The sequence below is a fragment of the Empedobacter sp. UBA7620 genome, from assembly GCF_002484185.1.
Lineage (GTDB): Bacteria > Bacteroidota > Bacteroidia > Flavobacteriales > Weeksellaceae > Empedobacter > Empedobacter falsenii_C.
Genome location: NZ_DLJI01000034.1, coordinates 1 through 57,671 on the forward strand (window position 1 = coordinate 1; position 57,671 = coordinate 57,671).

57 protein-coding genes and 7 tRNA genes (1 of these 64 running past the window's edge) are annotated in these 57,671 nt (G+C 30.3%); 35 read left to right on the forward strand and 29 right to left on the reverse strand.

Annotated features, from left to right (window positions below; genetic code table 11):
* The first annotated feature begins 121 nt into the window (after positions 1 to 121).
* A tRNA-Lys gene (locus B2217_RS08045) sits at positions 122 to 194 on the forward strand.
* Positions 195 to 247: 53 nt separating this feature from the next.
* Here the strand turns inward: B2217_RS08045 and B2217_RS08050 are convergent.
* Both B2217_RS08050 and B2217_RS08055 read right to left on the reverse strand, forming a co-directional pair.
* Positions 248 to 961, reverse strand: coding sequence for a LytR/AlgR family response regulator transcription factor (locus tag B2217_RS08050; protein WP_180904951.1), 714 nt, complete (start codon positions 959 to 961; stop codon positions 248 to 250).
* Complete coding sequence (locus B2217_RS08055; RefSeq protein ID WP_180904950.1) at positions 958 to 2,037, reverse strand: sensor histidine kinase; 1,080 nt, start codon at positions 2,035 to 2,037, stop codon at positions 958 to 960. Before B2217_RS08055 ends, B2217_RS08050 begins: the two co-directional genes overlap by 4 nt.
* Positions 2,038 to 2,236: 199 nt before the next feature.
* On the opposite strand from B2217_RS08055, the gene B2217_RS08060 reads away from it, so the two are divergent.
* The 3 genes from B2217_RS08060 (at position 2,237) to typA (ending at position 5,515) form a co-directional block, all read left to right on the forward strand.
* A complete protein-coding gene (locus B2217_RS08060; protein WP_038334505.1) occupies positions 2,237 to 2,641 on the forward strand; it encodes a hypothetical protein in 405 nt (134 codons plus the stop codon).
* Between the two features lie 6 nt (positions 2,642 to 2,647).
* A complete protein-coding gene (locus B2217_RS08065; RefSeq protein WP_038334506.1) occupies positions 2,648 to 3,619 on the forward strand; it encodes a hypothetical protein in 972 nt (323 codons plus the stop codon).
* A 93-nt stretch (positions 3,620 to 3,712) separates the two neighbouring features.
* A complete protein-coding gene (gene typA, locus B2217_RS08070; RefSeq protein ID WP_180904949.1) occupies positions 3,713 to 5,515 on the forward strand; it encodes a translational GTPase TypA in 1,803 nt (600 codons plus the stop codon).
* 56 nt (positions 5,516 to 5,571) lie between these two features.
* Here the strand turns inward: typA and B2217_RS08075 are convergent, their stop codons facing one another.
* From B2217_RS08075 to B2217_RS08085, 3 genes are all read right to left on the reverse strand, one after another.
* Complete coding sequence (locus tag B2217_RS08075) at positions 5,572 to 5,892, reverse strand: hypothetical protein (protein ID WP_180904948.1); 321 nt, start codon at positions 5,890 to 5,892, stop codon at positions 5,572 to 5,574.
* Complete coding sequence (locus B2217_RS08080) at positions 5,892 to 8,186, reverse strand: choice-of-anchor L domain-containing protein (protein WP_180904947.1); 2,295 nt, start codon at positions 8,184 to 8,186, stop codon at positions 5,892 to 5,894. The genes B2217_RS08075 and B2217_RS08080 overlap by 1 nt, the downstream gene beginning before the upstream one ends.
* Positions 8,187 to 8,278: 92 nt before the next feature.
* On the reverse strand, positions 8,279 to 8,677 hold the full coding sequence (locus B2217_RS08085; RefSeq protein WP_038334509.1) for a hypothetical protein: 399 nt from the start codon (positions 8,675 to 8,677) through the stop codon (positions 8,279 to 8,281).
* Positions 8,678 to 8,718: 41 nt separating this feature from the next.
* Here B2217_RS08085 and B2217_RS08090 point away from each other — a divergent pair, with 41 nt between their 5' ends.
* From B2217_RS08090 to B2217_RS08110, 5 genes are all read left to right on the forward strand, one after another.
* Entirely contained in the window at positions 8,719 to 9,315 is a 597-nt protein-coding gene (locus B2217_RS08090) for an NUDIX hydrolase (RefSeq protein ID WP_115001370.1), read from the forward strand.
* 11 nt (positions 9,316 to 9,326) lie between these two features.
* Positions 9,327 to 9,893 carry a DUF4920 domain-containing protein gene (locus B2217_RS08095; protein WP_115001368.1) on the forward strand — a complete coding sequence of 189 codons (567 nt, stop codon included), beginning with the start codon at positions 9,327 to 9,329 and terminating at the stop codon, positions 9,891 to 9,893.
* Between the two features lie 75 nt (positions 9,894 to 9,968).
* Positions 9,969 to 10,397 carry a hypothetical protein gene (locus B2217_RS08100; RefSeq protein WP_038334512.1) on the forward strand — a complete coding sequence of 143 codons (429 nt, stop codon included), beginning with the start codon at positions 9,969 to 9,971 and terminating at the stop codon, positions 10,395 to 10,397.
* A gap of 53 nt (positions 10,398 to 10,450) precedes the next feature.
* Positions 10,451 to 10,792: a hypothetical protein gene (locus B2217_RS08105; protein WP_115001366.1), complete on the forward strand. Its 342-nt coding sequence runs from the start codon at positions 10,451 to 10,453 to the stop codon at positions 10,790 to 10,792.
* A 107-nt stretch (positions 10,793 to 10,899) separates the two neighbouring features.
* Complete coding sequence (locus tag B2217_RS08110; protein WP_115001364.1) at positions 10,900 to 11,283, forward strand: hypothetical protein; 384 nt, start codon at positions 10,900 to 10,902, stop codon at positions 11,281 to 11,283.
* Between the two features lie 49 nt (positions 11,284 to 11,332).
* Here B2217_RS08110 and B2217_RS08115 read toward each other — a convergent pair whose 3' ends face one another.
* Together B2217_RS08115 and B2217_RS08120 are read right to left on the reverse strand one after the other, a co-directional pair.
* The gene (locus B2217_RS08115; protein WP_180904946.1) at positions 11,333 to 11,935 is read right to left on the reverse strand and encodes a hypothetical protein; all 603 of its coding nucleotides are present in this window, start codon (positions 11,933 to 11,935) and stop codon (positions 11,333 to 11,335) included.
* Positions 11,936 to 11,939: 4 nt separating this feature from the next.
* The gene (locus B2217_RS08120) at positions 11,940 to 13,166 is read right to left on the reverse strand and encodes an exo-beta-N-acetylmuramidase NamZ family protein (RefSeq protein ID WP_244957957.1); all 1,227 of its coding nucleotides are present in this window, start codon (positions 13,164 to 13,166) and stop codon (positions 11,940 to 11,942) included.
* Positions 13,167 to 13,240: 74 nt separating this feature from the next.
* Between B2217_RS08120 and B2217_RS08125 the strand changes: the two genes are divergently transcribed.
* From B2217_RS08125 to B2217_RS08140, 4 genes are all read left to right on the forward strand, one after another.
* A complete protein-coding gene (locus B2217_RS08125) occupies positions 13,241 to 14,470 on the forward strand; it encodes an ABC transporter permease (RefSeq protein WP_180904944.1) in 1,230 nt (409 codons plus the stop codon).
* 33 nt (positions 14,471 to 14,503) lie between these two features.
* Complete coding sequence (locus B2217_RS08130; protein ID WP_115001359.1) at positions 14,504 to 15,865, forward strand: pyridoxal-phosphate dependent enzyme; 1,362 nt, start codon at positions 14,504 to 14,506, stop codon at positions 15,863 to 15,865.
* A 30-nt stretch (positions 15,866 to 15,895) separates the two neighbouring features.
* Positions 15,896 to 16,624, forward strand: coding sequence for an LPS export ABC transporter ATP-binding protein (gene lptB / locus B2217_RS08135; protein WP_125348857.1), 729 nt, complete (start codon positions 15,896 to 15,898; stop codon positions 16,622 to 16,624).
* Between the two features lie 234 nt (positions 16,625 to 16,858).
* A complete protein-coding gene (locus B2217_RS08140; protein ID WP_291122303.1) occupies positions 16,859 to 17,560 on the forward strand; it encodes a polysaccharide deacetylase family protein in 702 nt (233 codons plus the stop codon).
* A 31-nt stretch (positions 17,561 to 17,591) separates the two neighbouring features.
* Here the strand turns inward: B2217_RS08140 and B2217_RS08145 are convergent, their stop codons facing one another.
* Positions 17,592 to 17,831, reverse strand: coding sequence for a hypothetical protein (locus B2217_RS08145; protein ID WP_038334521.1), 240 nt, complete (start codon positions 17,829 to 17,831; stop codon positions 17,592 to 17,594).
* Positions 17,832 to 17,958: 127 nt separating this feature from the next.
* Positions 17,959 to 18,477, reverse strand: a complete 519-nt coding sequence (locus B2217_RS08150) for a nucleoside 2-deoxyribosyltransferase domain-containing protein (protein WP_291122280.1) — start codon at positions 18,475 to 18,477, stop codon at positions 17,959 to 17,961.
* Between the two features lie 148 nt (positions 18,478 to 18,625).
* On the opposite strand from B2217_RS08150, the gene B2217_RS08155 reads away from it, so the two are divergent.
* Positions 18,626 to 19,219, forward strand: coding sequence for a hypothetical protein (locus B2217_RS08155; RefSeq protein ID WP_180904941.1), 594 nt, complete (start codon positions 18,626 to 18,628; stop codon positions 19,217 to 19,219).
* Positions 19,220 to 19,265: 46 nt separating this feature from the next.
* On the opposite strand, the gene B2217_RS08160 is transcribed toward B2217_RS08155, so the two are convergent.
* On the reverse strand, positions 19,266 to 19,400 hold the full coding sequence (locus tag B2217_RS08160; protein ID WP_180904940.1) for a 30S ribosomal protein THX: 135 nt from the start codon (positions 19,398 to 19,400) through the stop codon (positions 19,266 to 19,268).
* A 153-nt stretch (positions 19,401 to 19,553) separates the two neighbouring features.
* Between B2217_RS08160 and B2217_RS08165 the strand changes: the two genes are divergently transcribed.
* Genes B2217_RS08165 through B2217_RS08175 form a run of 3 tightly spaced genes read left to right on the forward strand, consistent with a single transcriptional unit; the run spans position 19,554 to position 23,958 of the window.
* Positions 19,554 to 19,709, forward strand: a complete 156-nt coding sequence (locus tag B2217_RS08165) for a hypothetical protein (protein WP_180904939.1) — start codon at positions 19,554 to 19,556, stop codon at positions 19,707 to 19,709.
* 2 nt (positions 19,710 to 19,711) lie between these two features.
* Positions 19,712 to 20,917 carry a metallophosphoesterase family protein gene (locus tag B2217_RS08170; RefSeq protein ID WP_180906854.1) on the forward strand — a complete coding sequence of 402 codons (1,206 nt, stop codon included), beginning with the start codon at positions 19,712 to 19,714 and terminating at the stop codon, positions 20,915 to 20,917.
* Positions 20,917 to 23,958 (forward strand): SbcC/MukB-like Walker B domain-containing protein, encoded by a 3,042-nt coding sequence (locus B2217_RS08175; RefSeq protein WP_180904938.1) that lies wholly within the window; start codon positions 20,917 to 20,919, stop codon positions 23,956 to 23,958. Before B2217_RS08170 ends, B2217_RS08175 begins: the two co-directional genes overlap by 1 nt.
* 47 nt (positions 23,959 to 24,005) lie before the next feature.
* Here B2217_RS08175 and B2217_RS08180 read toward each other — a convergent pair whose 3' ends face one another.
* The 4 genes from B2217_RS08180 to rlmH are packed head-to-tail and all read right to left on the reverse strand — an operon-like array spanning position 24,006 to position 26,807.
* On the reverse strand, positions 24,006 to 24,929 hold the full coding sequence (locus tag B2217_RS08180; protein WP_180904936.1) for a ribonuclease Z: 924 nt from the start codon (positions 24,927 to 24,929) through the stop codon (positions 24,006 to 24,008).
* Positions 24,926 to 25,507, reverse strand: a complete 582-nt coding sequence (gene rdgB / locus B2217_RS08185) for an RdgB/HAM1 family non-canonical purine NTP pyrophosphatase (protein ID WP_125348823.1) — start codon at positions 25,505 to 25,507, stop codon at positions 24,926 to 24,928. The genes B2217_RS08180 and rdgB overlap by 4 nt, the downstream gene beginning before the upstream one ends.
* Complete coding sequence (locus B2217_RS08190) at positions 25,508 to 26,341, reverse strand: CPBP family intramembrane glutamic endopeptidase (RefSeq protein ID WP_180904935.1); 834 nt, start codon at positions 26,339 to 26,341, stop codon at positions 25,508 to 25,510.
* On the reverse strand, positions 26,334 to 26,807 hold the full coding sequence (gene rlmH / locus B2217_RS08195) for a 23S rRNA (pseudouridine(1915)-N(3))-methyltransferase RlmH (protein ID WP_038334530.1): 474 nt from the start codon (positions 26,805 to 26,807) through the stop codon (positions 26,334 to 26,336). The genes B2217_RS08190 and rlmH overlap by 8 nt, the downstream gene beginning before the upstream one ends.
* A gap of 26 nt (positions 26,808 to 26,833) precedes the next feature.
* Between rlmH and B2217_RS08200 the strand changes: the two genes are divergently transcribed.
* Positions 26,834 to 27,805 carry a YihY/virulence factor BrkB family protein gene (locus tag B2217_RS08200; RefSeq protein ID WP_291122283.1) on the forward strand — a complete coding sequence of 324 codons (972 nt, stop codon included), beginning with the start codon at positions 26,834 to 26,836 and terminating at the stop codon, positions 27,803 to 27,805.
* Here the strand turns inward: B2217_RS08200 and B2217_RS08205 are convergent.
* Positions 27,802 to 28,677, reverse strand: a complete 876-nt coding sequence (locus B2217_RS08205; RefSeq protein WP_286478646.1) for an ion transporter — start codon at positions 28,675 to 28,677, stop codon at positions 27,802 to 27,804. The genes B2217_RS08200 and B2217_RS08205 overlap by 4 nt on opposite strands.
* Positions 28,678 to 28,722: 45 nt before the next feature.
* Between B2217_RS08205 and B2217_RS08210 the strand changes: the two genes are divergently transcribed.
* The 3 genes from B2217_RS08210 (at position 28,723) to B2217_RS08220 (ending at position 33,479) form a co-directional block, all read left to right on the forward strand.
* The gene (locus tag B2217_RS08210) at positions 28,723 to 29,613 is read left to right on the forward strand and encodes a TIGR01777 family oxidoreductase (protein WP_180904932.1); all 891 of its coding nucleotides are present in this window, start codon (positions 28,723 to 28,725) and stop codon (positions 29,611 to 29,613) included.
* A 70-nt stretch (positions 29,614 to 29,683) separates the two neighbouring features.
* Positions 29,684 to 31,552, forward strand: a complete 1,869-nt coding sequence (locus tag B2217_RS08215) for a DUF3857 domain-containing protein (protein ID WP_180904931.1) — start codon at positions 29,684 to 29,686, stop codon at positions 31,550 to 31,552.
* A 67-nt stretch (positions 31,553 to 31,619) separates the two neighbouring features.
* Entirely contained in the window at positions 31,620 to 33,479 is a 1,860-nt protein-coding gene (locus tag B2217_RS08220; RefSeq protein WP_180904930.1) for a DUF3857 domain-containing protein, read from the forward strand.
* A 42-nt stretch (positions 33,480 to 33,521) separates the two neighbouring features.
* On the opposite strand, the gene B2217_RS08225 is transcribed toward B2217_RS08220, so the two are convergent.
* The 4 genes from B2217_RS08225 to B2217_RS08240 all read right to left on the reverse strand — a co-directional run bounded on the left by B2217_RS08225 (position 33,522) and on the right by B2217_RS08240 (position 37,310).
* Entirely contained in the window at positions 33,522 to 34,505 is a 984-nt protein-coding gene (locus tag B2217_RS08225) for an acyltransferase (protein WP_038334559.1), read from the reverse strand.
* 44 nt (positions 34,506 to 34,549) lie between these two features.
* The gene (locus tag B2217_RS08230; RefSeq protein ID WP_180904929.1) at positions 34,550 to 35,068 is read right to left on the reverse strand and encodes a DUF6584 family protein; all 519 of its coding nucleotides are present in this window, start codon (positions 35,066 to 35,068) and stop codon (positions 34,550 to 34,552) included.
* A 175-nt stretch (positions 35,069 to 35,243) separates the two neighbouring features.
* Complete coding sequence (locus tag B2217_RS08235) at positions 35,244 to 35,633, reverse strand: hypothetical protein (protein ID WP_180904928.1); 390 nt, start codon at positions 35,631 to 35,633, stop codon at positions 35,244 to 35,246.
* Between the two features lie 30 nt (positions 35,634 to 35,663).
* Complete coding sequence (locus B2217_RS08240) at positions 35,664 to 37,310, reverse strand: Na/Pi cotransporter family protein (RefSeq protein ID WP_180904927.1); 1,647 nt, start codon at positions 37,308 to 37,310, stop codon at positions 35,664 to 35,666.
* Positions 37,311 to 37,587: 277 nt separating this feature from the next.
* Here B2217_RS08240 and B2217_RS08245 point away from each other — a divergent pair.
* From B2217_RS08245 to B2217_RS08265, 5 genes are all read left to right on the forward strand, one after another.
* Positions 37,588 to 37,661, forward strand: a tRNA-Thr gene (locus tag B2217_RS08245).
* Positions 37,662 to 37,678: 17 nt separating this feature from the next.
* A tRNA-Tyr gene (locus tag B2217_RS08250) sits at positions 37,679 to 37,759 on the forward strand.
* Positions 37,760 to 37,766: 7 nt separating this feature from the next.
* Positions 37,767 to 37,843, forward strand: a tRNA-Thr gene (locus B2217_RS08255).
* Between the two features lie 41 nt (positions 37,844 to 37,884).
* Positions 37,885 to 37,958 (forward strand) — tRNA-Thr (locus B2217_RS08260).
* Between the two features lie 32 nt (positions 37,959 to 37,990).
* A tRNA-Tyr gene (locus tag B2217_RS08265) sits at positions 37,991 to 38,071 on the forward strand.
* Between the two features lie 99 nt (positions 38,072 to 38,170).
* On the opposite strand, the gene B2217_RS08270 is transcribed toward B2217_RS08265, so the two are convergent.
* Positions 38,171 to 38,929 (reverse strand): 5'-methylthioadenosine/adenosylhomocysteine nucleosidase, encoded by a 759-nt coding sequence (locus B2217_RS08270; protein WP_125348831.1) that lies wholly within the window; start codon positions 38,927 to 38,929, stop codon positions 38,171 to 38,173.
* A gap of 218 nt (positions 38,930 to 39,147) precedes the next feature.
* Here B2217_RS08270 and B2217_RS08275 point away from each other — a divergent pair, with 218 nt between their 5' ends.
* From B2217_RS08275 to B2217_RS08285, 3 genes are all read left to right on the forward strand, one after another.
* A complete protein-coding gene (locus B2217_RS08275; protein ID WP_180904926.1) occupies positions 39,148 to 39,801 on the forward strand; it encodes a YceI family protein in 654 nt (217 codons plus the stop codon).
* 72 nt (positions 39,802 to 39,873) lie between these two features.
* Positions 39,874 to 40,200 carry a DMT family transporter gene (locus tag B2217_RS08280; protein WP_180904925.1) on the forward strand — a complete coding sequence of 109 codons (327 nt, stop codon included), beginning with the start codon at positions 39,874 to 39,876 and terminating at the stop codon, positions 40,198 to 40,200.
* A gap of 21 nt (positions 40,201 to 40,221) precedes the next feature.
* Positions 40,222 to 41,046 carry a helix-turn-helix domain-containing protein gene (locus B2217_RS08285; protein WP_180904924.1) on the forward strand — a complete coding sequence of 275 codons (825 nt, stop codon included), beginning with the start codon at positions 40,222 to 40,224 and terminating at the stop codon, positions 41,044 to 41,046.
* A gap of 393 nt (positions 41,047 to 41,439) precedes the next feature.
* Here the strand turns inward: B2217_RS08285 and B2217_RS08290 are convergent, their stop codons facing one another.
* From B2217_RS08290 to B2217_RS08300, 3 genes are read right to left on the reverse strand one after another with little or no spacing between them, the layout of a single operon-like run.
* Positions 41,440 to 42,792: a UDP-N-acetylmuramate--L-alanine ligase gene (locus B2217_RS08290; RefSeq protein WP_180904923.1), complete on the reverse strand. Its 1,353-nt coding sequence runs from the start codon at positions 42,790 to 42,792 to the stop codon at positions 41,440 to 41,442.
* Between the two features lie 18 nt (positions 42,793 to 42,810).
* Complete coding sequence (locus B2217_RS08295) at positions 42,811 to 43,695, reverse strand: lysophospholipid acyltransferase family protein (protein WP_038334575.1); 885 nt, start codon at positions 43,693 to 43,695, stop codon at positions 42,811 to 42,813.
* 19 nt (positions 43,696 to 43,714) lie between these two features.
* Positions 43,715 to 44,359: an NUDIX hydrolase gene (locus tag B2217_RS08300; protein WP_180904922.1), complete on the reverse strand. Its 645-nt coding sequence runs from the start codon at positions 44,357 to 44,359 to the stop codon at positions 43,715 to 43,717.
* A 224-nt stretch (positions 44,360 to 44,583) separates the two neighbouring features.
* On the opposite strand from B2217_RS08300, the gene B2217_RS08305 reads away from it, so the two are divergent.
* The 4 genes from B2217_RS08305 (at position 44,584) to B2217_RS08320 (ending at position 48,238) form a co-directional block, all read left to right on the forward strand.
* Positions 44,584 to 46,692 carry a M3 family metallopeptidase gene (locus B2217_RS08305; RefSeq protein WP_180904921.1) on the forward strand — a complete coding sequence of 703 codons (2,109 nt, stop codon included), beginning with the start codon at positions 44,584 to 44,586 and terminating at the stop codon, positions 46,690 to 46,692.
* A gap of 95 nt (positions 46,693 to 46,787) precedes the next feature.
* Positions 46,788 to 47,528: a YebC/PmpR family DNA-binding transcriptional regulator gene (locus tag B2217_RS08310; RefSeq protein ID WP_291122286.1), complete on the forward strand. Its 741-nt coding sequence runs from the start codon at positions 46,788 to 46,790 to the stop codon at positions 47,526 to 47,528.
* 85 nt (positions 47,529 to 47,613) lie between these two features.
* Entirely contained in the window at positions 47,614 to 48,021 is a 408-nt protein-coding gene (locus B2217_RS08315; RefSeq protein ID WP_180904919.1) for a hypothetical protein, read from the forward strand.
* A 132-nt stretch (positions 48,022 to 48,153) separates the two neighbouring features.
* Positions 48,154 to 48,238, forward strand: a tRNA-Ser gene (locus tag B2217_RS08320).
* A gap of 242 nt (positions 48,239 to 48,480) precedes the next feature.
* Here the strand turns inward: B2217_RS08320 and B2217_RS08325 are convergent.
* Both B2217_RS08325 and B2217_RS08330 read right to left on the reverse strand, forming a co-directional pair.
* On the reverse strand, positions 48,481 to 48,777 hold the full coding sequence (locus tag B2217_RS08325) for a hypothetical protein (RefSeq protein WP_291122289.1): 297 nt from the start codon (positions 48,775 to 48,777) through the stop codon (positions 48,481 to 48,483).
* Between the two features lie 127 nt (positions 48,778 to 48,904).
* On the reverse strand, positions 48,905 to 49,816 hold the full coding sequence (locus B2217_RS08330) for an IS481 family transposase (RefSeq protein ID WP_291122291.1): 912 nt from the start codon (positions 49,814 to 49,816) through the stop codon (positions 48,905 to 48,907).
* A gap of 436 nt (positions 49,817 to 50,252) precedes the next feature.
* Between B2217_RS08330 and B2217_RS08335 the strand changes: the two genes are divergently transcribed.
* Positions 50,253 to 51,509, forward strand: coding sequence for a DUF3748 domain-containing protein (locus B2217_RS08335; RefSeq protein ID WP_291122293.1), 1,257 nt, complete (start codon positions 50,253 to 50,255; stop codon positions 51,507 to 51,509).
* A gap of 198 nt (positions 51,510 to 51,707) precedes the next feature.
* Here B2217_RS08335 and B2217_RS08340 read toward each other — a convergent pair whose 3' ends face one another.
* Positions 51,708 to 53,219, reverse strand: coding sequence for a carbon-nitrogen hydrolase family protein (locus B2217_RS08340; protein WP_280049997.1), 1,512 nt, complete (start codon positions 53,217 to 53,219; stop codon positions 51,708 to 51,710).
* 104 nt (positions 53,220 to 53,323) lie between these two features.
* Between B2217_RS08340 and B2217_RS08345 the strand changes: the two genes are divergently transcribed.
* Positions 53,324 to 54,361 carry a hypothetical protein gene (locus tag B2217_RS08345; protein ID WP_291122295.1) on the forward strand — a complete coding sequence of 346 codons (1,038 nt, stop codon included), beginning with the start codon at positions 53,324 to 53,326 and terminating at the stop codon, positions 54,359 to 54,361.
* Positions 54,362 to 54,411: 50 nt separating this feature from the next.
* On the opposite strand, the gene B2217_RS08350 is transcribed toward B2217_RS08345, so the two are convergent.
* The 3 genes from B2217_RS08350 to B2217_RS08360 form a co-directional block, all read right to left on the reverse strand.
* Positions 54,412 to 54,660 carry a hypothetical protein gene (locus B2217_RS08350; RefSeq protein WP_291122297.1) on the reverse strand — a complete coding sequence of 83 codons (249 nt, stop codon included), beginning with the start codon at positions 54,658 to 54,660 and terminating at the stop codon, positions 54,412 to 54,414.
* A 7-nt stretch (positions 54,661 to 54,667) separates the two neighbouring features.
* Positions 54,668 to 56,902, reverse strand: a complete 2,235-nt coding sequence (locus tag B2217_RS08355; protein ID WP_291122299.1) for a hypothetical protein — start codon at positions 56,900 to 56,902, stop codon at positions 54,668 to 54,670.
* A 181-nt stretch (positions 56,903 to 57,083) separates the two neighbouring features.
* On the reverse strand, positions 57,084 to 57,671 hold the 3' portion of the coding sequence (locus B2217_RS08360) for a glyceraldehyde-3-phosphate dehydrogenase (protein ID WP_291122301.1). 852 nt of this gene lie beyond the right edge of the window; only the last 588 of its 1,440 coding nucleotides appear in the window; its start codon lies beyond the right edge, outside the window; the stop codon is at positions 57,084 to 57,086.

Below are 57,671 nucleotides of genomic sequence, written 5' to 3' on the forward strand. Positions count from 1 at the left end.
CTGGTAGCTCAGTTGGTAGAGCACAACACTTTTAATGTTGGGGTCCTGGGTTCGAGCCCCAGCCAGGTCACAAACTTCATGTTATTAAGAAGTATAAAAACTATAACACTCCAAATACGGAGACCTGGTAGCTCAGTTGGTAGAGCACAACACTTTTAATGTTGGGGTCCTGGGTTCGAGCCCCAGCCAGGTCACAAAGCCAAACAGAAATGTTTGGCTTTTTTTATTTACACTACTTTCTTTTAATCTAATTTCCTTTTGAGTATTTCAGCATGAATTCTGATCGATAGGTCTCTCCTATTGGAATTTCAAACTCGTTCATATAAATGGTATGATTATCAAATGAATTAATATGTTTTGAATTTATGATATATGATTTACTAACGCGTATAAAAAATTCTGAATCTATTTTCTGGTGAATCGTTTTTAAATTCATTGCTGTAATTAACTTCTGTGTCGTTGTATAAAGCACTACATAATCTTTCAAACCTTCTATGAACAAGATTTCAGAAAAACTTATTTTATATTGTTTTCTATCGGCTTTTATAAATAAAAAATTATCATCATTCTCTTCAACAGTATTTTCTTCAACCTTTTTATTAGAAAGGAAATTATAAAAAAACGTTGCCTTATTTATCGCTTTTTCTAAACGCTTTTTATCAATTGGCTTTAACAAATAATCGATAGCATCTAATTCATAACTATCTATTGCGTATCTTGAATAAGCAGTTGTAAAAATTATTAAAGTATTTTTAGGTACACTTTGCGCAAACTCTATCCCATTAATTAATGGCATTTCTATGTCAAGAAATATAACATCTGGTTGTATTGTACTTAAAAACTTTAAAGCTAAAGCTGCATTCGGAAACTTACCTAGAATTTCTAATTCAGAAACTTCGTTTATTAATAACTCCATTTCTTCTCTTGCCAAAGGCTCATCATCAATTATAATACAATTCATATTGGAATTATTAAGTTAACAACATATTCATCTTTTGTAGATTCTATATTTAAAGTATACATTTTTCCGTACAAAAGTTCTAATCTTCTTGTAATATTTGGAAGCCCTAAACCTTTAAATTTATTATTAGGAATGATGTAATTAGGATCTAAAGAATTTAAACAAACAAAGTGTAAATGATTATCAATAATCGAAACTTTTACCTTTATATAAATTGCTTCTCCATTTAAATTAACACTATGCTTTATAGCATTTTCTACAAATGTTGTAAATAAATTGGGCGGGATGTATGTAGAATTCAATTCACTTTTATTCGCTTCTGTCTCTATAACTACATTTAAATTTTCTTGACGAATTTTCTCTAAATCTAAAAAATTAGCTAAAAATTTCAACTCCGAAGAAACAGGTGTTTTTTCTTCATTATTTTCATATAATTGATATCTTAAAAAATCTGAAAGTTTCATAATAACGTCTGTCGCTACTTCAGGATCTTTTCTAATTAATGCTTTTACATTATTCAACATATTGAATAAAAAATGTGGGTTGATTTGATTTTTTAATTCATTTATCTCCATTGAAAATGTCAAATTTTTCAGTTCAGATATTTGTCTATTATCTTCAATCCATTTCTGAAAAAGTTTTAAGGTAGTTGTCATCATAATAATTGGCACAACAACTATAAGCCCTTCATAACTTCTCCTTATGTTTTCACCAAAATGTCTAGGATTAGCTATTCTATATTTTTCAAAAAACACATCTAATGATTGACCAATAATATTTATCCCCACATAAACTAAAATTGTTAATAACAATAGATATAAAATATAGTAACCTTTAAAAAAAAACTTTGGAACCAATATATAAATATTGATGTATGTTTTTAATACAAATACTACAAATAGTAAAAGAATAACATAATATCTATATACACCATAATAATTAGATGCAAACGTAGAACTATATATCACTAATAAAAATCCAACTATAAAAAGTAAATGACGAGAAAATCTAAACTTTTTATCTACTAGAAAATTTATGATTTTTTGATTTTTTGATTGAGGTAACAATGAATTCATTTTTATAAAAATCTTATCTATAACAAAGGTAATTGATTAATCTATTCCATTATTAAAGTTTATACGAACCAACGTTTTTATTATACTTCTTCTTTTTTTTTCTGGTTGGTATAAAAAAATCTAGTGTTGGTATAAAAAACGATCAAAACTATTTTTTTATACTTTTCTTAGCTATTCAATTTACAAAACATGAAATACTATGAGTGTGAAAAATTTTAATTTTTGGGTAAATAAGTTAAATCTTCTAAATTTTTCTGCAACAGAAAAAGAAGATAAAATTATTCAAATAACAGATTTAAATCGTTTTATACAATGCTACGATCCGACATTAGAAATTGTAGATTGTATACATCATGATTTTTGTATTATTGAGAAGAATGAACATATTAAAGAAGTAAAGTTAATGGATATTTCTAATCTTAAAAATAACGAAACAATTTCTATAAATAGAAACAAAGAATCTTGGTTTGTTCTTGTAAATGACAAATTAGACACAACCTTAAAATCAATTTTAAAAACAATAGAAGAACACAATATCAGTAAGATTTATGATAAGGTATTTGTCTTCAATTTTTTCCAATCGAGTATTCACGAAATCAAATAAAAATTAATGCATTCAATACAACAAAAAGCAATTACAAGCTTATTGCTTTTACTTTCAACTTTGTCATTCGCTCAAAAAAAAGATAGTATTCAAAAAAGAGCTGTCGTTTTTGTTGCAGATAAATTCCCCTCTACCCGTGTTCTTAATGTAGAATATACAAATCTTACACCTTATAAATTTTCTCAAAAGTTAGAAGATAGCAACTTTAATTTACCCGAAAGTAAAGTGAAAAACTTTCAACAAATAAAGGCAAATGCGAATTTATATTTTTTCAAAAAAGAAAAATGGACGATATCTACAGCACTTAATTATAAGTACACGACAGCAAATATAGATAACCTTAGTTCTACTATGAATGAAACGAAACAAAACTTTCATTATCATTCGGAAGCTGTAACTGCAAGTCATATTTCTAAACTATGGAAAAAAACAGCAATTTATTCAGCTACTCTATCAGTTGATGGTAACGAAAATAGTTTTGAAAGATTCCGTGGTTTACTAACAGGTAGTATAATGATTACAGCAAACGAAAGAACCAAATTACTTTTAGGTTTAGCTGTAATTATAGACCCTAGTTCGCAAGTACCTACATTCCCCATTATTTCTTATGAGCATAAATTTAAAAATGGTTGGATAGCCGATATCATACTTCCAAAAAGAGTAATGATGAAAAAAAATGTATTTAATAATGGTCGATTTTCTCTTGGTAGTGAAATGGATGTTACATCATTCTATTTTAACCAATCGAATAAAACATTTGAATTTAGACAAACAGAAATTAATAGTGGTGTAATGTATGAACATAGAATTGGTGATTTTATTGGTACTGTAAAAACAGGACTACGTAGCATTCCTACTGGAAGAATCTTTGAAAAAAATGAATCTTTTAATGACTATATATACGAGTATAAACCAAAATCATCTTTCTATTTCAACTTTGGTATATCATACAACCCATTTGGTAATAAAAAACGATAAATAACATACGTTTGTTGCGATTTCATTAAATTAAATAAAATCTATAGTAATTAAAAATAATTTATCGTAAATTCGCACCCATAAATTTCAAGGATGCAAAACATTAGAAATATTGCGATTATCGCACACGTTGACCACGGTAAAACTACTTTGGTTGATAAAATTCTTCACTCAACAAACGTTTTCAGAGAAAACCAAGATTCAGGTGAATTAATCATGGATAACAATGATATCGAACGCGAAAGAGGGATTACGATCTTCTCTAAAAATGCTTCGGTAGAGTATAAAGGTGTAAAAATCAATGTTATCGACACTCCTGGCCACGCCGATTTTGGTGGTGAAGTTGAGCGTGTGTTGAAAATGGCTGATGGTGTTATCTTATTAGTAGATGCTTTTGAGGGACCAATGCCTCAAACTCGTTTCGTATTAGGAAAAGCATTAGAATTAGGTTTAAAACCTTTAGTAGTAATTAACAAAGTTGATAAAGAAAACTGTCGTCCTGACGAAGTTTACGATAAAGTATTCGAATTATTCTTCAACTTAGATGCTACTGAAGATCAATTAGACTTCCCTGCATTCTACGGATCATCTAAACAAGGATGGTTTAATACAGAGAACGTTCGTACAGAAGATATCTTACCTTTAATGGATGGTATTTTAGAGCACGTTCCTGCTCCAGAAGCTAAAGAAGGTGACTTACAAATGCAAATTACATCTTTAGATTATTCTAAATTCTTAGGACGTATTGCTGTTGGTAAAGTAACTCGTGGAGAAGTAAAAGAAGGTGACTGGATTGCTTTAACAAAGCCAGACGGTTCTTTCAAAAAACACAAAGTAAAAGAATTATATACTTTTACAGGTTTAGGAAAAGTAAGAGCTACAGAAGTAAAAGCTGGTGATATTTGTGCTGTTGTTGGTATTGACGGTTTCCAAATTGGAGATACTATCGCAGATCCTGAAAATCCAGAAGCTTTACCTGTAATGCATATCGACGAACCTACTATGAACATGTCTTTCGGAATTAACAACTCTCCATTCTTTGGTAAAGATGGTAAATTTGTTACTTCTCGTCACTTAGTAGATCGTTTAACAGACGAGTTAGAGCGTAACTTAGCTTTACGTGTTGAACCAACTGAAGATTCTAATACACAATTAGTTTACGGACGTGGTATCATGCACTTATCTGTATTAATTGAAACAATGCGTCGTGAAGGATATGAGTTAACTGTTGGGCAACCACAAGTTATTTTCAAAGAAATTGACGGTGTAAAATGTGAGCCATACGAAACATTAGTAATTGATGTTCCTGATGATTACTCTTCTAAAGCTATTGACTTAGTTACACAACGTAAAGGAGATTTATTAGTTATGGAAGCTAAGGAAGGTATGCAACACTTAGAGTTTGAAATTCCATCTCGTGGATTAATTGGTTTACGTTCTTTAATGTTAACTTCTACTGCAGGTGAGGCTGTAATGGCACACAACTTCTTAGAGTACAAACCTTTTAAAGGTGCTATTGCTGGACGTTCTGCTGGTGTAATTATCTCTAAAGATCAAGGTACATCTACTCCTTACTCTATTGATAAATTACAAGATCGTGGAAAATTCTTTGTTGCTCCAGGAGAAGAAGTTTACGAAGGAATGATTATTGGAGAGCACTCTCGTAATAATGATTTAGTTGTAAACGTAGTTGAGGCTAAAAAATTAAACAATATCCGTGCAGCTGGTAAAGATGATTCATCTTCTATTGCTCCAAAAATAGAAATGACTTTAGAAGAATGTATGGAATACATCCAAGGTGATGAATGTATCGAGGTAACTCCAAATTTCATCCGTTTACGTAAAATTCACTTAAAAGAAGTAGATCGTAAACGCTTCGAAAAATCAATGAGCTAATCATTTGAAATTATATATCACAATAAAACCAGAAGTTAATCTTCTGGTTTTTTGTTTTAAATAGATTCGATTTTATTTTTAAGCGCTTCAATTGCGAAATTTAATTCATCTTTAGAAGCGTTATATTCTACTATTTCACCTTTAATTTTGAATCTTGAAACATTAAAACCTTCTTCAATATCATTGTACCAAATCAAATAATTTTCGTATACAGCAACTACCCAAAAATTATCCTCAATAACATCATCACATTTCCATATTTCAGGAGAAATTTTAATTTGATTCCAAAATAATAAAGTTTTGTCCTCCATATTTTGTTCAGAAAAATAAATTTCGAGCATCAAATCCTTTTTAGGAAAATTTATCCAATTATTCATTAATAAGTACTTTTTAATAAAATCCAATCTTCAAATTTTTGAGTTTGAGTTGAATTTGGTTCAGTCCATTCGATAATATACCAATAACTATCGGAAGGTAGCGCTTTTCCATTCAGTTTTCCATCCCATGTATAATTGTTTGCTTCCGAACCAGTAAATAATAATTTTCCTTTTCGATTATAAATGATAAATTTCGGATTGATTTTACTTTTTAATTGCGAATAATCCAACACATCATTTTTACCATCACCATTTGGAGAAATAAAATTGATTAGTTTAATCAGCGAAAATTCTTTCGAAATAGGCGAACAATTAGCTGCAGATTTCACAGAAATTGTATGAGTTCCTAAAGTTACGTTTGTGAAGATATTGGAAGATTGAAAAGTGCCGTTATCCAATGAATACAGATATGGAAGCGTAGATCCAGTGACTTTTATGGTCACCGTAGAACCTTGAATTTCGATAGATTGAATAGTTGGATCTTCGGCTTCAATAACTTTTACTTCTTGGGTATAAAAACAACCATTTAATCCTAATTTTACATAATAAGTTCCAACAGAAACATTTGTAATAGATTGATTTTTATTACCATTATGCAACCATTCGTAAGTGTCAAATCCTGTACTTGCATCCAAAGTAGTCGTTGTTCCTTTGCAAATTGTAACATCTTTTAAGGTTGATGATTTTCCAGATTGTTTGAAAATAAAATGAATTGGAGCAACATTTTCGCATAAACCATTTTGTTTAAATCTTACCCAAAATGTTTGATCTGAATTTATTATTTGTGTCGCGCTGATTGCATTTCGACTATTTTTTGCATCAGCTTCGCTTAAATAATAAGTTGGAGATCCGTATATATTCGTAATCAAGTCATCAATATAATCGGATAAAACAATTTCTTCATCGTTACTTAAATCCTCGTCACAAATTTCTATTGGAGGAATTATGTTTGCAATACTTAGATTATTTAATGTAAAAGTAATTTTTTTTATAACTGGATCACAAGTCCCGATTTGAACACGAATCCAAACTTCTTTAGATGTCTGAATTCCATTTAGTTCAAAATTCGTTATTCCTGCAGAAATATTATCTTTAGCATCTTGTTCGGTATCAAAATATTTCACTTGATGAGCAGAATAATAATCTTCTACAATTCGATCAGTATATTCGTCTAAATTTATTTGTGTTTTTCCATCTAAATCATCATCACAAATAGAAAAACGATCTTGATAAATTTGCGGTTCTTCTTGTACAGAAACATTAATATGACCTTTCAAAGAACAACCAGTATTCAATGTGATTTCTACTTCGTAATAACCTGTTTCATTTACCACTAATGTTGCATTTGTTTCACCACTAATTTCCACACCATCTTTGTACCATTTATAAGCTGTAGCATTTGTAGTTGTCGCATCTATTGTTTCAGATTTTCCAGGACATAATACAACATCAGAACCTAAACTTTTTGATCCTATAAAACTTCCAGCTTTCAAGAAAACAGCAGAATCATAAAGGCCATAACTATCTCCATGGTCAGCAATTACCAATTTTATGTGGTATTTTACGCCTGCTACAATTTGTGCATTTGCTTTCAAAACTTTTGTTTGTCCATTGAAATTTGTTGGACTATTCCTAGAATTAAACCCTCCAAAATATTCTTGGAAACTTTTACATCTATCTGCTCCATTAATTGTTTTAGTTGTTACAGGAATAGTTGTATTTGGAATTAATGCAATGTTTTGATAAGGTTCAGAATTATCTGCTTTTTTGATTAAGAAGGCAAAAGCATCAGAATAATCACAATTATCAATTCGATATTCTTCTGAAAGAAACATGTACTCGAAACTAATTTGATCTGTTGTAAGGTTTGATACAAAATCAAATTCGAGAGATGTAGCATTTAAAATTTTGTCATGAGGTAAATTAGATTGTATCAAAATATCAATTAAGTCTTGATCTCCTCCCCAATTAATTCCATAAAAACTTTGTAAAGTAGCATTTGGACCTTCAGCAGCTTTTGCTTTTCCAGTAGATAAAATAATTCCTTCGGAAAGATCAAAATTACTAGTTCCTTTTGTAAAATAACCATAGCTTATTTCATCATAAGATCTATTGTATCCAGAAATATTAATATTAGAAATAGTAATACAACCTGTGTTTGTTCCAATAAATTTATCAATTAATTCTTCTTTCGATAAAGATGTATCTACCAGAATATATTGACCAAATAAAAAACTATTTAGTGTAAAAGTAAAAAAGAGTAGGAGAATTATTTTTGAATAAAAGTGTTTCATAAAAAATAATTTAGATAAAAAAACTGCTAAATAACTTTAAAATATAAAGTTTATTTAACAGTTTTAGGAATTTTATTTATCGAAAAATAGTCTTAGCCTATTTTTCCTAAATTTTCTGCAATAGTTTCAATGAAAGATGTCAATGGTTTTTTTGCCATCATTTCGATCATCATATTGAAATTTCCATCAAAATCTAATGTAACATCAGACGAATTTTCATCAACTGCATCAATAGAAATTGTCAAAGTATATTCAAAAGCAGGTGCAGGAGATTCGAAAACAATTTTCGATGGCTCAACTGTCTCTTTCAAACGCATTCCAACCTTTGGTAAAGCGCCAACACCAACTGTAAAACCTTTTCCAGATTCGTGAATTTCAAACGATTTTGTGTCCTCTGGCATCAATTGCTCATAATTCTTCATATCCAACAAAAAAGTGTATGCTTCTTGTTGATTTTTTGCAAAACGGACTTTATTTGTATTTACCTTCATATCCTTGTGAGTTTTTTATAAATTTGTAACAAATCGTTCAAATGTACAAAGTTTTTTTTAATGAAAGTTTGTTAACTTTCAGCAACCAACCTAATCCAGAAGCAAAAAATATTTTGTTTCAAAATGAAGCTCAATTTGATGAATCTTTTCATTTATTATCATCAAAAACGGCAACTTTAGTCAATATTTTTAGTGAAGATATTGATGATGTTTGGACGAAATTCTTAAAATATTACAAGCATATACAAGCAGCGGGTGGAATTGTTCGTAATCCGCAAGACGATTATTTGTTCATTTTCAGACTTGGGAAATGGGATTTGCCAAAAGGTAAAATGGAGAAAGGGGAATCGAGAGAAGAATCTGCAATTCGCGAAATTGAAGAAGAATGTAGTTTGACAAATTTAGAGTTGAAACGATTTTTGATGCCTACTTTTCACATTTATTTTTTGAGAGAATATATTATCAAAGAAACATTTTGGTTCGAAGTTTTTTATGACGGTGTTGAATTGCCTTTGCCACAAACTGAGGAAGGAATTGAATCGGTTGAATGGAAAAAAGAGAATGAAATTCCTGAGTTATTAGAAAATTCTTATCCAAATATTAAATTATTGATGGATAATTATTTAAATTTGAACTAAATAAAATTAATATGAAAAAATATATATTAACTTTTTGTGCCTTAACATCTTTTGCTTTGACAACTAATGCTCAAACGAAAAAAGATACCAAGGTTAAAACTGAAAAAGCTTCTAAATCTCAATCAAAAATTTTAGATAACGGAACGGCAAAAATAGACGATTTATATGCGTATCAAGTGTATGGAGAATCGTTTGATATCAAAAATACATTAACAAAAAACGAACTTGGAAAGTTATACGATAACATGAAAAGTGGTGATTCTTTGGAAAATGTTCAGTTTGTTTCGACGATAGAATCTGTTTGCAAAAAGAAAGGTTGTTGGATAAAAGTTGATCTTGGAAAAGGCGAAGAACAGTCGTTTGTGCGTTTCAAAGATTATGGTTTTTTTATGCCTTTAGATGGTGAAAAAGCGAATGTTGTCGTGCACGGAAAAGCTTTTGTTAGTGAAATTTCTGTTGAGAAATTGCGCCATTATGCAGAAGATGCAGGACAATCGAAAGAAGAAATTGCGAAAATTACAAAACCTCAGTTGCAATATAATTTTGAGGCTGATGGAGTTTATTTAAAAGAAAACTAAGATTTTTAACTCAATAATTAATCAAAACCTTTCTATTTTTGGAAAGGTTTTTTTATGAAATCAATTCTATAAAATATGACAAACTTATTTCAAGCCAATCCAAATCAGTATTTTTCTTTGATAGGAAAATCGGTGAATGACGAATTATTTCAATCATTTCAAACTGAATTTGAATCTGATATTTCAGAGCAAAATATTCCTCAAGGAAAAATTGTATTGTACAAAGAAAAAGGTATTTCGGTGAAAATTGTTGATGAAATGATTGTTTCGATTAAGTTTTATCTTTCTCCAAATCCAATTTGTAAGGTTTATGAAGGTCAAAATATTTTTGATTTGAATCGAAATATTGATGAAACTCAAGTTCGTAAAAGTAATGATTATCAAAGAATTATTAATAATGATCCAAATCGTTTAGCAAATGATTATAGTCGTTTAAATTGTTTATTCTCTTTTGATTCGATGACAGGAGAATTCTTAACGATTGAAATATTAAACAAATTATAAGATGTTTTTCTGCTGAAAAATTTCATATATTTATCTTAAATAATAGACCTTAAATGAAAAAATATTTAAGCTTGTTCTTAATGTTATTAACGTTTGCAGTTTTTGCACAATTGAGAGCGAATAATACGGAGTCTTATTACTCGATGAAAGGAACTTTTAATTCGGATAAAAAAGAGATTATAAAGAAAACAATCGAGAAAGAATTTGGTGAAGGAATTTTGGAAGAATCTGGTTATATCTGGACTGGACGAGGAAGTTTTGAAATTATTTTGAATGATAATTCACTTAAAATGGAGATTCAAAAAAGTACAGATAATCAAGAAATTGTAGATAAAATTAAAAATCTTGGAGATAAAATTCTTGCGACAAAAAATATAAATAAATTTAATACTTAAAAACGAGCTACAATTATTTTGTAGCTCGTTTTGTGTTAACGCTTCGTTAACCGTTCATTAACCAATGCAAATTAATCTTTTTCAGAATTTTATAAAAAAATAAAAATATGAAAAAGACATTATTTATCGCAATAACTTTAATAGCTTTTGCTTGTAACGGACAAACAGCTAAATCACAATCAGTTAGCAAAAATTCAAGTTCAACAACTCATTCTAATGTTTCAGTTAGTGTGAGTGATAGCAACGAAGTATATTCATACTCAGCAATTTTTGATAAACCAAAGTCGGCAAATGCAATCAAAGAAATCGGAAAAGTATTTGGAAAACCAGTGACTGAAGGAAAAAATTACGTTTGGAGAGAAGGAGATTCCTTAGAAATAAAAGCAAGAGAAGGAAAAATTACAATTGAATTTGAAAAAGGTTCAACAAAATTATATGAAAAAGTAAAAGAATTAGGCGAATCTATTTCTGCTGTTGTAGGAGAAAAATAATCATTCTAAAACATATAAAACGGAAGTCAAATTTGGCTTCCGTTTTTAATTATTTTAATTCCCTATACTTAAAATCTTTTCCAAAAAAGTAATTCCATATTAAACTAATAAGAATGAAATTTGCTATTCCACGAATTGTTATAAATATCCCGAAATTACCAAAACGTTTGTATTTAATATGTGATAATTCTTCTTGATGATTAACTATATATTCGTACAAATAATAATCAAAAACTAACATTAAAAGGCTAAAAAGAACTAAAATGACATAATGAAAGAGCATAATGTCTTTAATTTTTTTTAGATTTTTATAGAATAATACAGCTCCAATAAAAGAAAAAAATACGCTTGAATGAAAAACAATTTCAGTTTTAGTATGAAGTTTTGGAACTTCATTATTCTCCTCAATGTCTTCAACTAAATTTGGTTCGAAAGAATTTTTCTTTTTTTCTTTTTCATGATAAATAATTTTAGATGAAATTAAATTTTTAATTCGAGTTGTTTCAATTTCAGAAAACTGAACATTTCGTTCATTTTTTAAAATTTCGAAAGCTATTTTTATTGCTTCAGGAACAAATCTAGAATCATCTTTGATATAAGAATTTAATTCATTTGTAGACAGCTTCTGAAGAACGCTTCTTTTAACTTGCATTAATTTAATCCTTATAAATCAAATATTTTGTTCTTATTTTCTTGAAAGCTTCCAAATCTTTTTGCCAAGTTGCTTTTATTTCTGCTTCTGATAAACCAGCTTCTATTTGTTTGCGCAATTCATCAGTTCCAGAAAGTTGATCAATCCACAATTTTTTACCATTCATCGCCCAAAAAGGTTGCTTCGTATTATTTTTATATGCATTGATTAACCATTTCAAATTGATGGCAGATTGATACGGAACATCCGATAAATCCTCTCCGTAACAAACTTCATCTTTGAATTTTGGACTTGTTGCACCAGGTTTTGAAGTTGGCGTATATTGAAAAGACATATTTTTTAGGAATGGTGAACCATAAACCTGAAACTGAATATCTGTTCCACGACCTTCGTTAACGTTTGTCCCTTCAAACAAACATGTACTTGGATATAAATTAATCGCGTGAGCATTTGGTAAATTAGGCGATGGTTTCACAGGTAAATTGTACTTGGACTGATGGGTATAATTGATAAGCGGAATAATTTCCAAGTCTGCTTTTATACTATTTGCTAACCAACCTTCACCGTTGATCATTTGCGCATATTCGCCAATCGTCATTCCATAAACAATCGGAACATTGTGCATTCCAACAAATGATTTATACTCGTTTTTCATCACAGGTCCGTCCACATAATGTCCGTTAGGATTTGGTCTGTCCAACACAATTACTTTCTTGCCATTTTCAGCCGCAGCTTCCAAAACATAATGCAAAGTAGAAATGTATGTGTAAAAACGTGCGCCAACATCTTGCATATCAAAAATCAAAACATCTACATCAGAAATCTGATTTGCTTTTGGTTTTTTATTATCACCATAAAGCGAAATAATTGGTAAGTTAGTTTTTGTATCAACACCAGATTTTACTTTTGTACCAGCATCAGCATCTCCTCGAAAACCGTGTTCTGGCGAATAAAGTTTAACCACATTGATTTTATGTTTTAGTAACAAATCAACTGTATGCATCGTTGTTCCATTAATGGTTGCAATTCCTGTTTGATTCGAGATTAATCCAACTTTTTTACCTTTTAATTTCGAAAGATAGTTAGCTGTATTTTCTGCTCCAACAAGAATAGTTGAATGATTATCTATTGTTTTTGATGTATTATTTTGAGCTAAAATTGGAGTAGAAAAGCCGAAAAAAATAACTGAACTAAGTAAACCAATTGATGTATATTTGACAAAGTTTTTCATTTCGTTTTGAATCATTTGAATTTAGGCGAATTTAAAGCCTAAAGTTAGTTTTAATCTTATAAAAAATATATAATTTGAGTTTTTCTTGGTGGTTTTCAAAAAAAATTGCGCTTGGTAAAAATACTAAAAATAACTTATCGAGTATTATTATTCGAGTAGGTCAAATTGCGGTAGCATTAGGGTTGATTGTTTCTTTGGTAACGATTTCGACTGGTGTTGGTGCAAGAAAGGCAATCAAAGAAAAGTTGGCCGATTTTAATGGTCATATTACGATTAGAAACTACAATAGTAATACGTCATTAAATTCTGATTCATTATCACTTCATCAAGCTTTTTATCCAAAGTTTAAATCGATTCCAGAAATAGAACATGTACAAGCAATTGCCAATAAAAGTGGTGTTATCCGAACGGATGAAAACTTTAGTGGGGTTGTGTTCAAAGGAGTTGGAACAGATTATGATTCGGTTCGTTTCGATAAATTTTTGGTAAAAGGACATTTTCCGCGAATCAATAAAGATTCGATAATGGATGAGGTTTTATTATCGAAAAAGATTGCGGATGAAATGAAATTGGATGTTGACAGTTCGTTTGTGATGTATTTTATTCAAGAAGATACAAAGCCTATTTATCGTCGATTTACCATTTCTGGATTATTCAAAACAGATATCAAAAACTTTGACGATCAAATTATGTTTGGTGATATCAAGCATGTGCAACGCCTTAATCGTTGGGATTCGACAACTGTTGGTGGTTTCGAACTATTTGTAAATGATGTCGAAAATATTGATCCAGTTGCAAAGCGTGTGCAAGAAAATATTCCATATAATTTGTATGCAGAATCAGCAACAGCATCTTTTGCTCAGATTAATGATTGGATTTCGATTTTCGACAAAAATATTGTCATTATTCTTTTTATCATGCTTTTTGTGGTGGTGATTAATATGGTGATGGTTTTATTGATATTAATTTTAGAACGAACACATTCAATCGGAATTTTAAAAGCATTTGGTGCGACAAATTGGCGAATCCGAAAATTATTCATCAATTACGCATTATTTATCATGTTACCAGGATTAATTGCTGGAAATGTAATTGGACTTGGATTATTATTCATTCAGAAATATTTCGGAATTATAAAACTTCCAGCAGAAAACTATTATTTATCAACAGCTCCAGTCTATTTAGACTTTGGCACAATTGTTTTATTAAATGCAGGAGCGTTATTAGTTTGTGCAATTGTATTACTTTTGCCTTCGTATATGATATCTAAAATTACACCTGCAAAAGCTATTAATTTTAGATAAAATTTAATGTTTTAATTTAAAAGTTAGAAAAAAATGAAATTCGCAAACAATATATTAGAAACGATTGGGAATACACCTTTGGTTAAAATTAATAAGATTACAAAGGATTTACCATGTACAGTTTTAGCAAAAGTTGAATATTTTAACCCTGGTCATTCTTGTAAAGATCGTATGGCGTTAAAAATGGTTGAAGATGCCGAAAAAGATGGTCGTTTAGTTCCAGGAGGTACAATTATCGAAGGTACTTCTGGTAACACAGGAATGGGATTGGCTTTGGCTGCTGTGATCAAAGGTTACAAATTAATTTGTGTGATTACAGACAAACAATCGAAAGAGAAAATGGATATTTTGCGCGCTGTTGGTGCAAAAGTTGTGGTTTGTCCTACGGATGTTGAGCCAGATGATCCACGTTCTTATTATTCAGTTTCTAAACGTTTGGCTCAAGAAACACCGAATGGTTGGTATGTCAATCAGTATGATAATCCATCAAATGCAATTGCGAATTATGAGCAAACTGGACCAGAAATTTGGGAACAAACAGAAGGAAAAGTAACGCATTTTATTGTTGGTGTTGGAACTGGAGGAACAATTTCAGGAGTTGGGAAATACTTGAAAGAAAAAAATCCTAATATTAAAATTTGGGGAGTTGATACGTATGGATCAGTTTTCAAAAAATATAAAGAAACAGGAATCTTCGACGAAAATGAAGTGTATTCTTATGTAACAGAAGGAATTGGTGAAGATATTTTACCAGAAAACGTAGATTTTGATATTATTGATGGATTTACAAAAGTGACTGATAAAGATGCAGCGGTTTATACGCGTCGTTTAGCTTTAGAAGAAGGTTTGTTTGTTGGAATGTCTTCGGGATCAGCGATCAAAGGATTGTTGCAAATGAAGGACGAATTCGGACCAGATGATGTTGTAGTAGTTTTATTCCACGATTCAGGTTCTCGTTATGTAGGAAAAATCTTTAACGATGATTGGATGCGTGACAGAGGATATTTGGACGAAGAAATCAAAACAGCTGTCGATTTAATCAAAGAACATGTTGATAAACCTTTGGTTACGGTTCGTACAGAGGAATTGGCTTCTCATGCAATTGATCGTATGCGTCGTTTCAAAATTTCTCAAATTCCAGTAATGGACGTGAATGGAATTGTTGGTTCTTTGGATGAATCAGATTTGTTTCAAGCATTTTTAGAAGATAGAAATGTTGCTGAAAAACCTGTTCACGAAATAATGGGAAAACCATATCCAGTCGTAAAAGCAGGAACATCTATCGAAGAAGTTTCGAAGTTAATTACAAAGGATAATCAAGCTGTTTTAATAGAATTAGAAAACGGAAAATATCATATCATCACAAAATATGATATTATTAACTCGATTAAATAACAAAAATCCTATCTTTGAAGCGATATGGGAATTGTATTAAAAGGTCAGAATTTAGTAAAAGATTACGGTAAAAAACATGTCGTAAAAAATGTGTCTTTTCAAGTAGAACAAGGAGAAATTATTGGATTATTAGGACCAAATGGTGCTGGTAAAACGACTTCTTTCTACATGATTGTTGGTTTGGTAAAGGCTACGCAAGGAAAAGTTTTTTTGGATAAACAAGATATCACAAACGATGCGATGTACAAACGCGCGCAAAAAGGTATTGGATATTTGGCGCAAGAAGCCTCTGTTTTTCGTAAACTTTCTGTAGAAGATAATATCAAATCAGTTTTACAATTCACGAAACATTCCAAAAAAGAGCAACAAATGCGCACAGATGCTTTGATTGAAGAGTTCTCGTTAGAGCATGTTCGTAAAAATCGTGGTGATTTACTTTCTGGAGGTGAGCGTCGTCGTTGCGAAATAGCACGTTGTTTGGCAACAGAACCTAATTTTATTTTATTAGATGAGCCTTTTGCTGGAGTTGACCCTATTGCGGTTGAGGATATTCAGAAAATTGTACGTTCGTTAAAAGATAAAAATATCGGAATCTTAATTACCGATCATAATGTATCGCAAACGCTTGCAATTACCGATAAAACATATATTATGTTCGAAGGTAAAATCTTGAAAGAAGGTTCGCCAGAAGAATTAGCAAATGATGAAGATGTTCGTCGCGTTTATCTAGGTGAAAACTTTATGTATCAGCAGATATAAATTACAATATAGTATTTTCTAAACCACTCAATTTTGAGTGGTTTTTTTTTAAAACTTCAAAATCATCTAAAATTAAAATTTGCTTAATTTTAAAAATTTCTGATTTTAATAGTTGCTTTTTCGATATATTTAACTACTAAAACTTACTGATAAAGAATGCTAAAACTCAACTATTATTTTGTTTGTCTGATTTCAATTTTTGTGTTGAATAGCTGTACACACGAATAAGATGCGATAAAAGAAACAAAAAAATCTACAAATAGAGGAGGAGTGGTGCTTACATTTGATGATGATTATGTGGACGAATGGTTCAATGCGAATTTAAAATTGAAACAATACAATTGGAAAGGAACGTTTTATGTAACGCATTTTGATAAGCTTTCGGAGAGTCAAATTCGTGAGTTAACTTATCTGCAACAAAACGGAAATGAGATTGCTGCGGATGGTTTAATTCATGTATATACAACAAAGTATATAAAAGAATTTGGAGGAAAAGAATTTATTGAAAAAGAAATCGCTCCAATGCTAAGTTTGATGAAAAACAAAGGACTTGATGTAACCGATTTTTCCTATCCTTATGGTGATCGAAGTGTAGAATCGGATCAATTACTTTTCAATCATTTTAAAACATTAAGAGGAACAACTTATGGAAACGAAGCGCCTAATTTTCAGAACTGTTATTATCAAAATAAACCGTTATTTTTTGGTTTAGGAATCGATAATAGTTACGCGCATTTTAGTGTGCCTTATTTTATTTCGTTGTTGCAATATGCAAAGGATAACAATAAGATAGTCGTTTTTTACGCGCATAAAACAGTTGCAAAAGCAACTAATAATTATGAAACTGAATTTAAAACCTTAGAAGAGATTTGCAAGTTTGTAAAGAACAATGATATGAAGTTTTATACGGTTAATGACTTACAAAAATTGAAATAAAAAAATGCTCAAATTCTTGAGCATTTTTCGTTTATTCTATAAAAAGTAAATCTCCTTTTTGATTAACTGCTTCTTTGAAATAAAGATAAACATCTTGTATATCAAAACGTCTAAAATTGATAGCGTTAGAAATATTTTGTTCAGGAAGTTGATAAATCATTTCAAAATTTAACATACTACCAAAACCAGAACTCTCGATTTTTTCGACCAAAATTCCTAAAGATTCTAATCGTTCAATCAACCGATTAATTTCCAAATCATTATGTTTCATAATCTCTAAAACTTACTATTAAAGTGGTTTCAAAGCTAAAACATAAATTTTTAAAATAAGATTTTGAGAAATAAAATTATATGTTAAACCTTTCAGGTTTCAACTTAATTCTCTCTTTTTTAATTAATTATTTTAGATTATTTTTTAAATAATCCAACACATTTTCTATCGAATCAAATTGTTTTACGCCATATTTTTCTGCCGTAATATCAACATTCCCTTTTCGCCAAAAACCATCTGGACAAATCACCAAAAGTTTTCCACTTTTTGCATACAATCCCATTTCCAACAAACTAATCGGACTTTTAGAATCTTTTCCAAAAAACATAATAATATAGTCTGCGTTTTCCAATGCATTCAATTCCCATTCCACTTGTTTGCGAAATTCGGGCTCTTCTTTCACAGGCTTCCAAGCGGTATTCCAATCATCACGACGAGGATTTAGCAAGATGACTTTTTCATTTCTCAATTCTTTTGAAACCTTCGCTTGCCAATCTTCAGAATTTCCCATATCAATCGTTCCTCCCAAAAATATCTTTGTACGTTGATCATTTTTAGGAAGTTCATTCGGTGATTTTATTTCAAGAGATTGAGCAAAAATTGTAGTATTCAATAATAGAAATAAGGCAAGTGAAATTGCTTTCATGTTGTTTTTGTTTCGGCAAAGATAATGAGGTTGTTGATTTTGTATTCAATGACTTTTGTTAGAATTGGCTCGAAATAAGGAATATTTAACACAGATTTTATACTTTTTGAATAGATTTGAGGTTGTTTAGTATAAATAATAATCATACATGAAAAAGTTATTACCTTTTTTTGCTGCTTTTGTAATCTTTTCTTGTCAAGAAGACGAAGTGACAACTCCAGTCAAAGAACAGCCTACGAATCCTCAACCAACGGAAACTGAAATTTTCAAATTCGATAAAAATGTTTCAATTTTAGATAAACATTATTACAAAGGACCAGACGGAAAAGATTATCCAGCTGAATCTGAAACTTTCTTTAAGAAAACGTGGACGCTGTACGAAGATCCTTCTGTCAAATCTATTGAATTGAAAAAAGATTCGATTATAATCAATGAAGAATTGAAAACGTCTAAATATAAATCAACTGTAGAGGAAAATAATCTGTATGTTGCAGATGGTACAAGAAAAGTATTGTTAGGTCGAATTGATAAAACAACAAATTCATTTTATTTGTTCAAACATTTTGAGTCTTATGCTGTTGTAGATACTGAAAATGGAGGTGCTGCTTCTGGTAAAAGTTCTTCTTTTGGAAAAATTACAAAAGACAATATTTTTCCAAGAATTATAGATAAGCCTGAAAGTTTAAAACAAGAAGGAGCTTATGTTTTTTGGAATAATGTTGAATATAAATTCATCAAATAATCAATAAAAAAGCTGAAAATCAATCGTGATTTTCAGCTTCAAAAAATTACTTTTTAGCTTTTTTGGCTGGTTTTTCTTCAACCACATCTTCTTCATAATAATACTTATGTCTCGGACGTTTTACTCCATAAGAGCCATTCACAATTTTTCCTCTTCTCGATTTTTTATCGCCTTTTCCCATTATAAATGTTTTAAAATTAATAAATTCGATTACTTTCTACCCAAGTTAATAATTTCAATTTAGTTGGACAAAAGTTTTACAATTCTTTATCATTTAATCTAACTTTGCGACATCATTTGGCGTGGAGAAAAATTAATTTTAAACCAAATAGAAATGAGTAGAAATACAGACGCAAATAAAAAAGCGCACAAGAAAAAGTTAGATCAAAAGAAGCGTAAAGCGCAAGAAGCTGAAGCTGAACGTAAAGCTCGATTGAAAGTAATTAATCAGCAATTTAACGATAAAAATAAACCAGAAACGGAAGAATAATGATAAAAATTCTACATACAGCCGATTGGCATTTGGGCAAAAAATTAGATAGTTTTTCGAGATTAGAAGAGCAAATTTTAGTGATGAATGAAATTGTCGAAATTGCAGATCAAGAACAAGTCGATTTGGTACTTATTGCGGGCGATTTATTTGATAATTTTAATCCAAGTGTAGAAGCTGTAGAATTATTTTATAAAACATTAAAAAGACTTTCGAATAATGGAAAACGTCCTGTTGTAGCGATTTCTGGGAATCACGATTCTCCAAGTTTGATTGATGCTCCAGATCCTTTGGCGCGCGAATGTGGAATTATTTTGATTGGTTATCCAAATGCAAAAATTCAGGAATTTGAATTAAATGATTTCAAAATTTCGAAATCTGTGGAAGGAATGATTGAATTGAAATTAAATTCTTTCGATTTTCCGATTCGAATTATTCATACACCTTATGCAAACGAAATCCGTTTGAAACAATATTTTGGAGAGAATAAAGAAGAAGCTTTGAATGAAGTTTTAGCGACAAATTGGAAAAATATTGCGAATGAATATTGTGACGAAAATGGAGTTAATTTGTTGATGGCGCATTTGTATATGAACCAAAAAGGTGCTGAAATTTTAGAAGAACCAGAAGGAGAAAAACCAATTAAAATTGGAAATGCAGATATGATTTTTTCAGAAGCTATTCCGCCTCAAATTCAATATACAGCGCTTGGGCATTTGCATGGTTTTAAGAACATAGGGACGGAAGAAAAGCCTGTTGTGTACAGCTCTTCGCCTTTGTGTTATAGTTTTTCCGAAGCTGGTCAAACGAAATATGTTTCGATAATAGAAGCAGAACTAAATCAAGCTATTTCTTATCATAAAATAGAATTAAAGAACGGAAAACCACTTATTCGTAAAACTTTTGATGATATAAATGTAGCTGTAGAATGGTTGAATGAAAATCAAAATGCGTTGGTTGAATTGACTTTAGAAAGTGATTCTTTTTTGAAAGCTGATGAACGAAAATTGATTTATCAATCACATGATGGAATTATTCATTTGATTCCGAAAGTTAAAAATCAAGAAGTTGAAACGGTTGAATATAAGTTTGCAGATCAAACAAAAGATATGAAGGAATTGTTTACAGATTATTTCAAATCGAAGAACGGAAATCAAGAACCAAACGACGAAATAAAGGATTTGTTTAACGAAATTTTGAATTCATAATGATTCCAGTAAAATTAACCATAGAAGGACTTTATTCATACCAAGAGCGCCAAACAATTGACTTTTCTGAATTAACTGAAGCAGGATTATTCGGAATTTTCGGGAATGTAGGTTCAGGGAAATCGTCAATTTTGGAAGCGATTATGTACGTTTTATATGGTGAAACCGAACGTCTAAATTCTAAAGATAAACGCGCCTATAATATGATGAATTTGAAATCGAATTTGTCATATATAGAGTTTGATTTCTACAATTTTGAACAAAAATTATTCAGAGCGACGCGCGAATTTAAACGAAATTCGAAACGTTTTGAAGATGTAAAATCGCCAATAGTTGTTTTTTATGAACAAAAAGACAATGAATGGATTCCGCTTAATCATTCAAAAGCAGAGGAAATAATCGGTTTGAGTTACGAAAATTTCAAACGAACAATTATTATTCCGCAAGGACAATTCAAGGAATTTATTGAGTTGGGCGCAAAAGATCGAACACAAATGATGAAGGAGATTTTTGGACTTCATCGTTATGATTTACAAGATAAAGTTGCGGCTTTAAATTCTCAAAATTTAACGAATTTGAATCAGCTTGAAGGAAAATTATCTGGTTTTGAAGAAGTTTCGGAAGAAAGAATAAAAGAGCTTGAAGAAAATTTGATTGAACAAACAAAAGTTACCAATCAAGTTCAAGAAGAATATAATCAAATGAATGAATCATTTCAACGTTTAAAAGCGTTGAAATCAGATTTTGAGACGTTAAAACAAAAAAAAAATGATTTTGAAAAAGTTTCAGTTCAGAAAGATCAAATGGATCAACGAAAAGTTGAAATTGAGCGCTATGAATTGATTTTTAATGCGTTTGCTCAACTTTTAGAAAATCATAAAAAAGTTTCAAATCAGATTGAAGAAAAGTCAATTTCAGTTGAGAATCAGCAAAAACAATTGACTTTAATCGAAAATCAAATCAAAGAAATTTCTAACCAAATTGAAGCGATAAAAACTGATTATGAAACTTTACCAATAAAACGAAAAGAAGAAACAGATTTAGAATTAATAGTTCAAATTTTAACTTTTTCAGAGGAGATAGAAAAGTTAAAAGCAAGAACAGCAAAAGGTTTGAGAGAAGTTGAAGAGGTTCAGAAGAATGAACAAAAAATTGAAGCTTCAATCAAATCATCTGAAAAAGAAGTCAAAACTTTAGCTAAGTCAAAAATAGATTCTCAGACTTTGATTGAAGTTGGAAATTGGTTTGTTCAGAATCAAAATTTGCAACAATCTATTCAGAAACAACAATCTAAAATAGAAGAACAAAAGCATCAAATTAATGTTTTTGAAACTCAATTAAAAACTGAAAATATTGAGATTTCAAGTTTTGAAAATTGGTTTAATTCTGAATTTCAAAAACTTGAATCAACTAAAAAATCAATTGAAAAACAGAAAAATGAATTAGAAGTTCAGCAAAAGTTGGCGCATTTTGCACATAATTTACATGAAGGCGAATCTTGTCCGCTTTGTGGTGCATTAGAACATCCGAATATTGTTGAGATTGATGATGTTTCAACGAAATTTGAAGTTGTAGATAATGAATTAAATCAAATTGAAGAAAAGCTGAAATTACTCCAGAAAAAGCAAAATGAAATTCAGAAAATTATTGATCAAAAACAGTTTGTTGAAAAACAAATTGAACAAGAAAATCAAGCTTTGAATGCGTTAAAAATTGAACAAGAAAATCATTTGAATTTGTTTGTTTGGAAAGATTTTGATTCGAAAAATGTTGAATTGTTTGAAGAAAAAAAGAAAGCAGCTATTGCTTTGGATAAAACAATTTCGGATAAAAATAAAGAGATTGAAACTTTTCGCGAAACTTTAGAAAAAGAACGTCAATCTGTTGAAAAATATAAAAATGCTTTAGAAAAATTTAGATTAGAAGAAACTGAAAAAGCTTCGCAAATCAAGCAAAATCAAGCAAATTTAAAAGTATTGAATTTTGAAGATTTTAAAAATCAAACAACAGAAAATGTGCTACAGAATTTGAATGATTTAAAACTTAGTAATGCGAAAATTGAACAAAATTATATTCAATTTACAGAAAATTTAAATCAATTAAATCCGAAATTGGCTTCTCAGAAGACTTCAATCGAATTAGTTGAAAAACAAATCATTGATTTGAAAGAAGAATTGGCTATTAATCAAAATCAAATAGAAAAAGCTTTAGAAAAATATCAAATACAAAATATTGAAGAAGTTCAATTGATTTTAAATCAGCAATTTAATGTTTTTCAAATAAGAAAAGAATTAGAAGATTTTAGAATTTTGTTCGAAACTTTGAAAAGTTCAATTCATGAATTAGAGCAGAAATTAGCGGATGTTTCTTTTGATGAAATGATTTATAAAACACAAGAAGAAAAATTAATTTTTGTAACAAATCAATTAAAAGAAGCGACCGAAATTGTAACAAAAACAAAAACTGAAATTGAACGATTGAATAAATCTTTTGCTGAAAAGAAAGATTTGTTAATTGAATTGGAAAAATTGCAAAAACGAGCGACGAATTTACAAACGATGCGAAATTTGTTTAATTCAGCAGGATTTGTGCAATATGTTTCGTCAATTTATTTGAAACAATTATGTGATAACGCAAATGTGAGATTTCATCGAATGACAAGAAATCAATTGAGTTTACAAATGAATGACAATAATGATTTTGAGATTATAGATTATTTGAATGAAGGTCGTTCACGTAGTGTGAAAACACTTTCTGGAGGGCAATCTTTCCAAGTTTCTTTGAGTTTGGCTTTGGCTTTGGCAGAAAGTGTGCAAACGAATGCGAAGTCAGAAAAAAACTTCTTTTTTATTGATGAAGGTTTTGGAACGCAAGATGCAGATGCGGTAAATATTGTGTTTGAAACGCTGATGAGTTTGCAAAAAGAGAACCGAATTGTCGGTATTATTTCTCATGTTGATGAGTTAAAAGATCGAATTCCAGTTGCGCTTCAAATTACAAAAGATGAAGAAAAAGGCAGTTTGATAGAAGTTGTTTCGTAAACAAAAAAAATCCGTTCGACTATCGAACGGATTTTTTTATATTTTGATTAGAGACTTTCAATTTTTATAGTTTTTAACAATTCTGGTAAAGCGGTATTCGTAAATTCTTCTTGCGCTTCTATTAACAAAGGTTTATAATCGTGATAACGATTAGAGAAATGACCTAAAATTAATTTTTTTACATTGGCTTGTTTCGCAATCATTCCAGCTTCTTTTGCAGTTGTATGCCCTGTGTAAACCGCTAAATCTTTCAATTCGTGTAAAAATGTTGATTCGTGATACAACAAATCGACACCTTTTATAATTGGAACAATATCTGGTTTATATTTTGTGTCTGAACAAAATGCGTAACTCAAAGATTTTTGAGCATCAAACGTTAAATAATCATTCGGAATTATTTCTCCAGATTCTAACATAAAATCTTTTCCATTTTTCAAATTTTGATAATCGCAGATTTCAATTTCAGGAAATTCTTCAATTGTATCCATGTTCAATTTTCGAGGTTTTGGTTTTTCTCGAAAAAGATAACCATTTGTATAAACTCGGTGATTTAGCGGAATAGAATACACTTCAACTTTATCATCTTCAAAAACTAAAACAGATTCTTTTGTATGTAATTCATTGAAAATAATCTCGAATGAATTATTAGATTCTGTTAAACGTAATTGTGTCGTAATAAATTCCTCAATTCCTTTCGGACCATGGATGTACAAAGGCATATCGCGACCAAGTAATTGAAGTGTAGAAATTAATCCAATCAATCCAAAAACATGATCGCCGTGCAAATGCGATATAAAAATGTGATTTATTCGGTTGAATTTTGCCTTCGCTTTTCGCAATTGTACTTGTGTTCCTTCTCCGCAATCAATCAAAAAATAGCGTTCTGCGATGTTTAATAATTGAGCGGTTGGATGCGTGAAAGCCGTTGGTAATGCCGAATTAAATCCTAATATTGTTAGTTGTAAACTCAATTTACGTTTAGATTAGTTAAAAAATCGTTTAATTTTTCGACAGCTTTTCCTCGGTGGCTAATTGCATTTTTTTCTTCTGGAGACATTTGCGCAAAAGATTTTGAAAAACCATCAGGAATAAAAATTGGATCGTAGCCAAAACCATTGTCACCCATAATTTCAGTTGCAATAGTTCCGTTTACTCGACCTTCGAAAAAATATTCCTTTCCATCCAAAATTAAACAGAAAATAGAAATAAAATACGCTTTCCGATTCGTTTTTCCTTCCAATTCTTTCAACGCTTTTGCAATATTATCTTCGTCTTTTCCTGTACCAGCATATCGAGCAGAATATACACCAGGTGCGCCATCTAACGCTTCTATCACTAATCCAGAATCATCTGCAAAGATATTTTTTCCAGTTTTATCGAAAATAGTTTTCGCTTTCAGTTGTGCATTTTCTTCGAAAGTTGTTCCAGTTTCTTCAATTTCATCAAAGAAATTAATATCAGTCAACGATTTCATCGATAGGTAAGAAGGCAACATTTTTGTAACTTCTTTTACTTTATTGTTGTTATGTGTGGCAAAAATTAATTCCATTTATATTGTTTTTTGTTCTGTTTTTTTGATTAATAAATAGACAGATAAAATTCCGATAAGTGTCATTCCTCCAATTAATAAATAATCTCTTTGCGCAAAAACTTCGCCTTCCATATCGCCCTGCATTAGCATTAAAGAGTAAGAAAGAGTGTTGTTTAAGAAATGTAATAACATGGGCAAAAACAACGATTTTGTACGATAATAAACTATTCCAAAAATGATTCCTAAAAGTCCAGCGCCTATAAATTGCCAAGGATTCATGTGTGCACATCCAAAAATAAATCCATTGATTAATATTGCAGTAGTAGGATTTACATTGAAGTTTAGCATTCCTTTCAAGATTATTCCTCTAAAAATAATTTCTTCGAAAATTGGAGCCAAAATACAAATCATAACAAACCCAGCGATTTTGTAATCTAACATCATTTCAAAAGAAGCTTGAAAAATTTTATAGATTTCTTCTAAAGGTCCAGTTGTCGGAATTAAACTTGTTGCAACTTCGGCTAAAGGCAAAAGAAATAACCAACAAGCTACTGATAATATGAGCTGAATTGGTGTAAAAGAATGTTTGATATCTTTTAAAATTGATGCAAATTTAGTTTGTGTCAACATCAATAAAATAACAATTGCGCAAACCGTTCCTGTTAAAAATCCTAACGGTAAAAGTAAGTGATTAAGCGGTTTGTAAAAAAGTGCTGGAGCAGACACAATTCCGCCAGCAAATTGCATCATAATCACTGCAATCGCGCTATATAAAAGTGCTTTTCCAATGCCAAAACTTAGTTTATTTTCTTGCTTTGGAACAAATTCTTCAAACGGAGAGGTGTTATTCATGATGATAAGGTTTACCCTGCAATATACTAAATCCTCGGTAAATTTGCTCTGTTAAAAATAAGCGAACCATTTGATGCGTAAATGTCATATTGGATAAAGACATTTTTTTATTTCCTCGATTATAAACAGATTCGTCAAAACCATAAGGACCACCAATCACAAAGACAAGATTTTTGACAGATTGATTCATGTAATTTTGAATATCATCTGCAAATTGCTTCGAAGTAGGCTGTTTCCCTTTTTCATCTAAAATGATCACAAAATCTGTATTGACGATTTTACTCAAAATTTGCTCAGCTTCTTTTTGTTTTTGTTGAATTTCGGACAAATTTTTACGATTTTTGATGTCAGGAATTTCAATTCTTTGATAATTAATGTGCGAAGGCAATCGATTTTCATACTTTTGTAATAGCATTTCGATGGCTTTTTCGTCTGTTTTACCGATACAAATGGTCGTAATATTCATTCAAAATTATTTATTGAGACAAAAATATGCGCATTCTACAAGATTTTAAAACATATACAGGAATAAATTATTTTCGAGATTGGTCGAAAACAAAATTAATGAACAAAGATACGGGCATCACGGTATATGATTTCTTGAAAGTTTTTTGGATTCGCGTCATGAAAGGTAATTTCCCATTGCGTTCGGCAGCAGTTTCATGGATTTTATTTTTTAGTATGTTTCCATTTTTGCTTTTTTTGTTTAGTATTTTGCCACATTTGGTTTATTACCAAGAAATAAAAAATCTATTATTTACACAACTTCTTCCTCAACTTTTGCCTAAACATGTGAGCAACGAAGTAATTTCTTATATTGATAAAACGACGGCTGTGCAAGGAAAACGTAAAGTGAATTATTTCTTGATTTTGGTTACAATTTTTATGTCATCCAACGGAATACAAGGAATTATTAATGGATTTAATGTTTCTTATCAAGATGTTTATGTGAAGCGAAAAAACTCTAAATCGAGAATGATTTCGATAATTTTGACATTATTTTTTACCGCATTTATTGTATTGCAAGTGTTTTTATCGTATTCGACATCAATTATTTGGAAATACTTAACCAACGTTTCATATTTGACTAAACTTGGACAGTTTTCGTATTTAATCAACTATTTTTCGGTATTTCTTTTCTACTTTGTTTCGATGTGTATGTTGTATTATTTCGGACCAAATCACAAAAAATCGCGTAGTACAGTTTTACCAGGAGCTATTTTGACATCCGTATTGTTCTTGTTAACTGTTATTGGTTTTAATTCGTATTTAAGTTATTTTACAAACATTGATTTGTTGTATGGATCGCTTGGATTAGTGATGATTATGATGATTTTTGTATACATCAATGTGATTTTAATGTTGGTTGGTTACGAGTTGAATATGTCGATTAATTACACCAAAAATTACGAAGATGTCAATCATATTGACAATAATCGATTTATTAATTTAGATAAATTTTAAGGCTCATTTAATAAATGTCCACACGTTTTGCAATAAATTGCTCCATCTAAATGATAATCATCGCCACAATTGCGACATCTTTGCGTATTTGTAGGAATATCTTCTTTTGTTTTCGAGGCTTTATTCATTTCCATCGTCACAATACTTGTGGGAACAGCAATTACACCATAACCTATAATCATAACAACAGAAGCTAAAAATTGTCCTAAACCTGTAACGGGAGAAATATCACCATAACCTACTGTTGTTAAAGTAACAATTGCCCAATAAATACTAATAGGTATACTTGTAAAACCAGATTCGGGATGATCATGTTCCACCATATACATGATCGAGCCAATTACAACAACAATTAATACTACAAATGATAAGAAAACGATGATTTTATCTTTACTTTCTTTCAGCCCTAACACCAACACATTTTTCCCACGTGTAAATCGTGTAAGGTTAAAAATTCTGAAAATACGTAGCAATCTTAAAATACGAATACTTGCTAGGTACTTACTTGTAGGTAAAACTAAACCAAGATAAAATGGTAAAATAGACAATAAATCAATAACTCCATAAAAACTAAAAATATATCGCCAACGATTTTTAACACAGTAGATTCTTAATAAATATTCTATAGTGAACAAAAACGTTAAAATCCATTCTAAAGATACTAAAACTGTATGGTGTCTCGCATTAATTGCTGGAATAGACTCCAACATAACCAAACCTACACTTAATAAAATTAAAAGTAATAACGAGATATCAAAAAGTTTTCCATAAGGTGTATCAGCTTCAAAAACTATATCGAATATTTTTTGTTTTAGCTTCTTTTCTTCATCAGCCCCCATTCTTTTTAGATAAGGAAATCTACCTTTAAACATTGGTTTATATTTTTGGAATGAGCTAAATTAGGAAAAAATTTTAGTATGAATATTCTATTGACTGGTGGAAGTGGATTAATTGGTTCAGAATTAACGAAGATTTTAATTGAAAATGGACATCAAGTTCGCATTTTGACAAGAGAAAAACAGATTGAACATCCTTTTTATCATTGGGATAAAGATACAATTGATGAAAAAGTTTTTGAAAATTTGGATGGAATTATTCATTTGGCTGGAAGCTTAATTGCGAAAAGATGGACAAATTCTTACAAAAAAGAAATTTTTTCGAGTAGAGTTGATACAGCGAATTTACTTTTTGAGTATGTCAAAAAATTGAATATTGATTTGAAATTTTTTATCTCCGCGTCTGGAACAGCTTATTATGGACAAATTACTTCGAACAAGATTTTCAAAGAGTCTGATGAACCGAATATTGATTTTTTAGGTAAAGTTTGTGTCGCATGGGAAAATGCTGCTTATCAGTTCGAAAAAATAGGAGCGAGAGTGGTTTGTCTTAGAACTTCGTTGGTTTTGGCAAAGAATGGCGAAGGTTTCAAATTATTGAAAAAACCTATTCAACTTGGCGTAGGAGCAAATCTTGGTGACGGAAAACAATGGATGCCTTGGATACATATTACGGATTTGTTACAGATTTATGCGCAAGCTGTTGAAGATGAAAAAATGAATGGAAATTATAATGCTTCATCACCAGAAAATATTAATCATTCAGAATTCAATCATATGTTAGCGACAAAAATGAATAAACCGTTTTTTATGCCAAATATTCCTGCTTTTGTAATGAAATTAGTATTAGGACAAATGAGTGATTTAGTTTTGAAAGGTACTCGAATTGATGCAACTAAAATTCAAGAAACAGGTTTCGAATTTCAATATCCTACCTTAGAAAAAGCGTTGGAGGAATTGATAGAAAAGTAACCAAAATTTTATTTAGATTATTCTTTATATCTTGTTGCGTATCGTACTTTTGCAGGAATTACAAATTGAAATGAAATTAAAAATTACTTTACTCTTTTTATTTATTGCATTATATACAAATGCGCAATCGAAAGATTTAAAATTCGGAAAAATTTCGGAGCAAGAAATTAATTTAACTCAAGTTCCTTTCGAGAAAAATGCAGATGCTGTTATTCTTTCAGAAGAAGGAAAAATGGATTTAACTTCGTCTAATTATTATTTGACTGTAAAACGAAGAATCAAAATTCTGACTGATAAAGGACTTGATGAAGCAAATATACAACTGAATTATTACAGCAAGAATAGAAATGAATCTATAAGCGGAATTAAGGGAGGTACAATTAATATTGTAAATGGAGTAGAGCAAATGACTCCGATTGATGAGAAAGAGATTTTTGATGTTTCTCTAAATGAATTGTATGCTGCAAAACGTTTCACTTTTCCAAACGTAAAAGTTGGTTCTATTATCGAGTATACTTATATCAAAAGTAGCGAACATAATTTTTCTATTGATGCGTGGAATTTTCAACACGATATACCAACGCTTTCGAGCAAGTTTCGATTAAATAATCAAGCTTATGGTACCTATTCGATTATTACAATTGGTGATGGTTTGAATACAAAGTATAAAGGTAAATCAAGTTCAACGGAGTGGTTATTACATAATATCCAAAGTTATAATCAATTAAAATACGTTTATAATCCTGAAGATCAAAGTGAACGTATCAAAATACAGGCTGCTACTTATCATACAGATGGTGCAAAAAAAACTACGATGAACGCGTGGAGAGATTTGATTCAAGATATAAATGCACAATATGATTTGTATCGAAATCCTTCTGCAATCAGAGATTTAGCGCAAAATATTCCGAATGGAAAAGATGAGGTAGAAACTTTGAAAAATGTGATTGAATATATTGATTCAAATGTAAAATGGAACAGATTTTATGGAATTATTCCAACGCGTTCAAATAAAACTTTATTGAAAGAAAAGTCTGGTTCTACGGCAGATATGAATCTTTTATTGAATGAAATTTTAACAGCCAAAGGTTTCGAAACTTCGATGGTTATGTTTAGTAGTCGTCATCACGGACAAATTTTGTTTTCTTATCCAATTGTCAATCAATTCAATTCTGTTTTAACAGTTGTGAAATTGAATAATGGCGCTTCAAATATTATTTTAGATGCTTCGAAATTAAATAAAGAGCAAATCGAATTTGGACCTTTAGACGTGTTTAATTATCACGGAATTGTCATCAAAAAAGGTGAAGCTTCTTTTGTAAAGTTGAATCAAAAATTGTCTTATTATGAATCATCATTAAAGTATGATTTTATGAATAATGGAAATTTAGTTCTCTATCGTAAAGACAAATTCAATGGTTATTTTTATGATAATGATGTAGAAGAAAAAAAAGTTTTGAATAGATATTTGACTGAATCTTTAGATGTACGTTTGGACGAAGAGATTAATGATAAAACGATTTTCGAAACCGATTCTTACGTTAAAAACTATAAAGCAAAAACTGTAATTCCGAATGCTCCATTTTATACATTTATTAATCCTTTGCGCGAATTTCTAAAACAATATACTTTTGACGATACCAATCGTCAACGCAAAATAGAATTTAATTATCCTTATTTATTTAATATTCAGGTAAAATCTAAAATTCCAGATGGTTACGAAATGATAATTGATGAAAAATACAAAGCGCATCACAAAACTGAGCTTGGTTTAGAATATTATGAAGAAGCTAAAGTAAAAGATGGACAATTCACGTTAGCAATTCAATTTTTATTGCCAGAAGGTGTTTATGAAGCGGATAAATACAATGAATTGAAACAGTTTTTTGAGAAAATAAAAACAGAATCTCTGAAAGAAGTTTTAATGAAAAAGAAATAAACCAAAATCCCGCACTGAATTTCTCAGTGCGGGATTTGTTTTTTATATTTATACAATAACACTATGTATGAAATTTAATATTTATTTTGTTTTTAGTTTTTTATTGGTTCAATTAAGTTTAGCCCAATCAACTAAATTTGAATTCGGAAATATATCCGAAGAAGAATATAACTACACAAATGTTCCATTTGAGCTAGATGCTTCAGCTGTTATTCTTTCAGAATACGGAGAATTGCAAATGAAAAATTATGGATATGTTATAAAACAATATATTCGCAAAAAGATTTTAAAACAAGATGCAATTGAAGGAAATATTCTAGAATTTACTTATAATCCTAATAATAAATATAATCGTCCAAAGATTAATAAAGTTCAGGTTTATAATAAGATTAATAATGAAATAATTATTTCTAAACTTAATAAGGCTGATATTGTAGAGGAAACAGTAGATGAAAACACTAGGAGAATAGTTTATGCTATTCCAAATATTAAGGTAGGCTCTATAATAGAATATGAAACGGAAGATGTACGTACAGCAGATTTATATGCGACACCGTGGAATTTTCAGAATGATTATCCAACTTTAACATCAAAACTAGATATTAGAATGCATACAGATTTTGATTATCGAATTTACTTGATTGGTCAAAAGCTGAATGAGAAATATGGAAACAGAAAGGCAAACAGATCTTGGGAAATTGAAAATGTTCCAAGTGTAAAGAAATTCAATAAAGTATATAATATTAGAGATTTTAAAGAGTCAATAGGATTTCAATATACAGCGGAGCAAGATTGGCATGGTACTATTTTTTCTTCTCCAACATGGACTTCATTTCGATCTGTTTTTACAAAGAAAATAGAAACTAATTTAAGAGGAGTTAATTTTAATGAGATTGCTTTAAAAATTCAGAATGGATCTTCTCAATTAGAAACATATAAAAATGTGATAGAATATGTGAAAAAAAATTACAAGACAGACAATTCTAATACTATTGATAAAATCTCAAATTTTAATTCTGGAATTTTAAGAACCAAAATAGGTTCTAATTTAGAGCTAGTTATTTTAGTTAATAAACTACTCAAATCAAAAGGAATAGAATCTCATTTAGTCATAAATAGTTATAGAGGTAGAGGAAGATTAATTATGAATTTTCCTATTGTATCAAGAATTTCGAATATTCAAAATATGTCAGTTTTAGATAATCAGATTTATCTTTTTGATGAAAATATTTTAAAAATAGTTGATGATAGTTATAAGGAGAAAATTGTTTTTCCTTATTTAGATTACTATAATCAATTGGTTTTAAAACTTGAATCTAAACAAGATGAGTTCTTTAATATTAATCCTCCCTTATCGGAGAGTTATTTAATTAATGAAATAGAGTTTAAACAAGATGATATTAGAATGAAGTCTTTAAATAAATTCAAAGGTTATTTTAACAAAGACAATCAAAAGAAATATGATTTTCCAATGTTTAATGAATTAATGTATTCGTCAGATGATATAAATAATCAAGGAGAATATTCTTCTATTAATAAGATATTTGCTGTAAAAGAGAAAAAAATAGATTATTTTGGATTTGAATTTCCGTTTAATGAAGATTTAAATTTTTTAGCCATTGATAAGGATAGAAAATATCAAGTTGAATTAGATTTTCCATTTCAAAAAGTGATTCAATTTAAATCTAAAATTCCAAATGATTTTACATTAAAACATGATAGTTTTGATAAAGAAATTAATGCTTTAGGAAATAAATTACAATATAAACAACATCTCGAAATTAAAAATAACGAATTTGTTATTTCCTATATTTTATTGATTAATCAAGCAATTATAACCAATAAAGAACTCAAAGAATATTCAGAATTTTTAAACAAAATAGCAGAAAGAAATAAGGATACAGTCATTTTAATGAAAAAGAAATAAACAAAATCCTGCATTGAATTTCTCAGTGCGGGATTTTATTTATTATTCAATCACCATCAAATTACAACCTCGCACATCCGAATGATCGAAACGTCCTAAGATTTCAAATTGATTGTGAGTTATTTTTTTACCTAAATCATCAGTTGCAATAAAACTAATCGAATTGTAATTTGCCAAATCAATCACATTTACGCCACCTGTTTTTCCCTCTTCAACATATTGGAAAGGATCTTCGGTTTCTCTGATCAAAATTCGCATCCAATTTGGCGATTTAAACGTCAAATCTCCTCGAGAATAACCTTGCGAAAGCAATTCCGTCATTCCATATTCCGAATGAATTTCATTTGTTCCGAAACCATTTTTCAAAATTGAATGCAATTCTTCGCGCGTAATTTCTTTCTTGCGACCTTTCATTCCGCCAGTTTCCATGACAATTGTATGTTGCAAATTCATTTTATAATTTTCGACAAAATCTAACAAAGCAAACGAAACACCAATCAAAATTGCTTTCTTGCCCGTTTTTTCGTGGGCAATAAGATTTTCGTACAATTCATCGTGATTATACAAGTAGAAACCACTTTTATCGCTGCCGGATTTCTCAATCCAATACTCCACCATATCAATTAGAGACGAACCTGTGCGCTCCAAATACGAAGGCAAAAGAGCAAAAATAGTGTAATCGGAAAGTGGACCATAAAATTGTTCGAAACATTTTTCTAAACTGTAATGATACAATGCCAAATCCGTAACCAAATGCTTGCTTGTCGCCATTCCAGTTGTTCCAGAACTTGTGAAAATTTTTTCCACTTCACGATTTCCCGAAATCAATTCAAATTTCTTAAAAAACTGAATCGGTAAAAAAGGAATTTCGTTGGTGTGTTTTACAGTAGAATAATCAACGTTCAAGAAATTTAAGAAGTTTTTGTAGACTTCATTTTCTTGCGCTTGATAACGGAAAACTTCCAATGCAACGTTTTGGAAATCTTCTTCGGATTGAATAGAAAAAATTTGCTTTGAATCAAACATTTTGCAAAATTACAAAATAGAGTAGAAGTGTGCGAATTTAGAAGTTAAAACCATTCAATTAATTTTATAAATCCAAGAATTATCAATAGAACTATAAAAATTAGAAATCCAAAAAATAAATATTTTATAAGTTTATCTTTAAAGGTTTCTTTATAATTATTTTCTTCTTGGTAATTTTTCTTAGGTAGAAAATTGGGAATATTTTTAGTCTTTTCGAAACTATCTTTTTCTAATTCGTTTAAAATTGATTGCAGATGAGGTGATAATTTAGTTTTATCTCCACGAAAAAGAATGTCTTTCAAAATCTGATTTCCAGAATTATTGACAGAGTTTTTGTAAATTTCGATACATCGCTCAATTTCTGAATTTCTTTCTTCTGATAAAATCCAAAATTTACCAGCTTCATCTAAAAAGCCACTTTCATAATAAATTTCAGCCAGTTTATTTCTTAAAGTCAAATCATTTGGAAATTCATTGATAAGATTTCTTAATCGTAAAGTTGCTTTGTGCTTTCGACCTTGTTCCAAATCATAATTTATTTTTTCAGATAAACTTCTTTGCATGCTATTTTTATGAAAATTTATAAATAAAACCGTCAATTCGAGTGAAATTCGTTTAGAATTTTGTATCGAGAATAAGGTTTTAGTATTTAAAATTCATCTTAATTCTCGATACAATTTTTAGAAATATATTTCTAAAAATCACTCGAATTGATGAATTTTAATTCAAGATAAGCTATTATTTAAAATATTCATCAAAATGATGTTTGAATAAAGTTGACATCGTTTCTGAAATTACACCACCAAATTGAATTTCAAAATAGATTTTATTATCTAAAAATTCAGAACCAGTAATTGCAGCTCCCCAGCCTTTTAATTCTTCTTTAAAATCATTATAATAAATTCTAAGATTTGGAATAACAACAGTATCTATCATTCTAGAATCTTCAAAATCATCATTGATTTGGATGTTATTTTCTAAACAATAATTTTTGAATAATAAATAAGGAGATTCAATATCTATAAAATTTATTTTGCCATAAACAACTCCCATCGGAACATCTGCAAATTCAAATTCTGTAGTTCCAATAATTTGCTCTTCAAGCTTTATTGTAAATGTAGTAGCCATGCAATATAATTTCTTTAAACTTACAAAAATCTACTGATTTTTTAGCTTAACAATTGTTGCATTAGCTTTGTATAGATGATCACCAAGAATTTCGTAATTCTGAATTAAATCTTTGTAGAAAAGCGCACTTGTAGTCAAAAGCTTCTCTTTTTCGATTGTCTTCATCAAATTGGCTTCGGCATCTTTGTAAATTGTATTAATCGTTTTTTCGATAAACTCCGCTTGTTTAATAGAAACTTCTTCTTGTGTTTCGTTCAAATTTTGATTTAAAATTCGCGTTGTTTGATCTAAATTGTTTTGAAATTCGACCAAATAGGTTCTCATTTTTGGTGTAAAATAACTATTTGTCATTCTACGACGACGATGAATAGACGAAATCTTAATCGCAATATCACCCACACTTTCCAAATGATGACAAAGCGTAATTAGTTGATGAATCGCAATTTTATTTTCGTTTGGTAAATCTAAATCAGCAATTTCATTCAAAAATTCATTGACTTCTCGCTCCAATTGATCACCTTCTTTTTCGAGTTCCAAAATTCGTTCACGAAAAACCAAAATTTTCTCTTCATCACTTTCAGTAATCATTCGACCAAGCGTATAAATCGTTTGTTTTGTTGTAGAAGCAAGTTTCAGAAGTTTTTTGTTGGCTTCATTTTTATATAGGTCAGAATTTGTTCCAAATGGAATCGCATAAAACTCTAACTTATTATCTGTAGATTTTACCGAGAAATACTTTTTCTGACAGTAGAAAGCCAATTTATTGATAAAAGGAGCAAATAAAATTACACCAACCAAATTACTAATGGTATCAAAAGCAATAAGCTGTATAGCAATATTCGATGAAATTGCTGAATCAATAAATTTTAAAACAATATTAGCAATCAACATAAAAATAAACGCAATTACAACATTGAAAAATGTATGAAATGCTGCGACTACTTTTGTGTATTTATCTCCAATTGCTGCAACTAAATGCGCTGTAAAAGTTGTTCCAATATTAGCTCCTAAAACAATCATTGCGGCTAATTCGATAGGTAAACCTTTGCTTGCTAATAAAATTGCAATGGTAATTGATGCTGACGAAAAGTGGACTAAAACTGTTAATAATATTCCAAATAGAATAAATAATAAATTAGTCAAAAAACCATAATGCGATAAATGTTGAAAGAATTCTTGTAACTTTTGATGACTTTCTATAGAAGGTAAAAAAGTTTTCAAGAAATATAGCGAAAGAAAAAGTAATGAAAGTGAAAATAAAATTCCACCTACTTTTCTTTGATTACGTTTTTTTGATAAATAAAATGGAAAAGCCACTAATATAAGAGGCAATGCAATTTGTATCAAATCGAATTTCATTCCGAAATAGACCAACCATAATGTAAGCGTAGTTCCGATATTTGCACCTAATATCAAACCAAATGCTTTTCGCAAATTAATCAATCCAGCATTTACAAATCCTAATATAAATACACTTGCAGCCGAGGAAGATTGTATGGCTGTTGTAAAAAAAGTACCTGTAACAATTGTCGATAAATTGTTTTTGGTTAATTTGTTTAAAGTGCGTTTAAAATTCGATCCAGATAACGCTTGTAAATTTTCGCTTAATAGTTTTATCGCAAAAATGAACAGAGCAATTGCTCCGAAAAGTTGCAAAATTTGTATGATAAGATGCATTAATGATTAATTGACCACAAAAATAGGGACTCTAATGTAAATAGAATATTATCTTTTTTACTTTTATTGAAAAAAAGTTTGATTTTTTTTTGAATTCTAAAATTCTGATTTTCAAAATTGAAGTGGTTTTTTCGAAAAAACTTCTACTTTTTTTTGAAAAAACATTTGCGAGATTCGAAAAACTGCCCTAATATTGCACCACGAAAAAGGAACAACACTTCTTTCGAGAAATGAATCTCCTGTTTTCAATTTGAAATATTCAAATAATAATATTTTTGCCGATGTAGCTCAGCTGGCTAGAGCAGCTGATTTGTAATCAGCAGGTCGTGGGTTCGAGTCCCTCTATCGGCTCAGCAAAAATATAGGTCGGGGAGATACTCAAGCGGCCAACGAGGACGGACTGTAAATCCGTTGGGTAACCTTCGCAGGTTCGAATCCTGCTCTCCCCACTAAAAAGCCGATGTAGCTCAGCTGGCTAGAGCAGCTGATTTGTAATCAGCAGGTCGTGGGTTCGAGTCCCTCTATCGGCTCCAAAAAAGTTTATATTTTACTTTTAAAACAAAAATAAAAAATCGCCGATGTAGCTCAGCTGGCTAGAGCAGCTGATTTGTAATCAGCAGGTCGTGGGTTCGAGTCCCTCTATCGGCTCTTCTTTTTTGAAGAATACTTTATTATTAGGCGGGGAGATACTCAAGCGGCCAACGAGGACGGACTGTAAATCCGTTGGGTAACCTTCGCAGGTTCGAATCCTGCTCTCCCCACAATCCATTTTAAATATTTGGAAAGCAAATCATCAAATCTTTTGATGATTTTTTTTATTAATGTGTGCATCATAAAAAAAGCCCTTTTTAAAGGACTTTTTACTTGATGATGTTCTTAATAATCTCTATTGAATATACATTCGAAATTTTTTCTATAAAACTATTAAAATCTAATGTAGAATGATCGTCGGCATCGTCTGATATTGTTCTGATGATGATAAAAGGAATATCAAATTCGTAGCAAACTTGTGCTACTGCAGCGCCTTCCATTTCGACACAAAGTATTTCGGGTAAGTTTTGTTGTAATTTTTCTTTCTGAGAATTTGTCGAGAAAAATAAATCTCCAGAACCAATTAAACCGACATGTAGTTGAGGTTGATGAATATTAAATTTATCCAAATCTTTTTCAGAAATCACATTATGCAAATGTTGCTCTTCTAAAATTTCTAAAATAGCTGTTGTCGCAACTTCTAATTGAGAAGAATCAGCCTCAAAATAAGCTTTTCCTAACATAGGGATTTCATAAGCAGGAAAAAGAGGTTGTGCATTCATATCATGTTGAATCAAACTTTGTCCTAACACAATATCTCCAATTTTTACATCAGCATGAATTCCGCCTGCAACACCTGTAAAAATCAATTCAGAAACTTTAAATTCAAGGATTAAAGTTGTAACCGTAGCAGAAGCAGCAACTTTACCAACACGAGAATAAACGACCACAACTTTTTGATTGTTTAATTCTCCAGTAAAATAACTTCTTCGACCAATTTTATGTTCTTGCTTGTTTGTTAATAAGTTGACTACACCGTTTATTTCTTGCGGTATAGCACCCATTATTCCTATTATTCTTTCGCTCATCTTTTCAATTTGAAAGCGAAGTTACCAATTTATTTTCTGTATTTGTAAACCGAACAATAAATCTCATAAATTAAGATAAATGGCAAACAAATGATAATCAAACACGTATTTAGAAGATTTTTTATCATGTTACAAAAGTAGACTTTTTTCAGAATATGTTAAAAATCAATTGTGAATTAGTCTTGGCTTGTTGTACTTTTGTAACATAAAAGTTTGAAATGAAAAAATTATCTATAGCGATTATATGCTGTGCATCAGTAATGTTGATGAATTGTACGAATAAAACAGAAGAAAAACCAGTAGAACAACCTGCTAAAACTGCTGTTACAGTGGAAGAACCAACTGAAATTGTAGAAGGTGTGATTAGAAAATCTGGAGTTGAGTGGACGGCTTATAAAACGACAGAAAAAGTAGCTGTTTCAGGACGTTTTGATGTTGTTTTGGTGAAAGATGCAAAAGAAGATGGAAAAACGCCTCAAGAAGTTTTAGAAGGTGCAAATATTATTGCAACAGTTGCTACATTAAATTCTGATCAAATTGATCGTGATCAAAAATTGAAAGATATTTTGTTCGGAAACATGATCAATACAAGCGAAATCAAAGGTCAATTACATTTCAGAGATGGTAAAACTTTCTTGAATTTAACGTTGAATAATGCTTCTAAAGAATACGAAGTAAAATCGACGTTTGAGAACAATGTTTTTTCAATTGAAACAGATGTTGATTTGATGGATTTTAACGCAGGAAAAGCGATGGAAGCTCTTAATCAGGCTTGTTTCGAATTACACAAAGGTGCGGATGGCGTTTCTAAAACATGGAGCGAAGTACACATCAAAGGTCAAGTAGAATTTAGCGATAGTTTCGGTAAATAATTCAAAAAATAAATAATTAATTTTAAGGCTACATTTTTGTAGTCTTAATTTTTATAAATAAATCAGTAAAAAATGAATTGGATAATTTTACTAATCGCAGGTTTGTGTGAAGTCGGTTTCGCATCATGTCTTGGAAAAGCAAAAGAAGCAACCGGAAATGACACCTATTTATGGTATGGCGGCTTCTTATTTTTCTTAACGGTGAGCATGGTTTTGTTGGTAAAAGCAACGCAAACATTACCAATCGGAACGGCTTATGCAGTTTGGACGGGAATTGGAGCGGTCGGAACAGTTTTGGTCGGAATTTTTATTTTTAAAGAACCGGCAAGTTTTTGGCGCGTTTTTTTCTTAACGACTTTAATCTGCTCAATTATTGGATTAAAATTTGTGTCAAATTAACTAAAACTATTGTGTTGATTTATGGAGAATTTTAATGTTTTTGATCAAGAGGAATTTATTCAGCAAACTGTCGAGAATAAACGTTTGAAAAAAGATTTGATTCAAACGATTTTTATTCAGCATGGTTATTTAATTATTTCTCAAAATGACCAAGAAATTAAACTTAAACAACACGATGTTTTCTTCCCAGAACCTAATAAATCTTATCAAATAATTTCAAAATCATCTGATTTAGAATTATTGAGTTTAGTCTTAACCAAAAAGATTTTAGATACGTCGATTATCGATTTGAGTGGTTATGAATACAACCAATTTTTTGGCGAAAGCAGAGTTAATAATTATCATTTCAATGAAATAGAATTTTCTGCTTTAATAGAGCTTTTATTGCAGTTAAAGTTGCGTTTGCAAGAGAAATCGACCAAATTCGTGCGTTATTTACAATTCAATTTATTTTATGCGATTGTTTACACAACGTTTAGCGAACTTTCGAAACAACAAACAATTATTGTAAGAAAAGGAACGCGAAAAGATGATATTGTAAAACGTTTTTTGAATGACTTAAATAAGGGTTATACAGAAAATAGAGATGCAAAATATTATGCAGATAAACTGAATATTACAGTTAGATATTTAACTGAATGTTGTAAATCAATAACGGGTAGAACGACAAAAGAATTAATCAGTTCTGTTGTGATTCGCGAATCGAAAGTATTGTTGAGTGAAACAACTAAAACAATCTCTGAAATTTCGAATGAGTTAAACTTTTCTGACCAATATTCATTCGGAAATTTTTTTAAAAAACATCTAAAAATTAGTCCAACTCAATTTAGAAAAAGTTTACAATAACTTCCGTTTTGGACATCTTTAGGCTACTTTTCAAACTTTTTTTAATCTCGATTTTTATCATCTTTGTTACTATCAAAAGGGTCACTATAATTTTATAGTAAAAACAGAGGTGTTTTTTTGATGGCGAAAGCTAACAAAAGTGAGTAGAGTATTACTAAAAGTTTATATCACCTCTGTTTTTTCTAAAATAATGTTTTTAAAATTAATAGTTCCGAAAAAGTTTAAAATAGTTCTAAGTTTACTGATATTTGAAAAGAAGTAATCCAAAAACCCAAAATGATTATTTTGACCATTTGACAAAAAATAAAAAGAGAACCTAAAAAATTAAGTTCTCTTTTTCTATATTTTATAGATATTTAAGTGGAAATCACCTTTTTTTGAAAGGTGATTTTTTTATGCTTTAAATAATTCATTCAAGTTTACTCCACCGAAGTTTCCTGAACTCATCATCAAAAATACTTTATCTTTTTTATCTAAACTTTCGATATAATCTTGCAATTGTTCACCATTCGTAAACACCAAAATCGAATCGTCTCCAAACGCTTTTTTGATATCTTCTGGAGAAATCATTTCCATACGTTTTATTTCTAACGCTTCTGGGCTATACATTACAATTTTGATATCAGCTTTATCTAAAGCGCTTTTGTATTGAACCAAAAACTCAGGATTCAAAGACGAATAGGTATGGATTTCTAAACATCCCACAACTGTTTTATCTGTATATTGTTCTTTTACAGCATTGGTTACCGAAGTTACTTTACTTGGCGCATGAGCAAAATCTTTATACGCAACAAAATCAGAAGTACGATTAATTAATTCCAAACGTTTAGATGCTCCCTTAAATGATTGAATTGCTTCGTTGAAGTCATCATCCATTACACCTAATTGTTTACAAATTGCACGAGCGCCTTCTAAATTCATCAAATTATGATTACCAAAGACTTCTAATGGAATTGGACCATCTTCTGTTTCGATAAAAGTGATTCCATTTTCGATAAAATGTTCTGGTAAATGATAAGGAAATTTCTTGATTGCTTTCTCAGTTTCTTCTACAACTTTTACAACTTCTTCATCTGTTTCATTGTAAATTAAAGCACCTCCATTCACGATAGATTCTACGAATTTTGAGAATTGAGAAGTATAATCTGCAAACGTTGGAAAAACATTGATATGATCCCAAGCAATACCAGAAATCAACGCAATATTTGGTTGATACAACAAGAATTTTGAACGACGATCTAAGGCAGAAGATAAATATTCATCTCCTTCCATAATCATAAATTCGTTGTCTTCTGTCAATTTTACCATCACATCAAAACCATCTAATTGCGCACCAACCATATAATCTACATCGATATTATGATAATGCAAAACGTGAAGAATCATTGATGTAATCGTCGTTTTTCCATGTGAACCACCAATCACAACACGCGTTTTATCTTTCGATTGTTCGTACAAATATTCTGGATATGAATAGATTTTTAAACCTAATTCTTGCGCACGTAACATTTCAGGATTATCAGCGTGAGCGTGCATACCTAAAATCACAGCATCTAAATCTGTTGTAATTTTTTCTGGAAACCAACCCATTTCTTCTGGTAAAATACCACGTTGATCCAAACGTGTTTTCGAAGGTTCGAAAATTGCGTCATCAGACCCCGTTACTTGATAACCTTTTTCGTGCAAAGCAATCGCCAAATTGTGCATTGCACTTCCACCAATTGCAATAAAATGAACTTTTTTCATTTTGTATGTTGTATTCTTTTAGTCTTTTTTATTTTCTTCGTCGTAGCCCATTTCTTCGAAATCATCAAACTCTTCGTCATCTTCGTTCAAATAATCATCCAATGATTTTTCACTATTTTCAGCAAGAATTTCGTCCATTGGTCGAACCTTATTAAACTCTGGCGCTTGCTCAATTGCATTCATAATTTTTTTCATGATTGCATCGCTCGAATCATTTTCATAATCGATTTCCAAAGGCTCTTTGAATGTCATTGTCGCATTAATTCCACGTTTTTTGATGCGCAAACCTTTTTTATCAAAAGCTCTACGAAAACCATCAATCACAACTGGAATTACAATTGGTTTATTCTTCTTGATTAAATGCGCAGTTCCACGACGACCAGGCGCAAATGCAGTTGTGGTCCCTTGCGGAAACGTTACGACCCAACCACTTTGCAACGCAATATCGATATTGTTAATTTCGCTTAAATCTACTTTTCTATTTACATTTTCTCCTTTTGCACGCCACGTTCTTTTTACGGTTACCGCTCCTGTGTAGGCAAATAATTTCGTCAAAAGATTATCTTTCATCGTTTCCTCTGCGGCAACGTAATAAAAATCAATCTTAGGATTAAGTAAATAAATTGGATTTTTAATAGTATCAATAAAACCATTTTTTACACTACAAAATACATGATACATCGCAAAAACATCAGCAAAATAAGTTTGATGATTCGAAACGAATAATACATTTTGAGCTGGCAAATGAACCAAGTTTTTTGTACCACTAACTTTTAGTTTATTAAAACCATTATAACGGTTATAGGTAAATGATCCTAATAAGAAAATTAACGTCCTTTTTAGGAAATATAGATGTCCAAATGAATCGCGAAATGCGTTCTTTTTCTTTGCTTTTTGAGACACGAGTTCTTAATTGTTTAAGTTACAAATTTAATACGATTTTTAGATAATCTTTAAATTCTTCTAAAATCATTGCCGTTGCGCCCCAAAGAAATTCATCGTCACCAATGTTATAACCAGGAATTTCGACAACTTGACCAGAAAATTCTCTCTCAAAAACTTCGTAATCAGCATTCAAAAAAGCTTCCAAATTTAATGGAACAACATATTGTACTTCACGCTCATCTGGATTGAAATGTGGCTCTCCATGATAAATTCCGATATAAGGATAAACCAAGAAATTGCTTGGCGGAATATACATTTCGCTCAATTGTCTTACAATCTCAATGTTTTCGTAATCTACACCAAGTTCTTCCACTGTTTCACGAATAGCAGTTTCATCAAAACTAATATCTTGTTCTTCAAATTGTCCACCTGGTAAAGAAAACTGATGCGAATGCGCTCCTTCGTACGAAACACGCATGGTTACTGGAAATTCAATTTCGCCATCTTCGTTTTGATACAATAAAATCATGACAGACGCACTTCTTGGATTGGTACGTTTTACATATTCTAAATCAAATTTTTGACGATATGGAGGTGAAAGCTTTTGGTGTGATTCCCAACTAGGCAATTCTTCAACACTTTCGGCTAATAAATATTTTAATTCTTCTAAATCTAAATACAAAATGGATTGATTTTTAGGGTAATAAAAAAGAGTGAAATTTTTCCTCACTCTTTTTCAAAGATAATTATTTTCGTCGAAGAAAATTCAATCTTTTCGGTAAGGTTTATTAATTATTTAACTTTTAAGATTTAGCTTAAATATTTTCCATCGTTTGAATGAAAAACAGAATGTTTTTGAAATTTCACATTATAAGTTTAACTTCGTTAGGTCTAAAAATAATAAAAATGTTTAATAAAAAACTTTTTTACGGAATGATGGTAGGATCGTCAATCCTAGCCACTTCTTGTAGCGAAAAGTCAACAAATAGTATGTGGAACGATAAAAATCCTTTTTTTGAAGTGAGCACTTTGCCTTACCAAACTGCTGATTTTTCGAAAATTAAAAACGAAGATTTCAAACCTGCTTTGGTGCAAGGAATGGCTGAACAATTAGTCGAAATCAATAAAATTGCTAATAATTCTGAAGCACCAACTTTTGAAAATACATTAGTTGAGATGGAAAAATCTGGTCAATTATTAACACGAGTTAATCATGTTTTTGGATTATTGACAGGTGCAAATACAAACGAAACATTGCAAGCAGTAGAGGAGGAGATGTCTCCTAAATTTGCCGCTCATAGCGATGCAATTTATTTGAATGATAAATTATTTCAACGTGTAAAAACTTTACATGACAATAAAAAATCATTGAATTTAGATAAAGAATCATCTCGTTTGTTAGATGTGTATTATCAACGATTTGAATTGGCTGGAGCAAATTTATCTGCTGCACAAAAAGATGAATTGAAAAAATTGAATGGAGAAATTGCTTCTTTAGAAACTAAATTCTCAAATCAATTATTAAAAGGAACAAAATCTGGTGGCGTTACTTTTTCGAAAGAAGAATTAGCTGGTTTGAGTGATGCTGATTTAGAAGCTTTCAAACAAGCTGATGGAACATATTTAATCAGTTTATTGAATACAACGCAACAACCTGAATTGCAAAATATGATTAATGCAGCTTCAAGAAAAAAATTATTTGATGCAGCTTGGATTAGAACAGAGAAAAAAGACGAAAACGATACACGTGCTACAATTTTAACTTTGGTTAAAAAACGTGCGGAGAAAGCTAAATTATTAGGTTTTTCGAATTATGCAGAATGGAATTTGCAAGATCAAATGGCGCAAAATCCTACAGCAGCAAAAGGAATTTTGAATCAAATGATTCCAGCGGCAACTGCAATGGCACAAAAAGATGCAAAAGAATTTGAAGCGTTAGCGAAGAAAGAAAATCCTGCAAATACATTAACAGCTGCGGATTGGAATTATTATGCGGAGAAAGTACGTAAAGAGAAATATGATATTGACGAAAATGAAATGAAACCTTATTTCGTTTTGGATTCAGTTGTAGAGAATGGAATTTTCTTTATGGCGAAAGAATTGTACGGAATTTCATTCAAAAAGCGCACAGATATTCCTACTTGGCACGAAGATGTAAAAGTGTACGAATTGTTTAATGAAGATGGTTCTCAATTGGGATTATTTTATACCGATTATTTCAAAAGAGATTCTAAACAAGGAGGTGCTTGGATGAGTAATCTTGTAGAGCAATCGCACTTATTTGGAACAAAACCTGTTATTTATAATGTCGGAAACTACACAAAACCTGCAAATGGTCAACCTGCGTTGATTTCGTATGATGATGTAGTGACGACTTTCCATGAATTTGGACATGCGTTGCACGGTTTCTTTGCAAATCAAAAATATCCAACTTTATCTGGAACAAATGTTTCGAGAGATTTTGTTGAGTTTCCATCGCAATTTCACGAGCATTATGTAACGGAACCATCTATCCTAAAAAATTATGCGAAGCATTACCAAACAGGAGCTGCTATTCCTGATGCGTTGGTAGAAAAAATGAAAAAAGCATCTAATTTTAATAAAGGTTATACGTTAACAGAATTACTTTCTGCTGCGGCTTTAGATTTGTCTTGGCACACTGTTTCTGTCGATAAAACAATAACAAGTGTAGATGATTTTGAGAAACAAGCCTTAATTGATAATAAAACAAATTTACCACAAGTTCCGCCTCGTTACCGTTCTTCTTACTTTAGCCATATTTTTGGCGGAGGATATGCAGCTGGATATTTTGCGTATATCTGGGCAGAAATGTTAGATCATGATGCATACCAATGGACAATAGAAAATGGAGGAATGTCACGTAAAAATGGTCAAATTTTGAGAGATAAAGTATTTTCTCAAGGAAATTCGGACGATTTGAATGTGATTTACAAAAATTTTAGAGGTAAAAACCCTTCAATTGAGCCTATGTTAAAATATCACGGATTGAAATAATCATTCTAAAATATTAACATCTTAAAAATCCAAGACATAGTTCTTGGATTTTTTTCGTTTTATGAATAAATTTGCAGCTATAAAAACAAGTATAAATGGGAAGAGCATTTGAATTTAGAAAAGGACGTAAATTAAAACGTTGGGCGGCAATGTCTAAAGCGTTTACTAAAATTGGGAAGGATATCGTAATGGCAGTAAAAGCAGGAGGACCTGATCCGCATTCAAATTCTCATCTTCGTGCGGTGATTCAGAATGCGAAGGCTGTTAACATGCCAAAAGATAACATCGAACGCGCAATCAAAAAAGCATCTGATAAAAATACAGAAAACTATAAGGAAGTTATTTTTGAAGGTTATGGACCTCACGGAATTGCCGTTTTAGTTGAAACTTCTACAAATAACAACAATCGTACAGTAGCTAACGTTCGTTCTTATTTCAGTAAATGTAATGGACAATTAGGAACGCAAGGTTCTGTTGAATTTATGTTTGATCATATCTGTAATTTCAAGATTCAAAAACCTGAAAATCTAGATTTAGAGGAATTAGAATTTGAAATGATTGACTTTGGAGTAGAGGAGATTTTTGAGGATGAAGATGGAATTGTATTAATTGCACCTTTCGAGAATTACGGAACAATCTTCAAATCTTTGGAAGAAGGTGGATACGAAATTATTTCGTCAGAATTTGAAAGAATTCCACAAACGACAAAAGAATTAACAGAAGAACAAAAAGCTGACATCGAAAAATTGTTAGAGAAATTTGACGAAGATGAGGACGTAAATAACGTTTATCATACGATGAAAGAAGAGGAAGAAGAGGAAGAAGAGGAAGAATAATCTTTTTTGAAAAGAATAATATGAAAACCGTTTAATTTATTTTAAACGGTTTTTTTTATCTTTAACTATAATTGAATTTTTGAGAATGATAAAAATTTTTACTTTACTTGGTTTGATATTACAATTTGTAGCATTTTGGATGGCTGCGCCAGAAATTCTTGGAGCTGATTGGTTAAAAAAGACTGAAGAAATGATTCGAAAAGCAATTAATCAATTACCACAATTGATACTAGCTGTATTAGGAATGGCGATGGGAATGATGTTTTATCATTCGATGAGTTCTATTTTGATATTTACAGTTGTTATGGTGATTATAATTTTATTATTGATTTTCTATAAAAAAGTAGAAAAGCTTTTGGACGAAAAAATCTCGAAACCATTGGTCAATAAATTAATCATAAACGAAACATTTCGCTTTACTTTATTGAAGTTTGCAGCCTTGTTTTTCACGCTTGGTTTCCTTATTCAGATAGCTTTGGTAATTATTGTATAATTTTTTTAAAAAATATTTATTTGATACTGAATAAACTAAGTTTTTGTATTAAAAAAACTTTAAATTAAGGTTTGCAAATTCGAAAAAGCGTTCTATATTTGCACTCGCAATACCGCAGTAGACTGCGTTATTGGAGAGTTGGCAGAGTGGTCGAATGCGGCAGTCTTGAAAACTGTTGAGGGTCACACCTCCGGGGGTTCGAATCCCTCACTCTCCGCTAAGAAAACCCAATAGAGTAATCTGTTGGGTTTTTTGTTTTTCTGAAGTTGTTTTCCTTTCATTTTCATAAAACTGAAAGGAAAACAAAAAATAATAGATGCGAAGTATCTAGAGTTTTCTTAGAATTACTTTCTTTTCTAGGGAATATGAAATAATCCCTCACTCTCCGCTGAAAGGGATTCTATTATTTAGAATCTCTTTTTTTGTATAAATAAGTAAGCTTTCTTCCTTCATTTTCAACTAGTTAACAGAAAATAAATCCATCATTGTAGGTGTTCGATAAAAACCATTTTCGTAGTATAAATTACTGTCGAACACTATATTAACAAATTCTCTTTTTTGCAAAATATCTGCTTGTTCGAAAATAAACTTCATGTCAGTCAGTTTATTTAAATTCTTTTCTAATATTTTAAAAGCAATATTTTGATCGTTGCTGTAACGTTCTATACCTACTTTCAGATTAACGATTTCATCGTTATATATTGAATACCATCGTTGATAGGTATCTTTATTTACTTCGTTTTTAATACATTTCACATCGTAAATCAAAAATCGTTTACATACATTCTATTGCCACTATGTTGCCTTTATCCTGCCTTGATCTTGCCTTGATCTTGGTAGTTGACCCTGTCGTACTTCATGACTTCGTAGACTTTAAATATAATTATTTTAGTTTTGATTTTAGTATTTCATAAGGAGTTTTACCTTTAAATGAACCATGTGGTCTATTGAAATTATAAAAATTTTCCCATTGTTTTAATTTTTGATTTAGATCGACATCTTCAGTATAGCTTAAAAGTTGATAAAACTCTTTTTTGTCAGTTAAATGAGATCGTTCAACTTTCCCATTTAACTGAGGCGTTCCTACTTTTATAAATCGGTGTCTCATTCCTAAATCTTGAACATGCCAATGAAATTTTGATTGAAATTCATGTCCGTTATCTGTTTGAATTGTATTAATTCTGAAAGGAAATTTATCTACAACATAATTTATGAAATCAATTGAACTTAATTGATTGTGCTTTTCATAGATTTTAAGCGCTCTAATTCGTGTAGCATCATCAATTGCTGTATATTGAAATCGCTTGATTTTATGGCCATTTGCATCTTGAAAAATTAGAAATTTAAAATCAACCTGTACCTGATGACCAGGTGTTTCTTTTTCATACCTGATACTATGCATGGCTCTTCTAGTCACCTTTCTGTCTAATCTAGCGACATTATTACGCTTTAGAATACGATAAACACTTGATTCCGATATCAAAATATCATGATAACGTTCTAAATACCATTTAATTCGCCAAGTCCCTAATTTATGTTCTTTTCCAAGTTCTAATACTTTATTTAAAATCTCTTGCTTAATTTGGTTAGGAAAAGTACGAGGAGTTGGTTTCTTTCTGAGTAAACCTTCTTCTCCATGTTCTTCATATGCTTTTTTCCATTTGTAAAATGTACTTTTTTTAACACCATAAAATTTATAAGCTATAGTGTTATTTCCATATTCTTTAACATATTTTAGAACTTGTAATTTTTTAATATAAGTTAAATAAGCTGCTATTTCTTTTGTCTTTTTCATAATCATAAGGCTATATTAGTTTTTTACTAATTTAGTCTACGAGGATATGACGTACCCACAATAGTTAAAATATTGTTTTTGTGTTTTTTACGAGTTACCAACACATCTTAAACACTACCGGTAAAACTATTTAATTGTTGTTATCATTTCCAGATTGTGGAACATATTGCGAATCAATTCTGGTTGTAGATTTTCCAAAATCTTCATTAAATATTACCTTTGTTGTTTAAGGTTTAACAAAACTTATACTAAGGAAAATAAAAACATTGAAAAAATTATATTTTCAATTATAATTAATCTAGAAAAAAAAATAAAATACAGTTTTGTAAAAAATTTTATAAAGAATGATAAAATATTTCTAGTAATCAAATAATTACGTTTTTAGTTGATTGTTAAATGTTTATTAAGTAAATAAAATATTATTAAACAATACGATATGGTAAAGCAGTTAACTTATGATGATTTTGGACATACGCTTCATCATAATCAAATTCAATCAGTTGATGGCAATTATCTTGTTTTTGATACACGTAATGATGATACAAAAATAGGAGAGACTTCTTCTATCTGTTTACTTCACACGAGAACTTACGAATCCAAAATTATTTATACAACAAATAATCAAACAGAATTTGGTCCTGGAGTAGGTGCAGCCTCTTTTTCACAAATTGAGAATAAAGTTATTTTTATTCATGGTATTCGAAATGCGAATCAAGCAAACCCGTATTCGGCAACAAGAAGGACAGGTGTCGCAATTGATTTAGAATTTCCAAATTACCCTATTTTTATGGATGCCCGAAATATAAATTTTCCCTTTACAAATGGTGCTTTGCGTGGAGGAACACATTCGCATTCGTGGCAAAAAGAGAAGAATTGGATTAGTTTTACCTACAACGATTATGTCTTGGAACAAGAATCTAAACAAAATTCTACCATAAAAGATCAGCGAGTGGTTGGAGTGATGTTTCCAAAAAAAGTTGAGGTTGAGTTGGATGAAACATTAGAAAATAATTCTGGTGAAATGTTCTCGATTATCGTTTCGAAAATAGTGACAAATCCTAAAAATGGAAGTGATGAAGTCGAAAAAGCTTTTGATGAATGTTGGATTAACTCAACAAACAATATCGCATTTCAGGGACATGTGCGTGATGAAAAAGGGAATTTGAAAACGGAAATTTTTATTGCTGAAATTCCAAATGAAATAAGGTTTGATGAAAACGATAATTTAAAAGGAACTTTAACTACTTTGCCAGATGTACCAAGTTGTATTTCGCAGAAACGAATCACTTTTACTCAACATGGAATTAGTAATTTTAGACATTGGTTACGTTCTTCACCAGACGGAAAAATCATCTATTTTTTGATGGAAGATGAATTTGATAAAACGCAATTATTTGGTGTAAATTTAGTTTCGAATGAAATTATTCAATATTCTTTTTTAGAAAATTCGATTACCTCTCCATTCAATCTTTCATCAAACGGAAAATATGCTATTTATTTTGTTAACGATAAAATATATCTAAATGATTTAATCAAAAAAAAATCTAAACAAATCTATCAAGTTCATAAAATCAATAATGAATTAACAGGAATTCCGCATTTTTCTAATAATGGGAAAAAAATCTATTTTAATCAATTTGTTTCAAATAATTTCAATGAAAAGTTTATTCAAATCTTCGAATTAGAGTTATAAAACAAAACTGAAATATGTTAAAATTCTAAGTTTTCTGAAAAATATTTGTCCCAGATAAAAAATATTTCTAATTTTAGTACAGATACTTAACCGAACCTAAGGTCTATGTTTTAAAAAAAGGTAGATTGCATGTTCTTATTCGAGTCTAACCAATGGGAATAAGAACTAAAACAAAACCTCCAAATTGGAGGTTTTGTTTTATGATTTTATTAGTTTTACTTCATACAAATCCTTGCGTCTGTCTTTCATCGTTTTTACAGTTCCATACTCATGCAACTCCTTTAGAAGATAAAGATCAACATCCGAAATCAGTACCATTTCTGTATTCGGAGTTGCTTCTGCTTTGACTCCATTGTTTGGAAAAGAGAAATCCGAAGGTGTGAAAACTGCCGATTGCGAATATTGAATATCCATATTATTCACACGCGGTAAATTCCCTACTGAACCCGCAATGGCCACATAACACTCATTTTCTATCGCACGAGCTTGCGCACAACTACGTACTCGCGTATAACCATTTTGTGTATCAGTCATAAACGGAACAAATAAAATTTCCATTCCTTGATCGGCTAAAATACGACTCAATTCAGGGAATTCGACATCATAACAAATTAGTAAACCTACTTTGCCACAATCGGTATCAAAAACTTTGATTTCGTCACCACCATTCAATGCGTAATATTTGAACTCATTTGGCGTAATGTGTATTTTACTATACGAATCTAATTTCCCCGAACGATGACATAAAAATGACGTATTATATAGTTTTCCTTCCTTTAAATGCGGCATAGATCCTGATATAATATTGACATTATATGTAATTGCAAATTCTTGAATTTTCTTCACAATATCGTCCGTCATCGTTGCTAATTGATGCATCGCTTCAATCTCTTTCAAATGATTATATGGACTCATCAACGGCGAATTGAAAAATTCTGGAAACATGATAAAATCAGAGCCATAATCGCTTACCGCACTTACGAAAAACTCAATTTGATCATAAAAATCTTGTAAACCATTAAATAAACGCATTTGCCATTGCACCAAACCAAGACGAATAGTGCGTTTTGTTGGTGAATTAGATTTCAATTCAGGTTCGTAATAGATGTTATTCCATTCTAATAAAGTGGCGTATTCTAAAGATTCTTTATCATCTTTCAGATAATTTTTCAAGATTTTTTTTACATTAAAATCATTCGAAATCTGAAAAGCTAAAGTTGAATCATAAATTTCTTTACTTTTTACTTTTTCTATATATTGTCTAGGAGATAATTCTTGCGAATATTTATGATAATTTGGAATTCGTCCACCAGCTACAATTGATTTTAGATTCATTTCTTCACAAAGCGCTTTACGTTCATCATATAAACGTCTTCCCAAGCGCAATTGACGATAATTTGGATGAACAAAAACTTCAATTCCATACATTACATCACCTTCTGGATCATGTTTTAAAAATTTACCATTAGATGTTATCGTATCATAATTCGATTCGATATTCGTTTTTTTCGAATTAACCACAATACTTAATGCCGAAGCAACAACTTTTCCATCCACTTCAACACAAAGTTGACCTTGCGGAAAAATAGCTAATAATTCTTTAATTTCGTCGACAGTCCAAGTTCCAAGCTGATTGTGATAGGCTTCTTTTGTAGATTCAGTCAAATCACTATAATCTTCAAGAGTCAAATTTCTGACCTGAATATTCATTTTATTTAGATTTAGATTATGTTTGAATTTAGCAAATATTAATCCAATAAACAATTTTAAAAAATAAATTTAGACCTATCTTCGTATAGACTAATAAGCATGAAATGAAAGATGTAAAAATAGAGTTTAGAAAGCCTATTTATCCTGTGAGTGACGAATTAAATCATTATTTAGAGAAATATCATCGCAAAACAAAAGCGAGTGTAGAATATGATGATTTGATGCGTTTTTCGGGTTGTGTAGCATTGGAAGATAAGGAAGGAAATGATACGCATTGGTTAGGTGTTTATTATACCGACTCGGAACATCAGGAAATTCAAGATAGTCTAAACAGAATTTACACCTACTTACATTCAGACGGAGATGAGGAGTCTTTGCCTTATCTTGTTGTTGATTCTATTGATTATTGTACGTTCGGAAATTCGAAACCTTTTCGTATTCGGGTTCGTAATATTTTGAATGATAATTATACCAATTTTTACATCAAAAAAGCAGATGCTTCGCGTATTTATGGTTTAGAATTAGAAGATATTTTATCGCCTCATCGAATCAATTTTTTGGTCTACAAAAATACATTGATTGAAGAGCATATTTTAGGAATTCCAGGAGATGTTTTTATCAAAAATTATTTGGATAAATGTAATGATTTAGAAAAAAATCAGATTGCAAAAGAGTTTGTAAAGTTCAATGAACGCTGTTTTATTGGTCTTTTAGGTGATATGCGATCGTATAATTATGTGGTGATTCCAATTCACGATTTTGATCAAGTTATCTATAGAATTCGACCAATTGATTTTGATCAACAATGCTATGAAGGAAATTTAAAAATTTATCGACCACAGTATTTTAAAGAAAATAAAATTATGGTTGATTTGGTGAATAATCGTTTGAAACCAAATTCTGTCGATCAATATAGAAAAGAAGTAAAATCCTTGATTTCGAAAAGAATTTCGAATAGTTCGAAACGTTTTCGTGATTTAATGAAAATCATGAAAAATGATCATATTTCTAAACCAGAAAATATTGCACAATTACGAACTGGTTTTGCAAAGTTTTATAAAGATCAATCTTACGAAAATTGTGAAAGAATGGGGGAAATCTTGTATAAAGCAATTGCGAATAGTTTGGAACAGATAAAATAAAGAAAAGCTTCTCAATTTTGAGAAGCTTTCTTTTTTATATAATTTAGAAATTAGTTTTTTAATAGCTGTTTTCTGTAACGTAAAGCAACTAAACCTGCTCCAATTACCAATAAAGGAAAATAATCATTTATTGGAGTTGGATCTGGATCTGTACTAGGACCATTTGGATCCTCTGCATTATCAGCTTTTTGAGTAGTGTTATTACTTTCAAAAAAACGAATTCCACCTTCTTCAGTATTTGCAAAAGTCACAGTAGACATCAAACAAAATAATAAAGTTATTTTTTTTATATTTTTCATACATTAATTATTTTAAAATTACTTTTCTAGATTCAATTGTACCATTTGTATTCTCTACAACAACTACAACAACTTGAGGATTTACATTCAAATTGATTACATAATTTTTTGTATTTATGTTTTGAATATTTTGTAATTGTCTTCCTGAAATATCAACTAATTTTATTGATTTAATTGATTCTTTAGATGAAATTGTAATCTGTTTATTTTGAGCATAAACTACCAATCCTTTTTTAGACAAATCATTTGTAGATAATGTTTTATTTTGATAATTTATAGAGAAACGATCATTAATTTCTCCTGCTTTTGTATCAAAAGAATAAGATTTTAATTCGTTTAAATTAAATACTTTATCTAATTTTTTGTCTACCAAATAGATATTTTGATTTTCGAAAACACCTTCAAACTTTTCTAAATTGATTTGATAAGTTCCTGCTTTCTTAACATTGAAAGTTAAATCAAAAGAATCTTCGTTATTGAAATCTCCACGTCCTTGAATTACATATAAATCATTGTTCAAAACAGAATATAATCCTTCATTATTGTTATCAAATGGTTTAGCATCAAAATTTTGATCAAATTTATTTGTCGATCCATTTACATACCCTATTAAAGAAGAATTTATTTTACCTTGATTATTTGATAAACTTAACCAATATCTATCTTTTTGTTCTTTGTAATAAACTGGACCATTAGCTGAGGTACGCATCGCATTATTAAGCACTAAATTACCAGCGTTTGCTACTTTTACTATAAATCCTTGTGCAATATCAATATTTTGAGAAGTTACGCTATTATCATTCCATCCTGTTCCATTGTAAATAGCCCAGTTAGAACCTTGATATGCTCCATCTACAATTGGTTTAGAATGCGTCCAAACATAAACAGAGTTTACTCCTACTGATGTATTAGCAGCAATTAAAGCATCTAAACTAAGTGGTGACGCGTAAGGATTTCCTACTGCATTATTTCCTTTAGAAGCTTTAGTTACAGGAATCGTTACTTCTCCATTAAATAATTGACCTCTGAATGAACTATCAAATACCTGAGCATCGCCTTCTCCGTAGTTGTTATAATTATTAGGAGCTCTAAAAGAAATTAATTCTCCTGCTTTAAAATTATCTGCAGCAGTTACATTCTCTGTCCAATCATTTGTTGATTCTAAAAATCTTGCAAAACGATTTGTTAAAGTATTTGGAGAAATTTCGAAAATATTTTGATTAATAACTGGCGAAGACCACATTAAATTTTCTAAACGGTAAATAGGTGTTGATGATCTATCAAACATTGCAGGACCAACATTTACTGCGCTATTATTCTTTTGAATCAAATAAGCACCGTGTCTGAATCTAAATGTTACATCATTTTGATTAACAACTTCATTTTCTACAGTAATTGTTATTCCTGCAGGAATAATCATATCTCTCTCAACTGTTAATTTCTTCGCAGAAAAACTTTCTGTTGGAGTTGCATGTAAAATAACTTCTTTTGTTAGATCTGGTGTTCCGTTAGACCATGCAGTTCCGTCCCATGTTGTAGAGTTAGAAGAAGCTTCATCCCACGTTAAGTTGAAATCATCAATAGCTGTTGATGCTCTATTATTTTTACCAGAAGCGTCTCCAGTAGTTGTTATTCTTATCCAAACATTTCCAGATTGGTTATCAATATCAGCAGGTAATGTAACGTCAACCGATTGATTTGTAAATTTTGAATCACCTGTTGTTAATGTAGCTGGTAAAGTTTGTAAAGCAACAAAGTTTAATGTATTTCCAACACTATATTCCACTTTCCAAGTCGTTATTCTTGGAGATGAACTATCTAAAGATTGTAATTTAAAATTTAATTTAAAATTAGATTTATTTTCAGTATTTGCTATCTGAAAAACAAATGAAGTTCCGTTTGTAGTTCCAAATGACCCTGTTTGCCTAACTCCTAAACTTCTATCTGTACTTGCATTTTGTACATTTGTTGAAGCACTAGCTGTTAAACCATTCGCTGATGCGAAATTTTTGAAAGCACCATTTGTATTGTTCCAAACAATTTTTGCTTTATTAAATATTACGTTTACCCCATTAGAAGTATTTGAAGTACCTGTATTAACAGTCCAACCATTAGGTAAATCAGTTTCAATTAAATCAAAGTTTTCTGTATAACTACCTCCCGAAGGTAAAGTTACTTGCCCAAAAGCAAATCCTGATAACAATAAAGTTAGCAAGGATGATCTAAAGTAAAATTTTTTCATAAATAAAATGTTTTTTTTAGTTGTTCAAAAATAGTGTTAATTTTTATAATCAACATTAATATAATATTAACAAAAATAAAACAATTAATTTATTTAGCTATTTTTAAACGAATAGATTACAAAGAAAATCCACTAACTAAAAAGCTAGTGGATTAATTTTAAATAAAGGGAAAAAATACTATTAATAGTATGTATATCTTCTAACACCCGCAATGTGTTTCGCTAAACGCATTACTTGGTGGCTATATCCATATTCGTTATCGTACCAAACGTACATCACAACATTTTTACCATCTGCAGAAACAATTGTTGCATTACTATCAAAGATAGATGGAGCAGTAGTTCCAACGATATCCGAAGAGACTAATTCGTTGTTCAACGAATATTTAATTTGCTCAACTAATTCTCCGTTCAATGCAGCATCTTTCATGATGCTGTTCACATTTTCAACAGATGTGTCTTTACCAACTTCTAAATTCAAGACAACCAAAGAACCATTTGGAACAGGAACACGAATTGCATTCGAAGTTAATTTACCTGTTAAACTTGGTAAAGCCTTCGCAACTGCGCTACCAGCACCAGTTTCAGTAATTACCATATTCAAAGCAGCAGCACGTCCACGACGGTATTTTTTGTGCATATTATCAACCAAATTTTGGTCATTTGTATACGCATGAATAGTTTCTAAATGTCCTTTTACAACACCTAAATTATCTTCAACAACTTTCAAAATAGGCGTAATTGCATTTGTTGTACAAGAAGCAGCTGA

Bases quoted from the DNA above. Each gene is read 5' to 3' on its own strand.
- B2217_RS08050 (WP_180904951.1), bottom strand. From the start codon at position 961: ATGAATTGTATTATAATTGATGATGAGCCTTTGGCAAGAGAAGAAATG.
- B2217_RS08055 (WP_180904950.1), bottom strand. From the start codon at position 2,037: ATGAATTCATTGTTACCTCAATCAAAAAATCAAAAAATCATAAATTTT.
- B2217_RS08060 (WP_038334505.1), top strand. From the start codon at position 2,237: ATGAGTGTGAAAAATTTTAATTTTTGGGTAAATAAGTTAAATCTTCTA.
- B2217_RS08065 (WP_038334506.1), top strand. From the start codon at position 2,648: ATGCATTCAATACAACAAAAAGCAATTACAAGCTTATTGCTTTTACTT.
- typA (WP_180904949.1), top strand. From the start codon at position 3,713: ATGCAAAACATTAGAAATATTGCGATTATCGCACACGTTGACCACGGT.
- B2217_RS08075 (WP_180904948.1), bottom strand. From the start codon at position 5,892: ATGAATAATTGGATAAATTTTCCTAAAAAGGATTTGATGCTCGAAATT.
- B2217_RS08080 (WP_180904947.1), bottom strand. From the start codon at position 8,186: ATGAAACACTTTTATTCAAAAATAATTCTCCTACTCTTTTTTACTTTT.
- B2217_RS08085 (WP_038334509.1), bottom strand. From the start codon at position 8,677: ATGAAGGTAAATACAAATAAAGTCCGTTTTGCAAAAAATCAACAAGAA.
- B2217_RS08090 (WP_115001370.1), top strand. From the start codon at position 8,719: ATGTACAAAGTTTTTTTTAATGAAAGTTTGTTAACTTTCAGCAACCAA.
- B2217_RS08095 (WP_115001368.1), top strand. From the start codon at position 9,327: ATGAAAAAATATATATTAACTTTTTGTGCCTTAACATCTTTTGCTTTG.
- B2217_RS08100 (WP_038334512.1), top strand. From the start codon at position 9,969: ATGACAAACTTATTTCAAGCCAATCCAAATCAGTATTTTTCTTTGATA.
- B2217_RS08105 (WP_115001366.1), top strand. From the start codon at position 10,451: ATGAAAAAATATTTAAGCTTGTTCTTAATGTTATTAACGTTTGCAGTT.
- B2217_RS08110 (WP_115001364.1), top strand. From the start codon at position 10,900: ATGAAAAAGACATTATTTATCGCAATAACTTTAATAGCTTTTGCTTGT.
- B2217_RS08115 (WP_180904946.1), bottom strand. From the start codon at position 11,935: ATGCAAGTTAAAAGAAGCGTTCTTCAGAAGCTGTCTACAAATGAATTA.
- B2217_RS08120 (WP_244957957.1), bottom strand. From the start codon at position 13,166: ATGAAAAACTTTGTCAAATATACATCAATTGGTTTACTTAGTTCAGTT.
- B2217_RS08130 (WP_115001359.1), top strand. From the start codon at position 14,504: ATGAAATTCGCAAACAATATATTAGAAACGATTGGGAATACACCTTTG.
- B2217_RS08145 (WP_038334521.1), bottom strand. From the start codon at position 17,831: ATGAAACATAATGATTTGGAAATTAATCGGTTGATTGAACGATTAGAA.
- B2217_RS08150 (WP_291122280.1), bottom strand. From the start codon at position 18,477: ATGAAAGCAATTTCACTTGCCTTATTTCTATTATTGAATACTACAATT.
- B2217_RS08155 (WP_180904941.1), top strand. From the start codon at position 18,626: ATGAAAAAGTTATTACCTTTTTTTGCTGCTTTTGTAATCTTTTCTTGT.
- B2217_RS08160 (WP_180904940.1), bottom strand. From the start codon at position 19,400: ATGGGAAAAGGCGATAAAAAATCGAGAAGAGGAAAAATTGTGAATGGC.
- B2217_RS08165 (WP_180904939.1), top strand. From the start codon at position 19,554: ATGAGTAGAAATACAGACGCAAATAAAAAAGCGCACAAGAAAAAGTTA.
- B2217_RS08175 (WP_180904938.1), top strand. From the start codon at position 20,917: ATGATTCCAGTAAAATTAACCATAGAAGGACTTTATTCATACCAAGAG.
- rdgB (WP_125348823.1), bottom strand. From the start codon at position 25,507: ATGGAATTAATTTTTGCCACACATAACAACAATAAAGTAAAAGAAGTT.
- B2217_RS08190 (WP_180904935.1), bottom strand. From the start codon at position 26,341: ATGAATAACACCTCTCCGTTTGAAGAATTTGTTCCAAAGCAAGAAAAT.
- rlmH (WP_038334530.1), bottom strand. From the start codon at position 26,807: ATGAATATTACGACCATTTGTATCGGTAAAACAGACGAAAAAGCCATC.
- B2217_RS08200 (WP_291122283.1), top strand. From the start codon at position 26,834: ATGCGCATTCTACAAGATTTTAAAACATATACAGGAATAAATTATTTT.
- B2217_RS08205 (WP_286478646.1), bottom strand. From the start codon at position 28,677: ATGTTTAAAGGTAGATTTCCTTATCTAAAAAGAATGGGGGCTGATGAA.
- B2217_RS08210 (WP_180904932.1), top strand. From the start codon at position 28,723: ATGAATATTCTATTGACTGGTGGAAGTGGATTAATTGGTTCAGAATTA.
- B2217_RS08215 (WP_180904931.1), top strand. From the start codon at position 29,684: ATGAAATTAAAAATTACTTTACTCTTTTTATTTATTGCATTATATACA.
- B2217_RS08220 (WP_180904930.1), top strand. From the start codon at position 31,620: ATGAAATTTAATATTTATTTTGTTTTTAGTTTTTTATTGGTTCAATTA.
- B2217_RS08225 (WP_038334559.1), bottom strand. From the start codon at position 34,505: ATGTTTGATTCAAAGCAAATTTTTTCTATTCAATCCGAAGAAGATTTC.
- B2217_RS08230 (WP_180904929.1), bottom strand. From the start codon at position 35,068: ATGCAAAGAAGTTTATCTGAAAAAATAAATTATGATTTGGAACAAGGT.
- B2217_RS08235 (WP_180904928.1), bottom strand. From the start codon at position 35,633: ATGGCTACTACATTTACAATAAAGCTTGAAGAGCAAATTATTGGAACT.
- B2217_RS08240 (WP_180904927.1), bottom strand. From the start codon at position 37,310: ATGCATCTTATCATACAAATTTTGCAACTTTTCGGAGCAATTGCTCTG.
- B2217_RS08270 (WP_125348831.1), bottom strand. From the start codon at position 38,929: ATGAGCGAAAGAATAATAGGAATAATGGGTGCTATACCGCAAGAAATA.
- B2217_RS08275 (WP_180904926.1), top strand. From the start codon at position 39,148: ATGAAAAAATTATCTATAGCGATTATATGCTGTGCATCAGTAATGTTG.
- B2217_RS08280 (WP_180904925.1), top strand. From the start codon at position 39,874: ATGAATTGGATAATTTTACTAATCGCAGGTTTGTGTGAAGTCGGTTTC.
- B2217_RS08285 (WP_180904924.1), top strand. From the start codon at position 40,222: ATGGAGAATTTTAATGTTTTTGATCAAGAGGAATTTATTCAGCAAACT.
- B2217_RS08290 (WP_180904923.1), bottom strand. From the start codon at position 42,792: ATGAAAAAAGTTCATTTTATTGCAATTGGTGGAAGTGCAATGCACAAT.
- B2217_RS08305 (WP_180904921.1), top strand. From the start codon at position 44,584: ATGTTTAATAAAAAACTTTTTTACGGAATGATGGTAGGATCGTCAATC.
- B2217_RS08310 (WP_291122286.1), top strand. From the start codon at position 46,788: ATGGGAAGAGCATTTGAATTTAGAAAAGGACGTAAATTAAAACGTTGG.
- B2217_RS08315 (WP_180904919.1), top strand. From the start codon at position 47,614: ATGATAAAAATTTTTACTTTACTTGGTTTGATATTACAATTTGTAGCA.
- B2217_RS08330 (WP_291122291.1), bottom strand. From the start codon at position 49,816: ATGAAAAAGACAAAAGAAATAGCAGCTTATTTAACTTATATTAAAAAA.
- B2217_RS08335 (WP_291122293.1), top strand. From the start codon at position 50,253: ATGGTAAAGCAGTTAACTTATGATGATTTTGGACATACGCTTCATCAT.
- B2217_RS08340 (WP_280049997.1), bottom strand. From the start codon at position 53,219: ATGAATATTCAGGTCAGAAATTTGACTCTTGAAGATTATAGTGATTTG.
- B2217_RS08345 (WP_291122295.1), top strand. From the start codon at position 53,324: ATGAAAGATGTAAAAATAGAGTTTAGAAAGCCTATTTATCCTGTGAGT.
- B2217_RS08350 (WP_291122297.1), bottom strand. From the start codon at position 54,660: ATGAAAAATATAAAAAAAATAACTTTATTATTTTGTTTGATGTCTACT.
- B2217_RS08355 (WP_291122299.1), bottom strand. From the start codon at position 56,902: ATGAAAAAATTTTACTTTAGATCATCCTTGCTAACTTTATTGTTATCA.